Below are 57,671 nucleotides of genomic sequence, written 5' to 3'. Positions count from 1 at the left end.
CACGAAGCTCGCGCCGGCGCTCTCCTCGCCGCCGAATGCGACCGAGCCGTCGATCAGGCCGGGCACGAACCACTTGAAGCCCACCGGAACCTCGGTGAGGTCGCGGCCGAGAAACCCGGCGACCCGGTCGATCATTGTCGACGAGACGAGGGTCTTGCCGATCGCGGCGTCGGCGCGCCAGCCCTCACGGTGGCTGTACAGGTAGTCGATCGCGACGGCGAGAAAGTGGTTGGGGTTCATGAGGCCGCCGTCGGGCGTCACGATGCCGTGCCGGTCGGCGTCGGCGTCGTTGCCGGTGAGAATGTCGAACTCGTCCTTGTGCGCGACGACGGATGCCATCACCGACGCACTCGAGGGATCCATGCGGATCTTGTCGTCCCAGTCGATGGTCATGAAGCGCCACTGCGGGTCGACCGAGGGGTTCACGACGGTGAGGTCGAGCTCGTAGCGGTCCCGAATGGCGCCCCAGTAGCCCACGCTCGCACCGCCGAGCGGGTCGGCGCCGATGCGGATGCCGCTGGCCTTGATCGCTTTCATGTCGATGATGTTCTCGAGGTCGTTCACGTAGTGGCCGCGAAAGTCGTAGGTCTCGACGGCGCTCGGCTCGCTCATCTTCACGTCGACGAGACCGGCCGCGATGATCTCGTTGGCCCGGTTGGCGATCCACGAGGTGGCGTCGCTGTCGGCCGGTCCGCCGTGCGGCGGGTTGTACTTGAAGCCGCCGTCGTAGGGCGGGTTGTGGCTCGGGGTGACGACGATGCCGTCGGCGAGGTCGCCATTCTCGGCCCGGTTGTAGGCGAGAATCGCGTGCGACAGCGACGGGGTCGGCACGTAATCGCTGAACTCGTCGACGAGCACGCGCACGCCGTTGGCGACGAGCACCTCGAGCGCGGTCGTGTACGCGGGGCCGCTCAGCGCGTGTGGGTCGGTGCCGATGAAGAGCGGCCCGGTGATGCCCTGGCCGGTGCGGTACTCCACGATCGCCTGGGTGGTGGCGCTGATGTGGTCCTCGTTGAACGCGGTGTTCAGTGAACTCCCGCGGTGCCCTGAGGTGCCGAAGACGACCCTCTGGGCCGGCACCGCGACATCCGGTTTCAGGTCGTAATAGGCCTTCACCAGCCCTTCGATATCGGTCAGATCAGACTCGTGGGCCGGGGTTCCTGCGCGCTCGCTCATGACCACAGTCTGGCACCCGCAGTAGGCTGTGAGCCATGCCAGAGACCGCCAATGTCACCTACAGCTTTCTCGGACCGGTCGGCACGTTCACCGAAGCCGCCCTCGCCCAGGTTCCCGAGGCCCGCGGAATGCCGTGGCGCGCCGTGAATAACGTGGGCGAAGCCCTCGCCGACGTCGTGAGCGGGCGCAGCACCGCGGCCATGATCGCGATTGAAAATTCGGTCGACGGCGGAGTGTCGGCGACGCAGGACGCCCTCGCGAGCGTTCCCGGCCTGCGCATCATCGGCGAATACCTCGTGCCGGTCAACTTCGTGCTCGTCGCCCGCCGCGGAACGACGCTCGACGACGTGCAGGTCGTGAACGCGCATCCGGTCGCCTACGCCCAGTGCCGCGCCTGGCTCGAAGCGAAACGCCCGAACCATGGCCACATTCCGGCCTCGAGTAACGTCACCGCCGCGCTGTCACTGCTCGAAAGCGGGCAAGCGGATGCCGCGATCGCCCCGCCGGGAATCGAGAAGCACTACGACCTCGTCGTGCTCGCGACCAATATCGGTGACAACCCGAACGCCGTCACCCGGTTCGTGCTCGTCGGCCGAACAAGCGAAATCCCGGCGCCGACCGGTGCCGACAAGACCAGCCTGATCGCGGAACTGCCAGACGACCGCTCCGGCGCCCTGCTCGAAATGCTCGAACAGTTCGCGACCCGAGGCGTGAACCTGAGCCTGATCCAGAGCCGTCCGATCGGCGATTCCCTCGGCCGCTACCGCTTCGTGATCGACGCCGACGGCCACATCGACGACGAGCGCATGTCCGACGCGCTGCTCGGCCTGCGCCGCTTCAGCCCCAACGTCATCTTTCTCGGCTCGTACCCGCGCGCGGACAAAATTCCCAATGAATTCACCTCGCGTTACGACGACGCCATCTTCACCGAGGCCAGGGAATGGCTGAAGGGGCTGCGCGGCGGGCAGTAATCACGTTCTTACAGCAGGGGGCAGCATGACGAATACGGCAGGGTTTGATCCGCAGCACGACGCCCGATTCCAGCGCGGGTTCGACCCGAGCGCGGCGCGGGCCGAAGAGCCGGGGGCGGCGCTGGGCCTCGGCCCGAGCGCCGACCTGCCGGCGGATGCCCCCTATGGCTCGCGCGCCACGGCCCGTGCCGCCGCCGCTCCGCAGGAGAGACCGACCGCGGGCGACTTTGTGCGCGGAACCGACGGGCTCGACGAGGCACCGAATGATGAGCCGCTCGCGCCGCGCCGCAACCCCTTCGTGATCGCGCTGTGGGTGCTGGGCCCGCTGCTGCTGGTCGGCGGCTTCGCACTGATCGTGCAGGCCGCCCAGAACAACGGCTACAGCTATAACGGCAGCGAAATTCCCTGGGCGATCGTGCTGCAGCAGATCACCTGGTCGCTTGCCCCCACGATGATGGCGGCCGGCCTCTCGACGATCATGGGCCTGCTGTTCTGGCACGCCTTCGCCTGGCACCGCGCCCGCACCGGGTCAACCGGCTCGGCTACGGCGTCGTAGCCGTCTCGAGAGCTGTGTCCTGGCCCGTGCCCTCAGTGCCGAGCGGCATGCGCACGATGAGCGCACCCGGGTCGGCGCGCAGCACGACCGAGCGCACCCGCCCGAACTCGTCGCCGTCGAGCTCGAACTCCTGCGCGTGCTCAACCACGATGCGAATATCGGCGGCGCGCAGCGTGGTCATCACGCGTTCGTTCATCGAATCGGTCTGCTGGATCATACGGCGGCCGACCGCCGAGCGGCGCAGCACCCCGTTCTCCCAGGTGACGCGGCGCCAAATGGTGAGCCAGCCGAGTACTCCCTTGGGCTGCAGCACCGCAATGTCGAGAATGCCGTCGTCGACCTTCGCGTCGGGCAGAAACTGAATGTTGCCCGGCAGCAGCCCACAGTTGGCGACCAGGATAGCGCTGGCCTGCGCCGGTCGGTCGGTGTGGCCGCCGAGGCTGTAGCGGATGCGAAACGGTGTGGCCTTCGGAATCGACCGCGCCGCGCCGTCGACGTAGGCCAGCCAGCCGACCTGCTTTTTCAACTCGGGGCGGGTGTTGGCGATCATCTGAGCGTCGAGGCCGAGGCCCGCCATCACCAGAAAGACGTGCTCGACCGACGTGCCCCGCTCGGGGGTGAGCGTTGCGACGCCGAGGTCGATGGGCTTGTCGACTCCGCCGAAGGCGATAGCCGTGCTCTCATCGATGCTGCCGAGCGGCAGCTGCAGGTTGCGGGCGAGCAGATTGCCGGTGCCGGCCGGCACTATCCCGAGGCTCACGCCCGTGCCACGCAGCGCCTCGGCGACCGCCCGCACGGTGCCGTCGCCGCCTGCGGCCAGTACCGTGGTGACCGAGTGCTCGAGGGCCTCGCGGGTGGCCTGTTGGCCGGCATCCGCTTCGGTGGTCGAGAACCACAGCGTCTCGGCCCAGCCGGCCTCTGACTCGGCGGTGGTCACGCTCGCACGCAGCTTGTCTTCGTCGACCTTGGTCGGGTTGTAGACCACGGCGGCCTGCTGTCTGCGGGGAGTTGCGGTGTCTGTCACGAGGCCTAGGGTATCCGTTCGGGTCGCGAAAGCGCTTGTAGACTGGCACGCGTGATTGATCCGGTGTTGTTGCGCGAGAATCCTGACCTCATCAAGCGATCCCAGGAAGCGCGGGGTGACTCCGTTGAGGCAGTGGATGCGGCGTTGGCCGCGGATGCCGAACGTCGCGCCCTGATTACCTCCTTCGAGGCGCTGCGGGCCGCTCAAAACCTGTTCGGCAAGACCGTTGCCGCCGCGCCGCCCGCCGAGAAGAAGGCCCTCGTCGCCGAGGCCCAGTCGCTCGCCGCCGAGGTCAAGGCCGCCGGCGTCACCGCCGCCGAGGCCGAAACGCGCTTCACGAGCATCGTGAAGACCATCGCGAACCCCATCATCGACGGTGTGCCCTCGGGCGCCGAGGACAACTTCGCGACCCTGCGCACGCACGGCGAGCCGCCGGTGTTCGATTTCACACCGCGTGACCACCTCGAGCTCGGCGAACTGCTCGGCGCCATCGACATACCCCGCGGCGTCAAGGTCAGCGGTTCGCGCTTCTACTTTCTGAAGGGCATCGGCGCCCGGCTCGAGATCGCGCTCATGAATATGGCGCTCGACCGCGCCCTGGCGGCCGGATTCATTCCGCTCATCACCCCGACCCTGGTGCGGCCCGAGATCATGGACGGCACCGGCTTTCTCGGCGAGCACAACGACGAGGTCTACTACCTGCCCGCCGACGACCTCTACCTCACCGGAACGAGCGAGGTCGCGCTCGCCGGGTACCACAAAGACGAAATCCTCGACCTCTCCGCAGAACCTCTGCGCTACGCCGGCTGGAGCACCTGCTACCGCCGCGAGGCCGGCTCGGGCGGCAAGGACACCCGCGGCATCATCCGCGTGCACCAGTTCAACAAGCTCGAAATGTTCACCTACGTGCTGCCCGAGAACGCCGAGGCCGAGCACGACCGCCTGGTGGCCCTGCAGGAGGGCATGCTGCAGTCCCTCGGCCTGAGCTACCGCGTGATCGACGTCGCTGCCGGTGACCTCGGCTCGAGCGCCGCCCGCAAGTTCGACATCGAGGCCTGGGTCCCCACCCAGAACGCCTTCCGCGAGCTCACCAGTACGAGTAACTGCACGACCTACCAGGCGCGCCGCCTCGACATCCGCTACCGCACCGAAACGGGCAAGACCGCGCCGGTCGCGACCCTCAACGGCACCCTCGCCACCACCCGCTGGCTCGTCGCGATGCTCGAAACGCACCAGCAGGCGGATGGCTCGGTGCGCGTTCCCGAGGCCCTGCAGCCCTATCTGGGCGGCCTGACGGTGCTGGAGCCGCTCACGTGAGTGAGCCGTGGCTCGTCGCGCTTGACATCGACGGCACGACAATGCACGAAGACGGGTCGATCAGTGAGGCCGTCACCGTCGAGGTGCGGCGCCTCGCCGCGGCCGGCCACGAGGTCATGCTCGCGACCGGGCGTTCCGCGGCCGCCACACTGCCCGTGGTTGACCGTCTCGAGATCACCCCGCGCTTCGTGATCTGCTCCAACGGTGCGATCACCATGCACCGCGACGCGACCGCCCCCCTGGGGTATCGGCGCGAATGGGTCGAAACCTTCGATCCGAGCACGGTGCTGCGCTCGATTCGAGCCCACCTCGGCAACGCCCGCTTCGCCGTCGAAGACGAGCACGGTTTCTACCGCTACACCGAGCCGATCCCCGACGCCACAATCGGCATGGACAGCGAACGGGTCGATTTCGAGGAGCTCACCAGACACCCCGCCACCCGGGTCGTCGTGATCTCGCCCGACCATGACATGGAAGATTTTCTCGCCGTTGTCGAGCGGATGGGCCTCAACCGGGTGAGCTACGCGATCGGCTGGACCGCCTGGCTCGACATCGCCCCCGACGGCGTGAACAAGGCCACGGCGCTCGAGCGGGTGCGCGCCGAGCTTGGCATTCCGCGCGAGCGGGTCATGGCGGTCGGCGACGGACGCAACGACATCGACATGCTGGAGTGGGCATCCGTTTCGGGCCGCGGCGTGGCGATGGGAAATTCGCCCGACGAGGTGCTGGCGGCCGGCAGCGAAACCACGCTGTCGGTGACCGATGATGGCCTCGCGGTCGTGCTGCGTTCTCTGTAATTCCTTGTAGGTAATTCGTTGTAACACACGAATCCAGCACCTGCTCAGGTAGATCTGGCAATGTCAGAGAGTTGCCGTCGGCTAGAATCGGGCGTTGTTCGCCCGTTTCAGATTGCGTGTACGTTATGACGTGATCGAAACACACCCTGGAGGGCTGTCCGAGCGGCCGATGGAGCCAGTCTTGAAAACTGGTGGGCAGAAATGTCTCGTGGGTTCGAATCCCACGCCCTCCGCACGTAGTACGAAGCAAGAAGATGCAAGGCCAGTAGGACCTAGAAGCCGCATACCTGGAAGGACCTGAGTGAGCGACCAGCTACGCCCCCGCTCGAACGGATCGAAGAACCTCAGCACCATCGCGAGGCACGGTCGGTTGAAGCGGTCGAGTGCCTTCGCGACCATCGCGAAGCTGCTCGCGGCCGGGCTGGCCGTCGTCATGGTCAGCGGGGTGTCCGTGGCCGCTATCGCCACCTTCGACGTCGCCAACAGTGCGCAGGACGGCATCGTGCTCGACATCGAGGACGGTGCCGCCGAGGTGCCGCAGATCAATGCGATCGAGGGCGGCGTGAACGTGCTCGTCGTCGGCAGCGACAGCCGTGTCGGGCAAGACGCCGTCTTCGGCGACTCCGATTCGTTGGGCACGCTCAACGACGTCACCATGCTGCTGCACATCTCAGAAGACCACCAGAACGCCTCGGTGATCAGCTTTCCCCGGGACATGTTCGTGCCGATCCCCTCGTGCACGGGCCCCGACGGTGACACCTACAACGCCATGAGCCGCCAGAAGATCAACACCACCCTCACCTACGGTGGCCTGGCCTGCACGGTTCTCACGGTTGAAAAGCTCACCGGCCTCGACATTCCCTACGCGGCCGAGGTGCAGTTCAGCGGCGTGATGGCCATGTCCACCGCCGTCGGCGGCGTGCCCGTCTGTGTGGCCGAAGACATCGAAGACGTGCAGAGCGACACGTTCCTCCCTGCGGGCGAGCACACCCTCGAGGGTTACGCCGCCCTGCAGTTTCTGCGCACCCGTCACGGAGTGGGAGACGGCAGCGACCTGACCCGCATCAACAACCAGCAGCTGTTCATGTCCTCGCTCGTGCGCCAGATCAAGAGTTCAGAGACCCTCTCCGACTGGACCAAGGTCTACTCGCTCGCCAAGGCCGTCACCTCGAACATGAGCCTGTCGACGAGCCTGAACAACGTCGACACGATCGTCTCGATCGCCCTGGCGCTCAAGGACATCGATCTGGACAAGGTCGTGTTCGCCCAGACGCCGACCAACCTCACCGACGGCGGGGTGCTGCCCGCGCAGCCGGCCTTCAAGGACATGTTCACGGCTCTCTCCAACGACGAGGCCATCGAGCTCAGCGGGTCGACCGGTGGCGGCACGGTAGCCGACCCGAACGCTCCGGTCACCGCCGAGCCCGAGGCTACCGAGGCTCCGGCGACGGATGCTGCCCCGGTCGACCCCGAGGCCACCACGGACCCGTCCGTGGAACCGACGGAGGAACCCGACGACGGAGTGACCACACTGTCCGAGTCGGTCACCGGGCAGACCGCCGGGGACTACACCTGTACCGCGGGCCGCACGCTGCGCGACCAATAACAGGGGTGAAACGCGAGGCCCGTCTTTTCCGTTAGGATGAGAGTCGCGTGTTTGCTTCGGCAGGCACTCGGGAGACGTCGCATAGTTCGGCTTAGTGCACCACCCTGCTAAGGTGGAGTACCCTTTACGGGGTACCGTGGGTTCAAATCCCACCGTCTCCGCACAGAAATACCTGGTTAGATCCCGTTTTTTTCGGCCGCTTGGGGGCTTTCATCGCTCTCCTCCGCGTTCTCAGGAATCGCCTGAGGGTCCTGTGAGGGTCCCGGCGCCAGTTTGTTGAGGCGGCGCAGCCCCTCGATCGTCTGTCGCTCGCCCAGGACATGCGCGTAGACCTTGAGGACCGTGCGCGGGTCGTCGCCCAGCCACTCCGCCACCTGATTGATCGGAAGCCGTGGCCGCGCTCGCCCGGCAGCGCACCGCCGCCCGCGCCGCGACCGAAGCAACCACCGCACATCTCGCAACGACGAGCACGGTGTGCCGACGCTGGGGCAGCCTGCCGCAGTGTGAAGTTGGCATTCCGGCCTGGGCCGAGGCCGTCGCCAGACAGCGAGCCGACACCGATCCGCGCGTGACCGACGCGAGTCGGAATGCGGAGCAGACCCAGCACGAGCTGGGGCACATTGCCGAGCGCCACACCGACGAGCGTGCCGCCCTGCGCCGCCGCATCCTCGGAAACCTGACGCCGAGCACCGCCGAGGCTCGCGCCGTCCAATGGCGCGGGCACGCGGACCAGGCCCGGCACGACCTCGCCGAGATCGAGGCGCTACCCGTCACCGAGGCCGCCCAGCTCATCCGCGAGTGGGTCGCCCGCGCTCAGACGGAGGAGGCAGTCGCCGAACCTGCCCAGACCGTGCGCGACGCGCGAGCCGCCAAGCTCGGCCAGTTCCACGCGCAATCGATCGACCAAGGCAGGACGGGACCAGAGCGCGACGGAATCGGCATGTAGGCGGGGCAGGCCGAGGAGTTCCCTTCTTTGCCGCCATCGATCTGATTGGTCGCGAGGAGCCTTAGAATTACTTGATTAGTATCAACTTGAAGGATACGCTTCAAGTATGAAAGCCCGAGATGCTCTCCGCGAACTTGCCGAGATGGCCGCCTCGCAATGGGGGATGGTCACCTCGGCTCAGGCTGCCACGCGCGGAGTGACCCGGCTCGACCTGTCACGCCTCACCGAAGCCGGCGATCTCGTTCGACTCGCGCACGGCGTCTACAAGGATGCCGGTGCCCCTAGTGGCGCCCACCTCGATGTGCGCGCAGCGTGGCTCAGCAGCGATCCTGCGCGCCTGGCAGGTGACCGCCTCGGTGACGGCCACCGCGGTGTTGTGGTCTCCGGGCAGACTGCCGCGTGGCTGCATGACATTGGTGACCTCCTTTCGAACCGCACCGAGCTGACTGCCCCGGTCCGTCGGCAGACGCAGCGCGCCGATCTCCACTACCGCCGACGCGACCTGCCAGAGGAGGATGTCACGATCCGCGATGGGCTGCCCGTGACTACGCCGGAACGCACGATCGCTGACCTCGTCGAAGATCGAACGGACCTGTCGCTCGTCGCTGACGCACTGCGTGACGCGAGCCGGAAGTCCGATATGGATCTTGGACTGCTCGCGGATCGCCTCGCCCCGCTAGCGGAACGCAATGGGCATCACAAGGCTGACGGCGCAGCCCTGCTCGATCAGCTCCTTGTGATCGCCGGACTCGACCGCGAGGCGATCGCCAAGCAGATTGCGTCGCTGGATGGGATCGGTGTGCTTGTCGCGCGGAACTATCTGATGCACATGCCGAAGATCGACCTCGCTGCGCTGATCGACTCGGCCGCGCTCCAGAGCGCCCTGCGTGCGGCGCTCCCGCAAGAAATACAGCTTGAGTCGCTGCGTGCTGTACTGAGCACTATGAGCGCAGTCCCGTCCCAGCTGCCGACCGCCAAGATGATCGAGGGCCTTGCAGCAGGCACAGGGTCGGCGCACATGAAGGCTGCCCTGTCTGCACAGATGAAGGCGATCGACTGGACGCAGCTCGCGCGGTCCACCGCAGCGCTGGAGCGTACGAGGACCGCGTCGGAAGAGGCTGAAGCATGACCGAGCCGTACCGGAGCGCGACGGCAGTCGAGGCAGCGATCCGCGATGCTGCCCGAAACGCCTTCGCCTCTGACAGGTCTATGTCTACTCAGGACCGGATTCGCCAGGAGCACTTCCGGCGCTTCCTGAGTCGCATCTTCTCTGGGCGCGACGACTCGGGCTGGCTCCTCAAGGGCGGCACCGGACTCCTCGCTCGGGTCGCATCCGGCCGACGAACTACCGACGTCGACCTTTTCCGCGCGAACAACACGCTCGACGGTGCCTTGGCAGAACTGATCCGTCTCGCCAGCATCGACCTCGGCGACTTCTTCAGATTCGTCTATGCGAAGCGCCAATCAGCCGTCGGCGGAGATCAGCAGGCTTACACGGACGGCTACGGCGTCGACTTCGACGTCTATATCGGCGCCGACAAGAAGGAGCCGCTACACGTTGACCTTGTTGTCGGAGCCATCATCACCGACGACGTCACGGTCAGCGCGCCAGCCAACCAGCTTGACCTCCCTCGGCTCCCCAGCAACGACTACCGCCTTTATCCGATCGTCGACCAGATTGCGGACAAGGTCTGCGCGACGATGGCTGACTACAATGGGCGGCCGTCGAGTCGCGAGAAGGACCTCGTCGATCTCGTCGTCATCGCGAAAACGCAGACCTTGAGCGCCGACGCGCTGAGGCGCGCGATCGACGCCGAGGCCCGCGTGCGATCGCTTGTCACATTCGCCGAGCTGACTATCCCACCGACCTGGGGGCGTCTGTACGCGAAGCAGGCGAAGGACGTGCCGTTCTGCGCCGACTACCGGACAGTCGACCTAGCGGCCGAACTCATGCGCGTCTTCATCGACATGGTCTTGCACCACGAGGTCGCCGGCAAGACCTGGTCTCCGGATTCGCTCGCCTGGACTTGATGGCTGGCGCCCTGCCTGATCTTGGATCAGTCAGAGACTTTTTCTTGCCCCAGAAGGGGCGGTTGCCCACATTTTGCCCACAACTGAAGAAGCCGCGGCGTTTGCCTGAAACGTCCCTGGCTCCGGGGAAGCGCCTGGAGAGGGTTCATCTTCACGGCGTGCATGACACGAGCGTTCATCTTTGCCTGCCGGCGATGCGCGGCGCGGAACTCACCAAACTGGGGTGGTCCCAGCCTCATCAGTATGAGGACTACGGCATTGAGTTCATGATCTATGGGCCGCGCACCGAAGAGGAACTGGAATTGGTTCTCTCGATCATCATCGAGAGTCTGTCCTTCGCCCGCCACGCCAGCATCCCAAGGCACTAAACGACCGCAGGGGGTTCGGTTAACGGGTCGCCCGCGCGAGACAAATAGCTGGGCCCTGTGCTTGCGATACCGTTTCCGTGCGCAGAACCTTCGCCCTAGGCTGGCGACATGGGCGACACTCTGAATCCAATTCTTCCCGCCGGGTATGACATCGCGTGGACCACAGTCTCGGTTCTCTTCATCGCATTGCTCGTCGTTGCGCTTGTCTCGTTGGCACGATCTGCTCAACGCCTCACGTCAACGCAAGCCCTGATCTGGGCGCTCGTGACGATTTGCGTGCCGGTGGTCGGGCCGCTGGCATGGCTTCTGATTGGCCGTCGATCAGGTCTCGCCCATGTGCAGCCAGGCAAAGACTTATAGCGGTTCCTAAAAAACACGGCCTCCACGCGCACGTCCGCCGGGTGATTTGGTCCCAGATTTGTTGCGTTGGTCGTTCGCCCTGTGACGGATGAATCACCACCGGGCACGTCGACGGGTGGCGCGTTGGTGCCCTTGAGTCAAATTGCCAAATCAGATAATCTGATGCTATGCACACAGTGACCGCAACCGAGGCAAGTCGCTCGTTCGCTTCGCTCCTCGACGAGGCCGAACGCGGCGAAACCGTCGTAATCACGCGGGGCGGCCGCCGAATCGCGACTATCGGCCCCGTCAACGCCAGCAATGGCGCCGAGTTCCTCGCCCTGCTGTCGTCACACGGAGCCGATGAAGAATTCGCAGCCGATGTTCTCGCGGCACGCGATGCCGTCATTCTCGAGGGACCAGCATGGCCCGCCGACTAATCGTCGACACAGGCGTGCTCATCGCGTCCGAACGAGGCACCAGACCCCTCGCCGATGTTGTTTTCGCGGACGATGACCTGGTGATTGCCGCAGTCACGATCGCCGAGTTGCGTACCGGTATCGAGCTTGCCAGCGATCAGCATCGGGGCGCACGCGCCGAGTTTCTGGTAAATGTTCTCGAAACGCTGCCCGTCGAACCCTATGACCTGGCAACCGCCGAAGCCCATGGGCGCCTTCTTGCCCACGTCCACGCACGCGGGACGAAGCGCGGCGCTCATGACCTCATCATTGCTGCAACCGCAGTGGCGACCAAGCGCATCATCCTCACTACCGACCGCAATGCGCGCTTCGACGACCTCCCCGGGGTCGAATGTCTCGTGGTGAGTTGACCGCAGGACCAGGAACGCCGCAGTTCGTATCGGCGATCGTGGACCCATCTGGTACATCTTTTGCCGGGTGAGGATTCCCAACCAGAAACGGCAGGGTATCCCGCTGAGCGTTCGGCTTGCGGGCTTGCGGGCTTGCGGGCCTGCGGGCTTGCGGGCCTGCGTTAGCGCCCGTGGTGGTATCGACATCCAGCGATACGGACTTCGTCGTTCTCAACCTTGTAGATCAGGCGATGTTCGTCTGTAATCCGACGTGACCAATATCCGTGAAAGCCATGCTTGAGGGGTTCGGGTTTGCCGATTCCTTCATTGCCGTTGCGTATAACGTCCTTCAGGAGCGTATTGATGCGTTTGAGGATCTTGCGGTCTTGCGTCTGCCACCAGCAGTAGTCGTCCCAAGCGTCCTCGTCCCAGATCAACTTCATTCGTCAAGGTCGTGCTGCGTGCCGTGGCCAGCCTCGAGCCTCTCGATCGATCCGAGGAGGCGGCGCGCGTTCGCGGGGTTCTTCAGCAGATACGCGGTTTCCTTAAGCGACTCGTAGTCGTCGAGCGAGACGATGACCACGGGTTCGTGCCCTGCACGAGTGATAACAACTTCTTCTCGGTCATCCACCACCGCTGAGAGTGTCTCGGCGTACTTGGCCCGGGATTCTGAATATGTCATGGTGCGCATTGGGATCCTTTCACGTACAGGAAATTGTACGTCATCTTGGTTGCGACTACAAGATGCACTCACAGCTCCACCACCGTCGCAAGCCGTTCCTGTTGCGGGAGCACTTATCGAGATTCGTATATCTCGGGTCGATGTCCGAGTCGGAGGATGAGCACGATTAACAGGTCGTCGTGAACCTCATAAATGATGCGGTAGTCACCCGTTCGGACCCGCCATTCGCCAGAGCCTCCAACGAGTTGGATCGCCTTGGGTGGCCGCGGATCGTCTGCCAAGAGGTCGATCGCTGCGTGAACTCGACGTCTGACCTGCGGATCGAATTTGCGCAGTTGCCGTTCAGCGGCTGGTGCGATCTTCACCGAGTGACTCATACGAGGCCGAGGTCCGCCTTTACCTGTTCCCACGGGGTCGGTTCGCTTTTCGTGCGACGCATCTCTTCACGCGATTCCTCAGCGGCACGAATATCGGCCATGTCTTCGGCCAGTTCAATAAGGCGCTCCAAATCGTCGGCGTCGATAACAGCCGCGACTCGCCGCCCCCGGCGAGACAAGAAGACCGGCTCGTGCTCGGTGCGAGCGCGGTCGATGATCGATGCGAGCTGGTCGCGTGCATCAGAGACGCTGACAGGGACTGTGGTCGACATGCTTCAATCGTACATTTCACCTATCGGATGTACAAGAAACAATCAAATGTACAACTGGTCTCCCGTTCAGGGTTCCCCATGCGGACGTCTCGTCTGTCACGAACACTGCGTTCCACTGCAGACCGGAGAGGCCGTGGAACATGATTGGAATCTCGATTTCCTGCGATCAGCGCAGCAGCCCGCTTTGGTAAGCGTGAGCGACGATTTGTGCCCGAGAGGTGAATCCGAGTTTGGTGAGAATACTGCTGAGGTGAGATTTCACCGTTGACTCGCCGATGTGAGCGCTGTGGGCGATGTCGTTGTTGCTGAGCCCGCGGGCAGCGAGGAGGAAAATTTCCCGTTCGCGCGACGACAGGACGGCGATCGACTGCAAACCAGCGGAGTCTGGGTGCGGGCGATCGGGATCAGGGGCAGAGATCTCCGTGTCGACCGCGGCCGCAGCGGTGAGAAGTTCGCTGGATGATTCCTGTTCGAGACGCCTGGCTGGTATTCGAAGGCGCGATCCGACACGCCAAGCACCCAGCGTCAGCAGAATATCTACCACCATCCAGATGACGAATCCTTGAACGACTTCGATGCTGTCCGCTTCGGCACCATTGATGGTGCCCCACACGCCGGACATCGACAGGAACGGAACGTTCATTAATGCGCTCACGGTGATGCTGCAGACGATTGACAGGCCCAGCAATACACGGCGTGGGTTGACCCGGCTAAAGGCGCTGATGCCAACAACAAGGAGAACAAGGCCAAGGTAGGCAACCCAGCTGATCTGGCTGAAGCGCGCCGGCCAAAACAGGAGCTGCAAGACCAGCAGGCCGCCAGTCAATGACAGCGCGGTGCCGGGTCGAACCCGGCAGAGCGCGATGGCCAGTCCGAAGCCCGCCGCAATCAACACCGCGTACGGATTCGTCAGGAACGTGTCCGTTCGCGCCGGCACGTACCTCACAATGCCATTGGACGACTGCACAAACCACGCAGTGAAGAACAACGCCCCGAGCGCCGGCTCACGGAAACGGACCAGCTGTGCATGAATCTTCGTCATGCTTTGACAGTAGATGCCGCAGCAGCGCCTCCACGCGCAGAGGCGAGGCTTTCCTCACTCTGGGAGATGCTTTTCCTTCTCTTGGGGGATATCTCTCCGCCGAAGGAACGAGGGCCCAAGGCCTTCCCGTCCCGCGGAGGGTTCCCCCACGACCGGCGGTTTATGTGGGACTGTTCAGCATCGCGGCCTACATCGCGGCCTACATCGCGGCGGGTAAGGCCCAGCAGGTCGATGAGTCAGACCAAGCCGCGATAGACGACGCCTGGGGCCAGGTGGTCGGACGACGACTCGACGAACTTGTCAGCGGCCGAGCCCACGGTGCGCACACGATAGCCGTGGCCACATTTTGCCCATACTTGACCAAAACCATAGTGAGTGTGGAGCCTCGCAGGTGATCATGGATCGATGATTCTATGCGGGAGTTTGGCCACTGGCGGGCTCTGACTGGGGTCGTGCCTGGGTTCACGGCGTGACGGTGACAGCACCGTAGAAGACGTACGTCGCACCGCCAGCAGCCCTCTCCCACCGCCACCTGTAGTCGCCGGGTTCGAGCGTGTTTGCCTTGAAGATGACATATCTGTGGTTTCCGACCGAGCTGTGCTTCCCAGCCAGCGGATCATCCTCATCGAGGAAAGCATCCCCGTACGGCGTCGTCGCGACCTTAATTTCCTTTAACTCTGCGTCTGTCGCTGTGGCTGGCCCCCAGAAGACCCTGTCGGTCCAGGTCTTCATCAAGGCGACGGCCTCGGACTCGGTTAACCCTTCCGCCTCAAATTCGGACGCCGTGAACCAGTTGGCGATGCCGCCGAGGAAGTACCCGCCCTGCGAGAAGACATGGGGGATCTCTGGGCTATTCGGGTTGTCCTCGGGATCGTTGTTGTCGTAAAACCGGAACTGACAGTCTTCGAAGAGATGGGCTGCGTAGATCGCCTCTGGGGACCCGTCCTCCGTCCAATCGCTGCCGAAGTCGTAAAAGTGGTGCGCGATACGTTGCACATCGGATGCCGTGCACCGATCATCCGCTCGAGGGGAGGTCACCGCTTCAGGTGCGGCGGTGGCGCTCTGGCCAGTAATGCTGAGTAGCGCGGCCAAGGTCAGGCCGCTGAATAGCCATTTCACGAAGGGACCTCAATCGTCCTATAAGTGCCCACTATGCGGCATTTGTCGGCAGGCCCGGAGACCACGAAGAGGTCTTCATCGGTCGGCTTGTACCGGTATATCCGCACCTCAGAGCCCAGTCAAGGGGGCCACGCGCATGGTGAACGACACTCCGCGCATGACTCCCGTGTCCCCAAGTTCTGGTCGGGTGATATGCCCGACATCTTCGGCACGCGAAGCCGCATCCCGGATGACCATGGCGATTCGCCCCGCTACGCGGTAGCTGTGCCCGCTGCGCAGGCAGTTCGCGGGCCTTTCGGACATGCCAAGTTGCTTTACGCATAGTGGCGACGTGTAAAAAACGTCCTATTTTTTACACGTGCGGAGGGCTGCTAAAAGCCGGCGCGGTCGAACGCCTGCAGCAAGTTCGGTCGACGGCGGTGCTGTTCCCGCAAACCCGCGACGACGAGCGGGAACCGCGCCGAGGCATCCGTCGCCTTCAACGCCCGGCTCGGTTGCTTCAGGCACTTGACCGCGGACTTGTAGTTTTGAGGTTTGGCGATTTCCAGATCGGTGTCGATGAGCCGGATGAGTACCGGAACGACGACTGCCGGATCGGCCTTCTCGCGCGCGGCGACGAGTGCGGCCCACAGCCCGGCATCCGTGGTGAGGCGCTCGGCTGCCTCCCAGGCGCGTTCGGTGAGTCCCAGGCCAAGCAGGGTCGTGATCAATTCGCGTGAATGCTGCGTCTCGAGTCGGGGTCGCCGCTCGCGACCGCCGCGCGTTGCCGGTAGTGGCCGATCAGGTGCCGGGGTGAGTCCCAGGCCTCGGTCTGCGGGGGGAGTGCGGCTTCGAGCTCATTCAGGCGTTCGCCCAGCAGAAAAAGGCCGCGCGGGCCGAGGGCGTCCGTGTAGGCGGCGATACCGGGTTCCCAGAAGTCCTGTGAGCCGCCGAAGCGCACGTCGATGAGCCACTCGACGAGTGTGGTCGGGTTCGGTGGCTCGGCGTTGCACAGGTCAGCGTGCAGCGCGAGGAGTTCGTGTGCCAGGCCGCCGATCTCGCCGTTGGAGTCATCGGCGTGCAACGCCACTTTCGCGACACTGGCGAGCGCCTTTGGAACGATTCGTCGCGGCAGTCAGTCGCGTTCGGGGCACTCTTTCGAAGGAGTGCCGGCTACCTGAACGAGTGCCGCGGCGCCTGGTTCTCGTGTTGGCCCGACTCAGGACTGTCGAAACTGGGAGGATGCCTCGGTCATTGCACTCTGTGCGTCGTTGCACTTAGTGTAATCAAATGACTTCTCTCCACGTGGCCCCGGATCGACGCGCCGAGCTCAAGGCCCGGTACCGGCTGGCCATTCTGGATGCCGCCGATTCGCTTATTCGCGAGCGGGGCAAGCCGCAGTTCAGCGTCGATGAACTCGCTGAGCGGGCCGACGTCTCCCGGCGCACCGTGTTCAATCACTTCGCCTCGCTCGACGAGGTCATCATGACGACCTGCACGCGCGTGCTCAGCGCGGCCGTCGACGAGTTCCGGGCCGCGACGGCGTCGTATCCGGCCGGGGACGAAAGCCTCGTGGCCCTGTTCGAGCAGATCACGACGGCGATTCGAGCCATGGATCTGCCGCCCGTCGTCGCCTATCTCGCGGGCGTGCTCGGTGCCGAAAGTGAGGACGGTCGTTCCCCGCACAGCCTCGGCGACGTCTTCACGCGTGCCACCGAACAGCTTGCGGCCGAGATCGCCGACCGCGCGAGTGCGATCGATGAATTGGAGGTCGCGATCCTCGTCAGCTCCGTCATGAACGGTGTCTCAGTGGTCTCCGGCCACTGGCTGGCCCGCACCGGCGGAGGGCTCGACGCCCCCTCGCGACGAGTGTGGCACGAACTTCTCGACCGCCTCATCAGCACCATCCGCACCGGCTACGCACCCACCGACCAGCAAGAAAGAATCGAAGAATAATGGCATCCCTTCTCTACCGACTCGGTCGGTTCTCCGCTCATCGAGCGTGGCTGGTCATCGTCGCCTGGATCGTCATTCTCGGCCTCGCCGGCGGAGCCTTCGCGTTGTTCGGCGGCACCCTCACCTCAGCCGTCAGTATTCCGGGCACCGCCACCCAGAAGGTCGCTGACGAACTCTCGGAGAAGTTCCCGTCGGCCAGCGGCGGGCGCGGCACCGTGGTCTTCACGACGACGGATGACGCGGCCTTCACCGCCCAGCAGCAAACCGCGATCGCAAACCTGCTCACACGCACGGTCGACCTTGATGAGGTGACCTCGGCCACGAATCCCTTCGACACCCAGGCCCAGATCGATGGTCAAGCCGAGCAGGTTGCCGACGGCCGTCAGCAGATCACCGACGGAACCGCGCAGATCGATGCGGGTCAGGCGCAGCTCGACGCGGCCGCGGCCCAGGCGGATGCCGGACAGGCCCAGCTTGACGCCGCCCGCGCCCAGGCCGAGGCCGCCGGGCAGCTCGCCGCCGCCCAGTCGACCTTCGACGCGCAGCAGGCCCAGATCGACGCGGGCACGTCCGCGATTGCCGAGCAGCAGTCGACGCTCGATGCCAGTCGCACCGAGCTGACGGCTCAGAGCACCACACTCGAACAGGGCGCCGACCTGCTCGAACTGGCCAGCGGCATCCGTCAGATCTCAACCGACGGCACGACCGCGGTGGCGAGCCTGCAGTTCGCGACGTCGCTCAACCTGGTCTCTGCCGAGGTAAAAGAGGCGGTCGTCACCGAGATGACCGACGCCGATATCGATGGGGTCACCGCCGAGGTCTCCAACGACATCGCGTCCACCATCCCCGAGATCTTCGGGCCGGGCGAGATCGGCGGCGTGCTCATGGCCGCCGTCGTGCTCTTTGTGATGCTCGGCACGCTGATCGGTGCGGGCCTGCCGCTGCTGAACGCGCTCGTCGGGGTCGGGGTTGGCGTACTCGCCTCGCTCGCGCTGTCGGGAAGCGTCGAGATGCTCTCCGTCACTCCGGTTCTCGGCGTGATGCTCGGGCTCGCCGTGGGAATCGACTACTCCCTGTTCATCCTCAACCGCCATCGCACCCAGCTGCGCGCCGGCGTGGAGCTGAAGGAATCCATCGGGCTGGCCAATGGCACCTCCGGAAACGCCGTCGTCTTTGCCGGCGCCACCGTGCTCATCGCCCTGCTCGCCCTCAACCTCACCGGTGTGCCGTTCCTCGGCCTGATGGGAACTGTCGGAGCGGTCTGCGTGTTCGTGGCGATCCTCATCGCGATCACCCTGACGCCGGCGCTGCTGGGCCTGGCCGGACAGCGAATTCTCACCAGAAAGGCCCGCACGAAGATCGGGCACGCCGACAACCACGCGAGCATCCCCATCAAGCCGATGAAGACGGGGCGGGCCATCGTGACGGTCATTGCCGGTGTCATCGTGCTGCTGATCGTGGCTATTCCCGCCCTGTCGATGCGGCTGGGGCTGCCGGCGGGCTCCTCCGAACCGCTGAACTCGAGCGCCTACCAGGCCTACAAACTCGTCGAAGAGAAGTTCGGAGCCGGCGTCAACGGTCCGTTGCTCGTGGTGGCCGACCTCGAGACGGCTCTCGGCGACGACGACCTGATGGCCGAACAGGTTCGTATCGGCACCGCGCTGAGCGGGGTCGACGACGTGGTCGCGATCGCGCCGATCGGGGCCTCCGACGACGACCTGTTGCTCGCCTTCCAGGTGATCCCCGAGGAGGGACCGACGAGCGAATCCACCGAGCAACTGGTGCGGGATCTGCGTGGTCTCGAGGTTGACGGGGTCAGCTCGCTCGGCGTTGCCGGCAACGCCTCCGGCAACATCGATGTGAGCGAAAAGCTTGCCGATGCGCTGCCGCTCTACCTGCTCGTGGTTGTGGGGCTCTCGCTGGTCATCCTGATCTTCGTGTTCCGGTCCATCCTGGTGCCGGTCACCGCGACTCTGGGTTTCGTGCTCTCGCTGTTCGCGTCGTTCGGCGCGATAACCGCGGTCTTCCAGTGGGGCTGGCTCGAGCCGGTGTTCGGCATCCACGACCCCGGGCCGATCCTGAGCTTCCTGCCCATCCTCGTCGTCGGGGTGCTGTTCGGGCTCGCGATGGACTACCAGTTGTTCCTGGTCAGCGGCATGCGGGAATCCTACGTGCACGGCGCCTCCTCGCGCCTGGCCGTGCAGCGCGGTGTGCATGCCGGCCGCACGGTGGTCATCGCGGCCGCGCTCATCATGATGTCGGTCTTCTCCGGGTTCATCTTCTCGAACTCGGTCATGATTCAGTCGATCGGCTTCGGGCTCGCCATCGGTGTGCTGCTCGACGCCTTCGTGGTGCGCCTGCTCATCATCCCGGCCGTGATGCACCTGCTGGGGGATGCCGCGTGGTGGCTGCCGAAGTGGCTCGACCGCATCCTGCCCAACGTCGACGTGGAGGGCGCATCGCTCGAGCGCACCCACCCCATTCACCTGCCCGCGGCATCCGAGCCCGAGAAGGCTGCGACGCCGAGCCTCTAGTCACGAGTTGTCGATAAGAGTCAGCTGTGGGCGAGCAACCCCGCTATAGGAGGTCGCCTCGCCCACAGCTGACTCTTATCGACACCGCGCCGGAGTTCGACGCTCAAACCCGCGTCGTGGAGTCAGAGGCAGACGTCATACAGCGGATACGGGCTCGTACTGACCGTCACGGCCACCACTTGCCCCGTCTCATCGGGCGTGAAGATGATCGAGTTGCCGTCTTTCCCGCTGATGATCCAGACATCGCCGATCAGCGGGCCCGGCATGGGGGAGACATCGGGGTGGGCGGCTCGCACCTCGGCCCAGGTCGAGCCAACGCCCACCCCGGCCCAGGTGCGGGGAAGCCCGCCGGAATTCCCCTGCTGCTGGTAGACCTCCACCGCGGTGATGGTCTCGTTGGGGTCGTCCCACTCGCTCACCGCGATGATCCAGCCGTCGGCAGGGATGTCGGGCAGTTCAGCGCGCCACGTGCACGACGTTTCGTCGCCGTGCACGAGCGGTGCTACCGCAAAGGCCTGCTCGAACGTGTCGCCCAGTGAGATCGGACCGATGCCGTCGAAGTCGATCTGCCAGACCGCGACATCCGTCGTCGTATTCTGCCCCGGACCGCAGCCGCACAGCACGATCTGCACCACACGGCGGGACGCGTCGTAGTACACCTGATAGCCGTTCGCGCTGCCCGGGGTGGCCGGGAATACTTGGAAGGTGCCGAGGTCGCCGGTTTGTTCGGCAGACGGCTGGCCATAGAGTTCCACGGCCCGCGTCACGTCGTCGCCGATGGCGAGCCCTTCGGCGGTCGCAGCCGGCAGCAGGGGAGTGATGTCGTACAGAACGCCGTCGCGAAAGCGAATCGTAGCATAAGAACACTTCACATACTGGTACTCGACGGTCGTTCGGGTCAGCGTGAGGCCCGGCTCGGCGGCGCGCGCCTGTTCCACCGTCATGCCGATGCGCATACTGTGGAATCCCGATGGGGTCACCGTGTCACCGAGCGAGTCGGGGTCGCTGGCGATGCGCAACCGTGCTGCCAGCTGCGCAGCGTTGCCGGCCTCCACGAACTCCCCGCCGGCGGCCGCCGCGATGCAGGCCAGCTGGGCCTGCGCCTCCTCGTCGGCATCGACGAGAAAGCCAATCGTGTGGATCGTCAGGTCGGGGTGCGCCAGCTTGAGCGATGCCGCGATCTCGCAGGACGGCGGCGGCGTGCAGGTGTCGACGCCATCGGACACCAACACGATCGTGGCCTCCTGGGCGGCCGGCAACTGATCGGCGGCGCGCTGCAGCGCGAGGCCGATCGGCGTGTAGCCGCTCTCGACGATGGAGGATACGGCAGCGCTGAGCTCTGTCTTGTCGACCGGGCCCACCGGCAAAATCGTGGTGACATCTTGGCATCCGGCCGCCTGGTCCTCGACCGCGTTGCCGGTCTGGGTGCCGAAAACGGTCAGCCCAATGCGTGAACCATCGCTCAGCCCGTTCACGAATGTCGTCGTCGCCGAACGCGCGGCCTCCATGCGCGTACCCCCGGTGGGCACGTCGCGCACCATCGATCCTGAGGCGTCGAGCACCAGCACGGTCGGTACGTTGCGGGGCTGGGCCACGATCGGTTCAGCGGATGCCGCGGTCGGCCAGCCGTTGTAGTCCGCCGTAGTCTCGTCCACGGTCTCGCCCGCGATTGCGGCGTCGTACCCCGTGTCGTAGGTGTCGCTGGTGTCGGCCGCACCCCAGAGACCGTAAATATCGCCGGAATTCACGGCGTTGATCGTGCCGATGACTCCGGCGCCTCCGAGGAGCAGACACACCACGAGAACGGCTAGGGACGGAAGCAGGCCGGGCGGTTTCTCGTGCGGCGCCGGATCCGGTGATCTCTCGCCCGCGGCGACGATCCAGTGCCGCAGCTCCGCGTACGTTGCCGGGTTCTCAGCAATCGCAGAGCGCAGGGCAGGGAAACGATACGCCAGATCGGCGAGCGTTGCGGCCGGGGTTGCCGGGTCGTGGGCGAGAGCCTCCGGGTCGGTCACATCGACGTGGGCAGGATCGACCGGAGCCGTGGGCGGCGTACGGGCGGCGAACCAGAGGCGGATGGCGACCGCGATCGGGATCAGCGGCCCGACCATCACCAACTGCGGATACGTGAAGCTGCTGAGACTGCCGGTGATCAGCGCTGCGACGACCAGCAGCGCTCCCACAGCCACCGAGCCGGCTCGGGTCTTGCTCGTGATTCCCGGCACGAACGCGATCGCGGATGTCAAGACGCCGGTCACCATCATCAGCGTGTCGAAGATGCTCCAGTACATACCCACCCAATTCTGTCGCCGTAAAAATGTCTAGTCGATTTCCGAGACGACGGTCCCGTTTTGGTATCGCGCCATGCTCAAGCGAATTGCGCGGTCTTCTTCGTTCTGGCTCTGATCAAACTGTTCTGCGATTTGTTCGTGTGCCACTTGAGAATCGTGTGCCCGCCAGATTCCGTCGTCTTCGGAGGCATCGGAGGTGCCCAAAAAATGCTTCTGGATCCCCTTTTCGCCTTCCCCTGTGACGCGCGCGACAATATCCCGAATACCCCCAGTAGCAGGGTTCTGGACGTCGGTGTTCACAGCTCCTACTTCACCCAAGGACTCCCTGTTGACGTCGGCGAGCCGAAGAACGTTCGCCCCGTGAAGGTTGTTGTGCTGGGTGATAGCGGGAGAATTGATCGTGATGACATCCGTCACATTGAACCTTCCGGATTGCGCCAGAATCTCAGCGTGCATGCCTCCTTGGCTGTGCCCGATCACCATGATTTCAGCGTCTGGTGGATCAATAACGCGGGATAAGAGCGCGTCCAGGTAGACATCCGTTGTACCCGGAAGGCCGTTTATGGCGGTCGCGTTTTCAAGTTTGCTGAGGAGCAGCGGGTTGTCGGAGCCGTCCGTCCCTTTGATATACACGACGTACCGTGTGACACCGTCAGAGCCCACTACTTTCTGTATCAAAATTCCATCGTTTGAGCTCATGCGCTCGAGAGCTGCAATCATCGCCCTTGTGTCCTTCGGAGCAGACTGGCCCTCGTCGTGTGACCGCGATCCGGAACGAGCAATGTTCTCGGAGCCGTCGACGGTGCTGGCTTTCTCCTGCTCTTCGGCGTTTGTGCGCAGCCTGGCCGCGTTTTCTTCGAGCAGCCGCACTACGGTTGCGATGCGCCTGCTGTGTTCGGACTCCCACTGCGCCTTGAACGTGGCCGCGAAGGGCCCCACCCAGGCGCTGATTTTGATCTGGTTGCCAACGGTGAGCCGGGTGCGGTCGAGCTGTTCGCTCGCAGTGCTCATGTGCTGTGCCAGATTGCGAAGGTGCTCGACATCGGCACCATACGTTCCCGCCATGGCAGGTCCCCTCTACTGCATTCCCTCTGCGATGCGGTTAGTCTGGGCCGCCGGTGATCCGGCGGCCCCCGCGAGATGCCCACTTGTTAGAGGCCGTTGGACGCCGACTCCTGGGCCTGCGCGTTTTGGTTCGCCTTCTGCGAAGCGTCGCGCAGAGCCGCGATGACCTGCTTCAGCGCGGTCGTGTGCTGGCCGCTCCAGTCACTGCGGAAGCCGGTGGCGTCGGGGCCGGTCCAGTCGGTGCTGTTCAAGGTGCTCGAGAGCGTGCTCAGTACGCCTTCGATATCGCCGGCTTTCTGGGAAAGCTGGCTGCTGAGCTGGCGAACCTGTTCTACGTCGAGACCCCATACGGCCATGATTTAGTCCTTTGTTTAGGTACTGCGTGAGGTGGTGCTGGCCCGAGAACGACGTTTCGTCCCCGGGCGTCTTGCCCCGTTGTGGTGCAACAGGGCAAATCTATGGGTGTGCCGAATAGCTGTCGATGGAGTCAATTCCCCATCGCCACCTGAAGGCGAACCGCGCGACCGTTGGCAATGAGAAAACCCCGGCCGGGAGGAAAATCGCTGCGCTTCAGGCGTCCCAGCGGCGTGCCGAGGAGCATGTCGCCGTCCATGTCGCCCGGCACGAGCACGAGCCCGCGGCGGCCCGACTTGAACGGCCCGGCCAGCGTGTACGCCTGCGACCAGGTGGAGCTCTCCGCCTCGCCCACCACGAACAGGTCGGCGCGCACCGCGGCCTTCACGAGCTGGGCGACCGGATGCTCCGCGTCCGACCCCGTGAAATCGGTCACCCCCTCGAACACCAGCGCCAGGCTCCCCGCGGCGAACTCTCCGGCCTCGATGCGCTCGGTGAGCCGGGCGGCCGCCGTGACGACCGCGTCGACGCTGTCGGCCACGATCTGCACGCCGGCGAATCGGGCCGCGCTACGCCCGCCGGACCCGCCAGCGGCAGCCCCGCTCAGCGCGGTACGCCGCGAGGTGAACAGGGCGATCTGCGGATGCTGCGAAGCGCGCCCCAGGGCAACGACGAGTGCGGTGAGGGCCGTCGTACGCCCGCTGCCGGGAGGGCCGGCGAGCAAAAAGGTGCCGCGCGGCTCGACCCCGATCGCGGCCAGGTTATCGTCGGCGAGGCCGATGACCGCCCGACCCTGGGCATCCGTCGCCGGCAGCGTGGCGAGATCGACGCTTTCGGGCAGTCGGCGGATGCGCGGTGCCTCCAGCGCGGGCTGCCGCCGCATGCTCGCCGCGAGCCGCTGCACCTCGCGGGACTGCACCGCAAGGTTCGAGCTGGCCCCGAGTACCGCGAGTTGAACCTCATTGCCGTCGATGATGCCTCGACCGGGCGGGCTCGTGGGGCTGAGCACGTCCTTCGGCGCGCCGAGCAGCATGTAGTCCTCCTCGGTGGCTTGGCGCAGCACGAGTCGTTTCTGCACGGTGGAGCTGATCGACGACGGAATGGAGTTGGGCCGGTCGCCGGTCATCACGACGTGCACGCCGAGCTGCCGGCCGTCGGCGGCGATCTGGGCGAACACCGTGAACCACTGGGAGGTCGCGGCGAACTCGTAGGCCTCGCGAAACGCGCCGATGCCGTCGACGAGCAGCAGGATGCGCGGCTCGGCCGGACGCTGGGCGAGGGTGCGGTACTCGCCGATGGTGCCCGCCCGGACCTCCGCGTAACGCACGGCACGGTCGTCGACCAGGTCGCGCAGGGTGCGCAGCAAGCGCACGACGCGTTCGCCGTCGTCACCGGAGATGATCGCGCCGACGTGCGGCAGGTCTTCGAGCATGCGCAACCCGCCGGCGCCGAAGTCGAGGCCGTAGACCTGGATCGGGCCGCCGTTGGAGGTCACCGCGGCTGCGATCGCGAGCAGGCGCAGGGCTGCGCTCTTGCCTGAGCCGCCGGCACCGAAAATGGCCATGTTGCCGTCGCGGTCGGGCTCGTAGAACATCGCCGGCTGGGACTGCGTCGCCGGGTCGTCGATCACGCCGAGCAGCAGGCGCTCATCGGTGCGGGGATGCGGCTGTTCCATGAAGTCGTAGACGGCGGCCAGCTCGTCAAGCCACGGTTTGCGGGGCGGCGGTACGGACGCCTGGCTGGCGGCGGCCGTGATCGTCGTCACCATGCGGGCAATGTCGGTCGGGCCCGGGTCACGCACCTCGGCGACGTCGGCCTCCGGTACCTCCCAGGCCACACTCGACCCGAAGTTCAGCTGCTGCAGGTCGATGCGCGGCCGGGCCGGGGTCCTGGTGGTCCAGCCTCCGGCATATCCGGTCTGGAAGGCCGCGATGCGTCCGGGCCCGGTCTTGGCCGCGCCACGCCCGGGGATGGACGGGTCGAAGTGCGCGGCCTGCGGAGTGCCGAGAATGTCGTTGGAGTCTTCGGCGTCGGCCATGCGCAGGGCGATGCGCAGGTTCGTGTTGGCGCGCAGATTGTCCTTGATCACTCCGGCCGGGCGCTGGGTGGCCAAAATCAGGTGCAGGCCGAGCGACCGGCCACGCTGGGCCACGTCGACGACGCCGTCCACGAACTCCGGCACCTCGGTCGCCAGCGCCGCAAACTCGTCGACGATGATGAGCAGGCTCGGCGGTGTCTCGGGGTCGCCGGTCTTCTCGAGCGACACGAGGTCCTTGGCGCTCTTGCGGTTGAGCAGGTGCTCCCGGTAGCGCAGTTCGGCACGCAGCGAAGTGAGGGCCCGCCGCACGAGGTGCGGCGACAGGTCGGTGACCAGTCCGACCGTGTGCGGCAGGCCGACGCAGTCGGCGAAGGCCGCGCCGCCCTTGTAATCCACGAACAGAAACGCGACCCGGTCGGGGCTATGGGCCGCCGCCATGCCGAGCACCCAGGACTGCAGAAACTCGCTCTTGCCCGCGCCGGTTGTGCCTCCGACGAGGGCGTGCGGCCCCTGCGTGCGCAGGTCGAGGTGAAAGGGTTCGGTGCCGGTGTGGCCAACGAGGGCGCGCAGCGTGCCCTCTTTCCGGCGGCGCACCGGAGGGGAGCCGTCGCGCACGGTGAGGGAGTTGTTCTCGCGCCAGCGGTCGATGATGGAGGTCGGCTCGCCGACCAGGTCGAGGCCGCTCAGGGTGGCATACGAGACGGCCCGGGGCAGGTCGGAATCGTCGCTGATCGGCGTGCCGACATCGACGACCGGGGCGAGGGAGCGTGCCAGCCGGCGCGCGGTCACGAGGTCGAGTGACTCGGTCTGCACCGGGGAGCTCTGCTCACCCCACCGCACACGCCCGCTCGCGGCGCCCGCCGCACCATCGTTCTCCACGACCAGAAAGGTGCGGCACGCCGCCGGGAGTCGATCGATGGAACCGGCGCACCAGACCACGTGCACGTTCGCATCGGCACCGCGCTCGGCCAGGCGTGTCGCCCGACCGCGATCGATTGGAGCGTCGTTTTCGATGACGACCACAACCGCGGGCACCAGGGCGGGCTGGCGGGCAGTGTCGTCCTTTTTCAGCAGCGCGCCCCGCAGCGAAGCGGATGCCTCCACTCGGGCATCCACGAGCGCCTCCAGCCGGGCGAGCAACGCCTGCCCGCTGCCGGGGTTGTCGGCGAGGTGTTCGCCGGCCAGGGGACTGTGGGCGGAATTGGTGTGCGGCAGCCATTCGAGCCAGTCCCAGGCCGGGCGTGACGCCGGGCTGGTGAAGGCGGCGACGACCAGTTCGGCGGGGGAATGCAGCCCGACGGCCTGCAGCACCAGGCCGCGGGCGACGCCGTCCCTGACCTGCTGCGGCCCGGCGAGGCCCAGGGTGCCGGCCTCGCGCCAGTCCACGATGACCGGCACGTCGTCGATCAGGCGAAAGTCCTCGGCTGCGGACTCCAGGCGCTGCCAGTATTCGGGCAGGGAGTCGTTGCTGCTGGGCAGGGTCAGGGTCGATCGTGAGGGAACCCGGCCGAGGCCGAGCCGTGCCGTGAGAAACGCCTCGTGTTCGGGGCGGTGCGTCCAGAGCAGGGTGCCGTGCCGACGCACCGACTGCACGACCTCCTCGAGTGACGGGGTCTCGGCGGCGCGAACCAGCCGTTCCTCGGCGTGTGCAGCGTCGCGTGCCGTCTTCGATGCGAGCATGGCGGCGTCGAACTGCGTGATCTGGGCTTTGAGCACCCGTTTGTCAGTGGTCTTGCCGTCAACGAAGGCGCCGATCACCAGCAGCGGGCTCATCGCGATGAATGCGAGGCTCAGAATGTTCCTGGTCACGAGGTAGAGCACGAGGCCCATGATTACCGGGGCCACAATCGACAGGTACGGAAACCGCATCGGCTGCGGTGTTTTCGGCGGGGTCGGTGCGAGCAGTTCGAGGCCGGGGAAGCGCAGCACGACCCGCGGCGGCCGCACGAACTCCACGACCGGGGTGCTGGCGGGGGTCGCCGTGAGCTGCTGCAACGGGGCCACGCTCAGCTCGGTGTCGCCCAGCGACACGACATCGTTGGGCGTCAGCGCGGTGCGGGAGATCAGGAGGCCGCCCATCAGCAGGCCGTTTGCCGACCCGAGGTCGATGATCTCCACGGTGTCGGCCACGTTGAGGCGCGCATGCCGTTTCGAGACCTGCGGGTCGCCGAGGCGTACCTCGGCGTCATAGTCGCGGCCGATGGTGCTCGCCCCGAAGGGCACGTCGAACTCGCGGCCGGCGTCGGGCCCGGTCAGGATCGTGACGCGCGCCGCGGCCGGCCCTCGATTCTCCCCGGGGCGTTCGAACCGGTCACTCGCCTGCACGAGTTCGACCACCGCGCCCGAGCGCAGCCCCGACTCAGTGAGATCGACCGCAGGGTTCAGCACCCGTACGGGCAGCGGCGCGCCATCGACCGATTCACCGCTGACCTGCAGCGTGAGCCCCTCGGGCAGCGTCGCTCCGGCCCGTGCGGGGTCGGCCGCGTAGAGGGCGGAGGCGATATCGCCCAGCAGGGCCGTGGCATCCGCTGTGATGGCGATGTTGACCGCGTCGAGTCCGGCGCGCTGCAGGGTGAGTTTAAGACGCATGTCGGGCCTCCGGGGCGGCGTTGGCTGCGTCGGCGTTGGCTGCGTCGGCGTTGGCTGCACTGGGCGGATGCTCGGGGTGCGGCCCGTCGAGCAACAGCAGATCAACGCGGGTCACGATGCGAGACGCGATGGCATACTCGACCAGGCGTGCGCGCCGGTTCGTGGCGTAGGTGCTGATGCCGCCGCGCAGGCCTTGAACGCCAACGCGGTCGAGTTTGTCGCAGACATTGTCGAGTTTGCGATTGAACCGGGTGGTGGCCCAGCCCAGACGTTTAGCAGCCGCGCCCGATGTGGGAATGTCGCTGCGCCCACTGCCCTCACGGGCCAGCATCGGCTCGGCGAGCGCCAGGATCAGCAGCTTCTGGGTCGCAGTGAAGGTGATGGTGCCCACGGTGGTGACCCCGTTGGCGCTGGCGACCGGATCGTTGTCGAGAAAAGTGGGCTGGCTGGAGTGCAGTATGACCTCGTAAGTGGTCGGTCCGGCGGTAAAAATCACCGTGAGCAGACCGAACACGATCGGCAGTCGGGCGCCGGGCGCGAGCCACGCCTGCACCCGACCGCCGCCGTCGGTGACCGTCGCCGCAAGCCGCGACCCCACATTGGCGAGCCACCACAGGCCGTCGACCCGGCCGATCTCGAGAAAGCGGCGGTGCAGAAACGGGTTGTCGTCGACGCTGAGCTCGGCCTCGCGGCCGACACCGAACACCATCAGCGGGTCGACGCGAAACCACTCACCGCAGTACTCCACGGTAAGACCGTCGATCTCGGCCTGCGCGATCGCGGCGGCGGAGTGCACCGCGTCTGTGTCAGTCATGGGAGCCTCGGCGACTTGACGGTTTCAGCAGCAACAGCGTGAGCGAGGCGAACACGACCGAGAATACCGTGAGTACGGCCAGCGACAGCAGCCAGATGAGCGGCTCGTGTTTCCAGAGCGGGTCGACCTCGAGTGACGGGATCAACCCGTTCAGGTCGATACCCGAGGCAGCCGCCGCGAAACCCCACCGAGCCGGCACCAGCCACGACAGCGCGTCGAGCACTGCGCGGCCGGTGACCGGGATGAGCCCGCCGTGCAGAACGAGCTGGGTCATCAAGATCACGATGAGAACCGGCATGGCCTGCTCGCTTGATCGCACCAGGGCTGAGATCAGCAGCCCCAGAATCATGGACGTCGACGCGGTCACGCCCATCGCGATGAACAGTTCGAGTTTCGCGTCGTGCAGAAGCACCGGCGCGTTCGGCGGCGCTTTGCCCAGAAATACGATGGTCACCAGCACGGCCGCCGACAGCCACGAGAACAGCCCGAAGACCACGATCTTCGACAGGAGATACGCCGACACCCTGAGCCCTACGGCGCGCTCTCGCCGAAAGATGACCCGTTCCCCGACGAGGTCCCGAATCGACATCGATGCTCCCATGAAACACGCACCGACCGTGAGAAGCGCCAGCAGCTGAGATGGTTCACCGAGGGTCTCGGTGTCGGTGAGGTCGGGCGCGGTGAAGCCGCTGTCCCCGGGCACGACGAGGGCCAGCAGCCCCAGCGCGACCGGAAGCACGGCGAGAAAAGTGAGGTAGCCGGCATCCGCCAGGATCAGGCTGAACTGCCGTGCCGCGAGGGTGATCAGCTGTGTCAGCCAGGTGGCACCCGAGGGCTTGGCCGCCCGCACTGAAGCGGATGCCTCCGGCCGGGTCACCGGGGCCAGCCGCGCCGCCGGAACGCTCGACCTAAACGCCGCGTGTGCCCGAGCCGGATCCTCGGCAACCCGGCCAAAGATCACCGCCCAGTCGTCGGTTGCGAAGTGCGCCTTGAGGCCATCGAGCGAGCCGAGATAGGCCGGCATGCCGCCGGGGGCAAGCACCAGAATCTGGTCGCACAGTTCGAGGTAGGCCACGGAGTGGGTAATGACCACCACGGCCCGGTCGCCGTCGGCAAGTTCCCGCAGGGTGTGCATGACTTGGCGGTCCAGTGCCGGGTCGAGCCCGCTCGTCGGTTCGTCGAGAACGAGCAGGCTCGGCTCGGTCAACAATTCCAGGGCGACGGATGCCCGCTTGCGCTGGCCGCCCGACAGCCGGTCAATGCGCGTGCTCTCATGGCCCGGCAACCCCAGCTGCGTGACCACACGGGCGATCTGCGCCGCCCTAGATCGACGTGTGCTCTCGGCGGAGAGACGCAGCCGGGCCGCGTAGCCGAGAGCCCGTTTGACCGTGAGCTGGCGGTGCAGCACGTCTTCCTGCGGCACCAGGCCGATGCGGGCCTTCACGAGGTCGTAGTTGTCGTGCACATCAAAATCGTCGAAGCGCACCGCGCCGCCTGAGGGGCGCGCGATGCCGGTGAGCACCTTGGCGAGCGTTGATTTTCCGGCCCCGCTCGGGCCGATGACGGCGGTGAGGGTGCCCCGGCGGGCCGACAGGTCAATGTCGAAGAGCAACTTCTTGCCGCTCGCGATCGCGAAGGTCAGCCCCCACACGTCGAGGCCGCCGCTGTCGGGCAGGGCCTCCCGGGCCGGGATGAGCTGGCCGCGGGTGCGCAGAAAGTCGTGGTGGCCGACGGTGAGACGATCCCCGTCGCGCATGTAGGCCGTCGAGATGAGCTGACCGTTGAGGTACGTGCCGTTGAGGCTGTTGGTGTCTTCAACGATGAATCCATCGCCGGACTCCGTCACGCGGGCATGATGCCTGCTCACGAGCACGTCGTCGAGGCGCAAAGTGTTGTCGGCGGCCACACCGACCGTGATGACGGATGCTCCGGCGGGTGCCACCGCAAGCTGCTTCACCTCCGAACGAAACGGTTGAGCGGATCGCCCGGAGAGAACCGTGTGTTCCGCCACGGCGTCGTGCTGTTCCCACGCCGCCGGCCCGTCGGGTCGGGTCGCCGGCGCCAGGAGCGGGCCGGTCTCCGCATCTCCCAGACGCACGTCGATGCCGTCGCCCACCCAGGTGCTGCCGAAGCGCTCCCCGTTCAGAAAGAGCCCGTTGCGGCTGTCGCGGTCTGCGACGACCCATCCGTCTGAGTAGAAGACCACGGCGTGCTCGCGGGAGACGAGTTCGTGCTCGACCGAGATGCCGCAGTCGCTGCCGCGACCCACGGACACCACGTCGCCCGGTGTAAGCGTCAGCCGTGACTCGCCAAGCCGAGCGAGCAGCTGCGGCCCGCCGGTTGCAGCAGCGGCTTCAGCACGAGTTGCAGCACCGGGCACGTCCGCCGGCAGTAGCGCGCCTCCGGCGGTCACGGGGTGCACCCAAGCACCGAGTCGGCGGAGGACCGGCCGTCGTCGCGGCGCAGCGACACCTCGATGCAGGTAGTGCCGGATGCGCTCGCCGGCACGGTTACGCTAGGCTCCGCGACGCTCGCGACGGTGTTGTCCTGACCTGTCTCGACGACCCGCCACAGGTACAGGTCGCCGGTCTCGGGCGTCGGGTTCGCCCAGGTGAAAGCAACGTCGGTACCGGAAACGGTGGCCACGAGCTCGGAGACATTGGGCACGGCGACCTCCGCTACGGCGTCGACGGGCGCCGCGACCTCGGTCGCGGTGTCGGGTGAGTCGGGGGCGGTGCCGCCGAGCAGGACCGCCGCAGTGACCCCGCCACCCACGACGAGCAGCAATCCGCCCAGAATTACCGGGGTGAGCCAGCGGCGGCGACGCGGGCCCTCCGTTTCGGAGGTGTCAGGGACCGGTGGTGAAATTGGACGTCGGTAGGTGTCGTCGAGCGCGGCTCGCTGTGCGGCCGGGCCGCGGGTGAAATTGAGGCCGCCGGGAGGCACCGTCTCATCGAGGTCCCGCTCTGCTCCTGGCACGGCGGTGGCCGCGGTCGGCCACGGGGTCGTCGCGAGGGGCCTCGATGTGGTGGCCGCCTGCGGCGCTGTGCGGGGTGCCTCAGGGTCGATGCTGACGATGTTGCGCACCCGCGTGAGGCCGTCGTCGTCGTTACGGTCGTCGGGGGCCTCGACCGCGTCGTCGAGTACGTCGATCATGGTCACCGACATCGCGAGTTCAATCTGTACCTTCTGCAAGGCCCGCGCGAAGTCGAGTGCGGAGGCGTAGCGGTCGGTCGGCGTTTTGCTCATGGCCCGAGCGAAGACCGCGTCGAGCGAGGCCGGTACATCGGCGCGGCCGAGGCCGGGCAGCGGATACGAGCCGATGCGGCTCATGACGTCTGCGCTCGTGTTTGATGCCCCGGGAAGCTGGAACGGTGACCGCCCGGCCAGCAGCGTGTAGATCGTTGCGCCGAGCGCGTACACATCGCTGGTCGCACCGCTTCGGGGCGGACTCATGAACGATTCCGGGGGGGACCAGGGAATCGACATGCCCATCGGGGCGGCCTCGCCGTCAGACGTAGTGGCCGAGATGCCGAAATCGGTCAGCGCCGGGCGGTTGTACTCCGTGACGAGAATGTTCGCGGGCTTGATATCACGGTGCAAAATTCCCGCTCGATGGGAGGTTTCCACCGCTCCGGCCACCTGGATGGCAATGCGCAGCGCCTCGCCCACGTCGAAGCGTTCGCGGCGGTAGCGCACCTGCAGGTTGGGTTTTGGGCAATACTCCATGGCTAGGTACGGTCTGCCGTCACCGCTGACCCCCGCCTCGTAGATCGTGACGATCGACGGATGCGTCGACAGCATGGCCATCACGTTGGCTTCGGCCGTGAACTCATCGGCCGAACCGGTGCGTAGCTGTTCCGCGAGCAGCACCTTCACGGCGACGCGGCGACGCGGCATCTGTTGTTGGTAGAGGAACACGTCGGCGAAGCCGCCCGAGCCGAGTAGCTCGAGAAACTCAAAACCGGGCAGGATCGGCGGAGCGCTCGGGGCCCGGGAGGCGCTCATTCGGGTTCCCGGTAGGTGACGGTAATGGCATCACCGAGGTCGAGCACGTCACCGTGCACGAGCATTGTGGGCTCCTGGGGGTGCAGGCGCACCGGATCGGTTCCGGGTCGCAACAACCGGGTGCCGTTCGTCGTTCCGAGGTCCACCGCGAGCACGCTCTCGCCCTCACAGCGCACCTCGAGATGGCTGCGGGAGATGTCCTGCTGCGGACTCGGCACGGTGATGAGGTGCGGCATACGGTCGGCGGTGAACCGGGCAGCGCTCGGCTTGCGCCCAATCACGGCGCCGCGATCGAGCAGCACCTCGACGCCGTTCGACACCAGGAGCCGGCCGTGGCGCACCGGCGCCACGGCCCAACTCGGCCTGCCAGACACCATGGACGGCGCTGCTGGGGCGAGTCCGAGCGCCCGCAGTTGTTCGAGCGACAGGGTTTCGCCATCGTGATCGGTGTCGATCGGCGGGGCAGGCTCGGCTCCGGCTCCACTGGTCCTGTCGCTCGAACCCCACAACCCGTCGTAGTCGAGTCCCTGCGTGAATTCAGGCACGGCGAGTGTCTCTGCCTGGGTCCCGGCCTCGGCTCCACCGGGCGAGACGGCCTCTACCGGCCACGAAACCGGTACCGGCGATTCGACAAAGACGACTTCGGGTGCAGCCTCCGGGCGTGCCGCTACCTCGGCTGCAGCCCCTGCGAGCGCGGCCACGGGCGCGGGGTACTCGATATCTTCTGCCTCAGCGAGGTTCTCCCCGGGGCTGGTATCGGCACTCGGCCGCATCAGAGCGAGTAATGAGTTCAGCAGCACCACTCCGGTCGCGATCGGCAGGGTGAGTGGCGTGGCCGTAGGGGCATCCGTTTCGATTGAAATGGTCGCGGGGCTGACCGAGACGCTTTCGCTCCAGGTGGTGACTCTGGCGCCCGAGACACGCAGGTGGCCCTGTTCTGCGTCGCCCTCGGCGGTGACGGTGAGTGCCCCGCGCACGGCAATTCGGGCCTCGTCGCCGACAAACGTGACGATGGCGAAGGGTGGCAGGCTCGAGAGGCCGGTGCCAAATTCGGTCGTGAGCGCGTCGAGCAGTGCGCCGAGGCCGTTGCCGGCCTCGAGCTGCCGGTAGATGCGCTCCAGCAGGGAGGGGGCAATGTATCCGGGAAGTATGGCGATTCCGGCGTCGGTGACCACGCCGAACCACGTGCCGGGGCTGTAGCGGCGCATCAGGCGGCCTCTGTCGGCAGAGCCAGCCTGGGCACGAGCCCGCGCGGGATCGTATCGTCGAAGTCGGCAGTGAGGCTGTTGGCGGGGGAGCCTCCCGGCAGAGTCTCGTCGCCGGCCAAGCCGATGGTCGACAGGGCGTCGACGACAACGGTCGTGACGTTGTCGCGGCCGCCCTGCAGCAGCGCTTCGTGAACCAGGCGGGTCGCGGCGGCCTGCGGCTCTGATTCGGCGGCGAGAACCTCGCCGATGCGCTCGTCATCGAGCTCCCCGGTGAGTCCGTCGGAACAGACCAGGATGCGGTCGCCGGGCGCGGCGGGCAGCATCCAGTAGTCGGGCTCGCCGACGCTTCCGGCACCAATTGCGCGCGTGATGACGTTGCGCTGCTTGTGAACGGCTGCCTGTGCCGGGGTGAGTTCGCCGCTGGAGACGAGTTCCTGCACCACGGAATGGTCGACACTAATCTGCTCCAGTATGCCGCCGGCCATGCGATAGGTGCGTGAGTCGCCGAGGTTCAGCAGCAGCCAGTAGGCATTCCCGTCGAGTTCTGCGAGTGCGACACCGCTGAGCGTGGTGCCGGCCCCTGCCCCGGCGCCCTCCGGCAGGGACTGCACCCGGGTGGTTGCACTGGCGACGCAGGCGCGCAGCTCGTCGAGGGTCGCGCTGGGCTTCGCGGCGAGCGCGGTGAAGGCGTCGATCACCGTGGCGCTCGCGATCTCGCCGGCGGCGTGCCCGCCCATGCCGTCGGCCACGAGATAGAGCGATCCGCTGGCTAGAAACGCGTCTTCGTTGCTGGGGCGCCGCCGACCCGCATCGGTTGCCGCGCCCACGCTCACCTGAATCGGCGCGACCTGCCCGGGCATCAGCGGGTCTCCACGGCGATGCGCCGGTCACCGAGGGCCAGCAGATCTCCGGCTTGCATAAAGGTGGGGCGGTCGGCATCCACGGCAACGTCGGGTTGCCCAGAGCGGATGAGCAGGGTTCCGTTCGTCGATCGTCGATCCATCACCCAGAGGCGGGCGCCGTCGATGCCGAAACTCAGGTGCGTCTTAGAGATGGACTTGGTGTCGTCGGGGTAGGGCACCAGCTGCGCCAATCGCGCGTCGGGCGCGGCCGGGTTTCGTCCGAGAAATCCGTTTCCGACCACGTCGATCGCTTCCCCGGTATCGAGGCGCAGCGCCCACCGGGCCAGGGCGACAGCGGGCACGACGGCGCGGGTTTCGTCGAGGTCTTCGTCCAGGGCCCTCTCGCTGGCCAGGTCTGGGCCACTCGGTGGGGCTGGGAATGGGGTTGCGAAAGGGGCTGCGAATGGGGCTGCGGGCGGCGGACCGACCGGCGCCGGAGGGACGGGCACCCGTACGGCGAAGCCCGGGACAGCCGAGATGACCCCGGCAACCGGCGGAGTAGCCAGTGGACCAGCCGGCGGAGTGAGCGGTGGCACGAGACCGAGCGTCGCGGGCGGTGACTGCACCGGGCGATTGATGCCCGCTCGTGGCGGGGCGATGACGGTCTCCATCGAGGCCTCCGTGGCGGCCAACACCGGCACCCCCGGGGCGGGCAGCGCAACGTAGCCGACCCCCACCGCACCAAAAGACGGCGCGGCCGTTGCCGGTGTCGCTAACGCTGCCGGCGGCGGCGGCGGCGGTGGCAGCAGCGGCTGAGCGCTGAGGGTGGGGAGTGCACCCGGTGCTGTGTGGGGGGCAGCTCCGGTGGCCGCTCCGCCGAAGACGCGCAGTGCGGCATCCGTTCGGGCGTTGATCATCCAGGTGCCGGAGGCCTTATCGTGCCAGCCGCGGTTGGCGCCGGTGCCGTCAAAGAGTGGCGACAACGGGCCGACAATGATGTAGGAACCGAGCGTGTAGACAATGCTGCGGCCGACGACAACGGCGACGCCGGGTCCGCCCGCGTCGATGTCGGTTCCCGGCTGTACACGCACCAGGCGCACTCCGCTCACCTTCATTCCCGGCGTCTGGCCATGACTCAGCGTCGCCCAGTACACGATCGCCAGCAGGATTGAGCCGAGCAGATAGATGACGATGCCGATGGCGTCGGGTCCGAGCCCATAGAAGATGAGGGTCAGCAGAACGCTCAGACTGCCAAAAATGAGACCGTCAACGAAGTAGGCGCCGACGCGCGCGCCGATGCTGGCGTTCTGCTGGCCGGTGTAGGCGAACGGGCCTCCATAGGCCGCGAGTTGCTGGGTCATGTTGTGCGTCTCCACTTCTTGGCGAGCGTGGTCAGTCGGGGTAGTCGTGGGCCGCGCAACCGATTCGCGGGCTGTGCCAGCGGGTGTGCCAGCGGCTGTGCCAGCGTTGCCGCGCGGGCACTCCAGCCGGCCAAGAACGAGCGCACCGAGTGGCGGGCACGCAGCCGGGCCCAGCCTCGAGCCGACCGGTTGAGGGCGGCAACGATGCCGTCGACCTCGGTCCAGAACGCGTCCAGTTGCTGCTCGGTCGGGTCTATTGGGCCGAAGACGCCCGAATCGACGCGGTCGGCGAGCAGGGTGAGTCCGGCCTCGGGGTAGCGTTCGGCGAGTGTGCGGCAACCTTCCCGCCGGGTGGCGCCGGGCGCAACGGTCACGCCCAGGTCGGTGGCCGTGTCGACCACCTCGCTCCACCCGCCGCTCAGCCGGTCGGCGGGCCGGGGCGCGTGCGCGCGCAGTCGGCGGCGACGCTTGCGCAGGGCAGCCACGAGCAGGCCGGGGCCCAGCAGCACCAGAAGCAGCGCGATCAGCCCGCCCGTGATGCCGGTGACCAGCCAGATCATCGACCACACATCGTTGTTTTCATCGCTTGGCGCGTCGTCGGCGAGCACATCCGGGGGCAATTCCACCGGGGCCAGCGGCGGCAGCGGCGGTTGCAGCACCTGGGCCTGCGGCTCGCTCTTGGGCTTGGGCTGCTCGGCCTGCGGAATCTGGTCGGTTGGCGGCGTCGGGTCAAAACTCACCCAGCCGACCCCGTCGAATGCGACCTCCACCCAGGCGTGCAGGTCGGCACCGGTGACGGCGAGGTCTGCGGTCGCCGAACCGGCGGTAGCGGCGAGCGTGTCGGCATCCGCTTCTGCGGGATAGAAGCCCATGACCACGCGGGCCGGTATACCGAGCTGGGACACCTGCAGCGCCATGGCGACGGCGTACTGCTCGTCATCCCCGATCATCTGGTCACCGCCCAGCAACACGCTGGTTCGTTCGGCACCGTGCCCGGCCCGTGAGACGGTCTCGCCCTCCAGGCCGTGGCTGAAAAAGCCGCCGCTGTGCAGGGTCGTTTCGATGGCGCGTACCTGTTCGATGGGTGTCGTCGCGGCGGTGATCGCGGCATCCGCGGAGGTCGCCACGATCTCGGGAACCAGCACCGATGTGGGCATCGAGAGGGTGGCCACCTGGCGGGTGGCGAGTTGCTCGTCGGTGTAGCTGGGCGGCACGATGACGTCGGCGGTGTAGCTGTCGCCGGGCTTCAGGCCGAGCGTGGATACCGCCACGCCGGTGGTTCGGTTGTAATGCAGGCTCGCGGCGAGTGCCGTGGAGCGGGTGCCTTCGGCGCTGCCGAAACCCGGTCCAACCGTGAGCGCCGTGAGATAGCCTGCGTCGGGCACCCACACGCCGGCCAGTTCGTCAATCGTGATCTGAAGCCGTGCCGGCGTGCCGGCGCGGCCGTCCGTGATGCGGGTGCCGACCCGGGCGAAGGTACCGGATCCCGTGCTGCCGTCACCGGAGACGTTGTAGACCACCCCGTCGAAACGGTCCAGGGTCGCCAGGCGCAACCGGGCACCGGCGGGCAGCCCGCTGACGGTGAAGAGAGTCACATCCTTGTAATCGCGCACGTATGTACGAAAACCGACGAGCGGGCTCGCATAGGCGCGCAGGTCGAGCGGCGGAACCACGGTGTCGCGCAGCACCTGCCGGGCCGTCGCGGGCGCGGTCACGCTGCCGATGCCGGCCCCCAGCACCAGCGCACTCACGAGCAGGGCAGAGCCGGTGACCAGACGACGAGTGCGCAGCCGACGCGCGCTCGCCGGGTCGACGGTGTCGGCAGCGGATGCCGCCGTGCCCGCTGCCCCGCTCGCTGTGCCCGCTGCCGTGGCCTCGGTGCGCCCGGTGCGCCCGGTGCGCGTGTCCGCGAGGCGCCACGCCGTCCAAGCGATGGCGACGACGGCGAGCAGAATGCCGCGAACAACCGGCAGCACGGTCTCGTGCGTGCCGAAACCGATCGACACGGTAAAGAGGGCGGCCGTCGGCAGCAGGGCCACGGCTGGTCGGCGTAGGCGCAGAGCGAAACTGCCGGCCAGCACGGCGGTGAGCAGCGTCGAGAGAAAAGGAACGATTAACAGCGCATCGAACCCGGTGACCGGTGCCTCGACCGTCAACAGCTGCTTCCACGAGAAGACGACGCCGAGGGCAAGTTCGCGCAGCGTGTCGAGCGTTGGCACGACCCCGGCGATCGTGGTCGGGCGCAGCGCGAGCACACCGCCGAAGACGAAGTAGGTGAGCGCGGTCGCGGTCGCAACGACGATCGTGCCCCAGCGCAGGCGCGTGCCGAGCAAGGCCAGGCCGAGACCGAGCAGCAGCCCGCCGAACCCGGCGATCACGTAGTCGGTGCCGCCGAAGACGGGACCAAAGCCGAGAACGCCGAGGCCGAGCAGCACCAGCAGAGTGACGACGTCTCCCAACTGCGCGGCCAGAGCACGCCCGGTGTCGCCGGTGTTGCTGGTGCTGCGGACGCCGGTCATTCGCTCACCCGGCGCATCCCGAAGGGCAGATCGTCGAGCGCGCCGACGGTCAGCACGGGCGTCTCGGCGATGGACCGACGTGACAGAGGCGCGCCGATTTCGCAGCGCACCGCGATCACCCGCACGCCGCTCGGAAGATGGCTGGCCGCCGAGCGGATACGGGCCGGAGGTACCGTGCTGCCGAACAGCAATACGACGACGGATGCATTAGGCACCCGCACGCCGGTCTGCCGTGCGAGCTGCACGATGTCGGCCCTCGACCCACCGGTCTCGACCGCCGACAGCCCGTCGAGCAGCCGTTTGCCGGTCTGGGTCGGCACAATCTGCTCCTGGGCCAGCACGGTCAGTTGTTTTTCCTCGGTCAGGGCCTGTAGCCCGAGTGACCCGCAGATCGACACGGCAAGCTCGAACTCCTCGATGCTTTTGCCGGCAGCACCGATGCCGACACCGCCCGTACCGTCGCCGCCAGGACTGACACCGGCCGCGGCATCCGTCGCCGTTGCATAATCGAGCGGGTTGCGGCTGAGCGCGATGGCGAGGTGTGAGCGGCGGGTCTCTTCGAACTGGCGCACCATGATCGTTCCCGTGCGGGCCGATGATCGCCAGTGCACGTTGCGCAGGTCGTCGCCCGGCACGTACTCGCGCAGGGCGTGAAACGAGACGTCGTCGTTGCTGAGATCGCTCGTCGGCAGGCCCTCAAGGTCACGCAGAAATCCGGAGCTCGACCCGTCGAGGTGCACCGTGCGAGGGTGAACAAAGAGGTCGGTGGCATCGGTCCAGCCGATAACCCGGCGAAACAGGCCCAGCGCGTCGCCGCGCACCGAGCGCACCGGTCCGACCGACAGCACCGTGCGGCGCTGGGTGGGAATGGTGAAGAGGTCTTCGTGCTCGGCGCCGGGGGCGAGGCGCGGCAACTGAAACGCGGCGAGTCCGGCACCGACGGGCAGCTCGATGCGGGCGGGCAACATCGGGCGCGCCGATGGGTTAGTGACGGTCACGCTGCCGACCGCTCGCTGCCCGACGACCACGTGAGTGCTGGCGAGGCCGAGGGCGATCGCGTAGGCGCTGCGTCCGAGAACGAAAGGCACCGCGAGCAGCAGCAGGACAAATGCCACGAGTGCGAACGCCGTAAATTCCTGCCAGCCCCAGCGAGCGCCCACAAACCACGCCAGAACGGATGCCCCGAGCACCGTCCAACCGAATCCGGTCATGACCAAGAGCACGCGCCTGATGCGCTGTCCGAGAGGTTGAAGAACCGGCCAGACGACGCTGAGCCAGAGGGTGCCGAGCGGCGACAACCGGGCCAGCGCCTGCTGGGCACGCGCGGCCGACGCCCGGGTCGCGCTGCGCGTCAGCTGACTGACTCGTGAGGGGGCCGCCCGTAATCTGCCCACTCCGACCATGCCCCCCATCGCGCTCATGCGGCCGGCTGCCTCGACTGCGGGGCAGCCACGTCGGCGAGCACCCGGCTGATGATCTTCTCGGCCGTCATGCCCGAGAATTCCGCCTCGGGATCGAGCACCAGGCGGTGAGTCCAGACGGCGGCAGCGAGGTCTTTCACATCGTCGGGCAGCACGAAGGTGCGCCCCTGAGCCGCAGCCCAGACCTTTGCCGCTCGAATCATGGCGAGCGCCCCGCGCACCGACACGCCCACCCGGGTCTCGCTGGCCAGCCTGGTCTCCTGGGTGAGTTCGGCCACGTACCGCAGAATGGCGCTGTCGGTGTGCACGGTCGACGCCAGATCGGCCATATCGGCCACGGCGCTCGTGGTGATCATCGCGGTGAGGTCGGCGGCCGGGTTGCGGTTCGCGGAGCCGGCCAGAATCAGCTCGGTCGAGGCGAGGTCGGGGTAGCCGATCGAGGTCTTGATGAGAAAGCGGTCGAGCTGCGCCTCGGGCAACCGGTAGGTGCCGGCCTGCTCGATCGGGTTCTGGGTGGCGATCACCATGAACGGGCGGCCGACCTCGTGGCCGACACCGTCGACCGTGATGCGGCTCTCCTCCATCACCTCGAGCAGCGCCGACTGGGTCTTCGGGCTCGCCCGGTTGATCTCGTCGGCGAGCACGATCGACGCGAAGATCGGGCCCCGGTGAAACTCGAACTTGTGGCTCTGCTGGTCGTAGATCGTGACGCCGGTCACGTCGCTCGGCAGCAGGTCGGGCGTGAACTGGATGCGGTTGTTCGTGCCCTGCACGGTCGCCGCGAGTGCCTTGGCGAGCGAGGTCTTTCCGGTGCCCGGTGCATCTTCGAGCAGCACGTGGCCCTCGGCGAGCATCGCCGTGATCACGAGCCGCACCACCTGGCTCTTGCCGAGCACGGCGAGCCCCACATTGTCGACGATCCGGCCGAACGTGCCGGCGAACCAGGTTGCTTGTTCCGGTGACATAGTCATTGGTTTTCTCCTACTTCAGCGAAATCGTGTTGGACCAAACTTCATTTCCGAGCTTGAGGTTGCCGTAACCTCCGCCGGTCATCTTGCATGTCGTCGGCCAGGACCAATTTCCGGCACCTGAGCCGTCTGTGACTACGCTGAAGCTGCCGATTGAACGCCCGTTTTGGCCGTCTGCTTGTGGCACGACCCAGCAGGCGATCGTCAGTGGGCGATTGGCTGCAAAATTTCGTACCGAGAGGTTGATTCCGGTGTCATCGTTTTGCGTAATCGTCATTGTCGGCGGGGGCGGCGGGTCGTTGGCTTGGCCGGACCAGGTGGCTGTGGAAGTTCCCGCCTCGTTGCCGTAGGTCACCGTGATCGACGTTGTCTGGCTGTAGGCCAGCCCGCCGTTGGTGGCCGATCCGTCGCCGGAGCCGTTGACGGCGTGGCTCGACGAGGTCAGTGCTCGCCCGTTGCCGTTCACGTTCCAGACGAACTGCACGGCGCCGTCCTGCCGGTTGGTGGCCCGGTGCGAGATGATCGGCTTGCCGAACGGCACCACGGTGTTCGAGGTGCTCGAGGCACCAGGCGAGACACCGGCCACCGTCGACGTCGCCCAGACATCAACGGAATAGCCCGTGCCGTTACTGAGGCTGCCAACCGCGCCGCCGCCCGCGGCGAAGGTGCCGGTGGCTCCGGTCTGGTTGACCTTGTAGTGGTAGGTCAGCTCGTTCGAACGGGTTCCGTTGGCAGCGCCGGCCGTGAAGCTCACCGTGGCACCGCCATCCGTGGGGGTGGCCACCACGTTCGTCGGCGCTCCGGGCGGCACGGCCCCGCGCCGCGCGCTCGAGGCCGGGCTCGCGACCGAGTCGCCTGCCTTGTTTCGAGCGCTGACCGTGAAGGTGTAGTCGGTCTCGGAGGCCGCGACCGCCACGTTGGCGCTCGTGGCCGACACCGGCAGGCTGCTCACCACGGCACCGTTTTGCAGCGTGTTGAGGGTATAGCCGGCGACCACATCGCCGTTGTTCGCCGGCATGACCCAGCTCACTGCAATCTGCGCCTGGCTACCGACCGCCGTCGCCGGTGTGGTCGTGGGGGCGGCTGGCGCGGCGGGAACGCCGGCGGGCACCATCGCGGACGAGAACGAGCTCCAATCGCTCGGTTCAGGGGCGCGGTTCACCGCCTGCACCCGCACCGCGTAGGCGACGCCGTTCTCGAGGCTATCCCAGCTCAACGAATTTCCGCTGGCGGTGCGCTGCAGCGATCCGAACTGCGGCAGCGGTGAGATCTCGAGCAGGTAGCTCTCGACCGCGCTGCCCGTGCTCGTGGGCGTCGCCCACGACACGTTGATGGCGCCGTCGCCGAAGACCAGGGTTGGCGGCTGTGGAACGTCGGGGCGGGCGTCCGGTCGGGCCACGGGCGATGCTCCGGAGGGGTCCGACTCGCCGACCTCGTTGGTTGCGGTCACCGTGAAGCTGTACTCGGTGTCGTTGGTGAGGTTCGCGAGCGTGCAGGTCGTAGACGCGCACTGCTGCGTGAAGCCCGACGCGGCCACGGTGTACCCGGTGATTTCGGAGCCGTTGTTGCTGGGCGGGGTCCACGACAGCACGACCGTGCGGTCCTGGATCGACGTGACGCTCGGCGTGCCGGGCGCATCGGGCCGGCCCTGCACGGTCAGCCGAATACGGCCGTCGACCTCGCGCTCGGTGTCGTTCGTCGCGTCGGCGACCCGATAGCGCACCACCATCGTGCCGATGAAATCGTTTGCCGGGGTGACAGTCACGTCGCTTCCGGCGACGGATGCCGTGCCTTGGCCGGTCTCCACGGCCACCGACACGAGGCGCAACGGTTCGTCGGCGAAAGGGCTCGTGTCGTTGTCGAGCACGGACACCGTGACGGCCCGGCCCTGCTTCGCTTCGGGCACCGCGTCATCCGTCGTCGTGGCCAGCGGCCGGGTCGAGGCGATCGCGGTCAGTTGGAGCGTCGCGGCGACCGGTTCGGTAGTCCCGTCGTCGACGGTCAGCTGCAGGGTGCCGGCCAGACCCTTCGCGGTGGTCTGTCCGGCGCTCGCCGAGAGCGTCTGGCCGCTGATCGACGCCTCGAAGCCGGCCGGCACCGGCCCGTCCAGGCGAAAGCTCAGCTTCTCGAGATCGCCGGAATCGATGTCGGCCGCCATCGCGCGCAGGTCAACCTCGACCGGGTCTTCGCCCGGGGCGACCTCGACGAGACCGCCGACAAACGTGGGTGGCTGGTTGTCGGGCGCGAGGACGGTGATCGGAATGGACAAGGTTGCGGTGCGCCCGGTCGGGTCGTCGGGGCCGGTACCGTCCGTGACCTCGAAACTCACGGCTTCGGGCCCGAAATAATCAGCCGCCGAGGTGTAGACGAGGGTCGTTTCATTCTGGATCAGGGAGTCGCCGTTGCCGTGCGTCGCCGACACCCGGTCGGCCACGGTGATGCGGGCGGTCGTGCCGTCGGCCACAGTCACGTAGTCGGCGAGGGCCAGGGTGACAGTCTCACCGCTCTTCACCTCGACGGGGTCCACACCTGGTGTGAGCGTCGGGCGCTGATCATCGAGTCCGGGCACGAGCACGAAGGCGCTGGCCTGCAGGTCATCGGCATCGGTCACCGTGTAGCGGATGATCTGGGCGTTGGCGGTGAGCGCAACCCGCACCGAACCCTGCTGGTCGACCGTGGCTGCGGGGTCATCAGTCGTCACGGTGAGATCGGCGGCGGAACCGTCGGGGTCTTCATCGTTGTCCAGCACGGGCACGTCGACGCTGGTCTGGTCGGTCACGTCGGCCGCGGCCACGCGGTCATCGCGGGCGATGGGGGCCAGCAGCGGGGCATCCGCTGTAATGCTCAGCTGCAGGGTGCCGACGGCGGTCGCGCCCCAGGGGTCGGCGACGGTGTACTGGATGCTGAATTCGCCCGGCTGGGTCGGGGTCTGCAGCACGATGCGTTCGCCGGTCACTGTGGCGTCGAGACCTTCCGGCAGGGTGAGGCCGTCGGCGACCAGGCTGAGGGTGTCACCGTCGGGGTCGGTGTCGTTCACGAGCACGGGAACGGCCAGTGTGCGGTCGGGGCGGGCGCTCACGGCGTCTTTGACGGCGTAGGGCTTCTGGTTGCTGGCGCCGGGGCGGGCGATGCCCACGAGGATGGTGGCCTGGGCCTCGGCTCCCAGCCGGTCGCGCACGACGTAGGTGAATGAATCGGTGCCGGTCGACGCGGTGAAGGCTTCGTACGCCAGCCACGACGTGCCGACCTCGACGATGCGTCCCTTGGCGGGCGCAGTGCCCTGGCCGACGAGTTCAATGGAGTCCCCGTCGGGGTCGATCTGGCCCAGCGGAATCGGGATGCGCACGGTGTTGCCCGAGAGCACCCGCGCGGTGATGTCCTGCGGGCGCGGTGGAGAGTTCGTCTCGGCGTTCAGGGCGAGAATCTGGATGGTGACGTAGCCGGCATCCTTCTGGCCGAGGCTGTCGACGACCTCATAGGTGGCGTAGACCGTCTTCGCGGTCGTGCCGGCCTGGAACCGCAGCGTGTTCTCGGCCACGAACAGCTCGCCATCGGCCGGGTCGACGAGCGGCGCCACCAGGGCTGGTGCGAGGGAGATCGTGTCCCCATTCGGGTGTGAATCGTTGTCCAGAACCGGGATCGTGACGATATCGCCGGCCCGCACGCTCACGGTGTCATCGACCGCGACGGGTGGCAGCAGCTTGGCCGGTGCCGGCACCGGGATGACGAGCACCTCACCCTCCGCCGTCAGGGTGCCGTTCGAGACGGTGTAGCCGATCGTGACGGGTGCGTTCAGGCCGCTCTGGTCGGTCACGTGCAGCACGCGGTGCTCGAGCACCGCGACGGTGATGCCGAGGTTCTCGGGAATGCTCAGCGACTGCACCACGAGTATTCCGCCGGCCGGGTCGGTGTCGTTGGTGAGAACGTCAACGAGTACATCGCGGCCGACCGGTAACAGCGCCACGTCGCGCACGGCCACGGGCGGAAGGTCGCTCGCTGCGGCATCCGTCACGTCGATGCGCACGAGGCCGAGCACGGTGTTCGGGCCATCGGTGGCCAGGTACTGCAGGTAGTAGGTGCGCGCTTCGGTCGCCGTGAAGGTGAAGGTTGCGGTGGCGAAGTCGGGCACGATGCTGGCACCGGCCACCTCGTCGATCTTGGCGAGCCGCAGCGGAACCCCGCCGGGACTGACATCGTTGAGCAGCGGTGACACGGTCACGGTTTGGCCGGTGGTGGTCGAGACGTGGTCGGGGTTGGTGACCGGCTTCGTGCTGCCGGATGCCCGCACATCGACCCGCACGACGCCCTCGGTGGGGTCCACCCCATCGGAAACGATGAGGGCGACATCTTTGCGGCCGGTGTTCTGTCCGATGGCACCGTAGCTGAGCACGCCGTCGGCGGTGAACTGCACGGTGTCGTCGTCGGTGGGAGCGGCGGCCTGCAGAAACAGGTCGTCGCCATCGGGGTCGATCCAGTCGGGCAGCACGTTGTGGGTGATCGACGCGCCCTGCTCCACCACGAAGCTGCTCGTGCGTTTTTGCACCGGCGGGCCGTTCGTGCCCGGTTCACTGACCGTGAGAGCGACGGAGGCCTCGGCCGTTCCGCCCCGCCCGTCACTGACCGCATAGCGAAAACTCGCGGTTGCGGAGGCATCGTCAGCCACCGTGATCTGCAGGGCTGCGCCACCGAAGATGGGTTGCACGGTGCCGATCGCCGGACCGTCGCCCACGACGGTCGCCGTGAGAATATCGCCGTCGGCATCCGTGTCATTGTCAAGCACCGGCAGAATCACGCTGCGGCCCGCGCGCACCCCGAACGTGTCGTCCACGGCGACCGGTACCGTGTTCTCGTCGGTACGGTCGGGCAGCACGTTCTCCACCGACTCGGTGACGGCGTCTTCCTGGTCTTCCTCGTCGCTCTCGTCGGGCGGGGGCGTGATGTCGTCCCAGTTGTCGATGACAACCATGTCCTGGTCGACGAGCCAGACCAGTCCGGTCGTGAGGTCGTTGAGTACGACCACATTGCGGTTGACGCGAAAGGTGAGCGGCGAGGCGGTCGCGGTGGACGACCCGGTCGTTGCGGCCGTTGCGGCCGTTGCGGTCGCGCGGTCAATGTCGCGGGCCACGTCGTCGGTGCTTCCGGGGCAGTCGCGCACATAGCGGGCGCTCGTCGACCAGGCCGCGTAGGCGCATCCATTGAGATAGACCGGAGCGGCGGGCTCCCCCTGTGCGCCGGCCTCGATGCGCGTGGCGTCGCCTCCGCCGAGGGGCTGTACGAGCAGAGAATCAGGGGTGGCCACCAGCACGGTCGAGGTCGTGCTGCCGGTAGTGCTCTGCTGCAAGGCGCTGCCCGGGGCCGTGGTTACCGTGTCGCCGCCGGGCAGAATCAGGGCTCCCGAGGTGCGTTCCAGTACGACGGATGCCTCGCCCACGGCCGTGATCGCGAGTTGCGGCTCAGCGGCAAGGTCATCCAGAGCGGCTAACCCGACGACGACCGGGGCGTTGAATCCCGGGGCGCCGACCGTGCCCGTGGCGTCTGATGGGGCGGTGCGGGCGAGGGTTACGAGCTCGCCGTCGCGGGCGGACACGGCATGAACTGTTCCATCTGACCCGACCGTCACGGCGGAGTTGGCGCCCAGTGCCAGCGTCGGGTCGGTGCCCGCGAGGCTGAAGGACTCCAGCTCGGTCAGGGTCAGGGCGAAGAGGTCGCCGTTGGAGTGGTCGAGAATCGCGACGGTGTCGCTGCCCAGGGCGATCTCGGCATCGGCGGGCAGCGCGACATCCGCACCGAAAATCAGGTGAGCGGGGTCGACCACGTTGAGCGTTGCGTTGGCGCGGTCATGGGTGAGTACGGTGTTGCCCGCCTGCATGATCTCAAAGTCGTTGGCCTTGGCCCGCAAGCCGCCATCGAGAACCTGGGCCTGATAGTTGAGGTGTCCCACCAGCAGCCCGGTCGGTTTGGTGACCCACACACCGCCGTCGTTGAGTCGTACATCGGCGGTACTGATGCCCTGGTAGAGAAAAGCAACCAGGCTCAGGGACAGCGTCGCTGTCGTGACGATGCCAACGCCCATCAGTGAGCGATGTTTGCGTGCAATACGTCGAAACATGAGCCCCCCAGCCGTTACATGAAAAATCCTAGTGGTGCCCATAGTGCGTTCAACGACGCACAATCACGATGGGGAGAATCACACACCCAGCGTGTCCAGTCCGCGCCAGCCCAGTGATTCAGTGGTGTCGAGCGGGTGAGGCGGTCGCCCGCAGACGCGATGAGTGCACCCGTGCGTGCCATTCGGGCGCTATTTTCGGGGTGCCCCCAATGGCGGGGGTGTGAGTCGACGCTTTTCGACTCCGCGCCGGAGTTCGACGCTCATTGCGACCGTTTTGACTCCGACCCTGTGTGCCCCCTAGCCTGAGACTGAGTTCCATGCGTTTGATCCCTACTGATAGAGGGTCGGGCACCGAATCTCGGCGTTGCCCCTGATCACAGCAGATTTGGGTAGGTATTCCAACGGAGGAAAATCACATGCGCAGTAGAAGAGTGTCGGTCATCGCCGGCGCCGCGATCCTTGGTCTCGCCCTCGCGGGCTGTTCCACGGCCAGCGGCAGTCCCAGCGCGGACGACCCCAATCAGGTTGAAGTGTTCACGTGGTGGGCGGCCGGTTCCGAGAAGGTCGGTCTCGACGCCCTCGTCGACGTCTTCGCCGAGCAGTACCCCGACGTCGCGTTCAGCAACGCGGCCGTAGCCGGCGGCGCCGGATCGAATGCCAAGGCCGCTCTGGCCTCGCGGCTCGAGGCTGACAACCCGCCTGACACGTTCCAGGCGCATGCCGGTGCCGAACTCAACGACTACATCGAAGCCGGTCAGCTTCAGGACCTCACGAGCTTCTACGAGGACAACGGTCTCTACGAGAGCTTCCCCGATACCCTCATCGAACAGCTGACCGCCGACGGCGCCATCTACTCGGTGCCCAGCAACATCCACCGCGCCAACGTGACCTGGGTCAACGTTGAGGTGCTCGAGAGCGCCGGTATCGACCCGACGGTCGCCCCGGACAGCATCGACGCCTGGATCGACGACCTCACGACCCTGCAGGAGTCCGGCGTGAGCGCGCCCCTCGCGCTCGGTACCGAGTGGACGCAGATGCAGCTGTTCGAAAACGTGCTCATCGCCGACCTCGGCGCCGAGGGCTACAGCGGACTGTGGGACGGCACGACCGAGTGGGACAGCGCGGGCGTGCAGACCGCTATCGGCCACTATGGTGAGCTGCTCGAATTCACCAACTCCGACTACGCAGGCCTGGACTGGGACGCCGCGACGCAGATTCTGCTCGACGGAAACGCCGCGTACAACGTGATGGGCGACTGGGCCGAGGCCGCATTCGTGCAGGCCGGACAGACCTACGGCACCGAGTACACGACCTGGGCCACCCCCGGCACCGAGGGGATCTTTGACTTCCTCGCCGATTCCTTCACCCTCGCGGTCGGCGCCCCGCATGAAGCCGCTGCGATCAGCTGGCTCACCACCATCAGCTCGGCGGAGGGCCAGAAGGCTTTCAACATCGCCAAGGGTTCCATTCCGGCCCGAACGGATGCGGTAGCCACCGATTACCCGGAATACCAGCAGACGGCCATGGCGTCCTTCCAGGAGGACACCATCGTGAGCTCCCTCGCTCACGGTTCCGCGGCATCCGTGTCGTGGTCTGCCGACCTGTCCTCGGCCATCGGCAAGTTCGGTGCTGACCGTAACGCCGACGAACTGCTGACCGCACTCGTCGCGGCCGCCGCCGCGCAGGGCTAACCCGACACATCTCGCAGAGGGCGGAGCGTTGCTCCGCCCTCTGCTGCGCGAACTAACTACTGCGCGAATCAACGACTGCGCGAACTAACTACTGCGCGAACTAACTACTGCGCGAACTAACTACTGCGCGAACTAACTACTGCGCGAACTATCTACTGTGCGGATTCATCGAAGGGGCGCGCTGTGCGCAAAGGAGTACGTAACTGGGGACCGCCGCTCTTGCTGCTGGCCCCCACCATCATCATTCTGGGCATCTTCGTCTACGGCCTGATCGCCGCAAACGTGCGCGTGTCCTTGACCAACCGTACGAGCCTCGTTCCGGCCACCGAGTTCGTGGGCCTGGACAACTACACGGCGCTGCTGGCTGAGGATCGGTTTCTGCACTCGCTGGCCAACCTCGCCGTATTCACGGTGGTGTTCATCGCCGGCACGATGCTCTTCGGCTTTCTGTGGGCTTGGATGCTTGACAAGGGTGTCAGCGCGGAGGGCATCTTTCGCTCGGTCTATTTGTTCCCGATGGCGGTCTCGTTCGTCGCCTCCGGTGTCGTGTGGCGCTGGCTGCTCAACAGTGCCGAGGGGGACCGGGCATCCGGGCTCAACCGCATCCTGGAGACGTTCGGCCTCGGCTTTCTGCAGAACTCCTGGTGGAACGAGCCGACCTGGGGCATGGCAGCCATCGCGCTGCCGGCCATCTGGCAGCTGTCGGGCTATGTCATGGCGCTCTTTCTCGCCGGATTCCGTGGCATCCCTGAGGAACTGCGCGAGGCCGCCCGCATGGACGGCGCGAGCGAATTGAAGCTCTACCGCTACGTGATTTTTCCGCAGCTGAGCCCGATCGCGCTCAGCGCGCTGATCATCGTGAGTCACATGTCGCTCAAGGTGTTTGACCTGATCATGAGCGTGACCGGTTCGATTTATCAGACCGAGGTCCCGGCGACCTACATGTGGATCACGCTCACGAGCAATGACTACGCGAAGTCGGCAACGATCGCCACGATCCTGCTGTTGCTCGCCAGTGTGTTCATCATTCCCTACCTCATTCAGACCGCCCGATCCGAGAAGGCGAACCGATGACCCTCACCGAGAAGCCCCGCACCGCGCCCGCACCGCTTCCCCTCGCACCCGCGCTGCGCCCGCGGCGCGGATTCTCCATCGGGCGCACCCTGAAATACACGATGCTCGTCGTGTTCGTGTTCATCGTGATGATTCCGGTCTACGTGCTCATCGTCACGAGCCTCAAACCTCCCGCCGACGTCAACCCTGCTACCTCGTGGGGGCTGCCCGTGCGGTGGCCGTGGCAGTCGGAGACTCCGGGCGGGGCGACCGGATTCGACAACTGGTCGGCCGCGTACACGGCGCTGGCTCCGTCGCTTGGGCGCACGTTTCTGCTCGCGATCCCCGCCGCGCTGATATCGGCGCTGCTCGGATCTATGAACGGGTTTGTGCTCTCGCGCTGGCGTTTTCCGCACGCAAACCTCGTGTTCACGTTCATTCTCTTCGGCATGTTCATTCCCTACCAGGCGGTGATGACGCCGCTCGTTCAGATGAAATCGACACTGGGTCTGCCGAGCGATATCTCCACCCTGCTGCTCGTGCACATCATCTACGGGCTTCCGATCTGCACGCTGATCTTTCGCAACTACTACGTGAGCATCCCGATGGAGCTCATGGAGGCATCGCGGGTGGATGGCGCCGGCATGATGCGCACCTACTGGTCGATCGTGCTGCCGCTGTCGCTTCCGGGCTTCGTCGTGACCATCATCTGGCAGTTCACGAACGCGTGGAACGACTTTCTGTTTGCCATGTTTCTGTCTGACACCGCCGGTGGCCCGGTCTCCCTCGCGCTGAACAACCTCGCTCAGGGCGCTCAGCTGGCCAATTACGGCACGGCAATGGCCGGTGCTCTCATCGCGTCGTTGCCGACGCTGCTGGTCTACATCATTCTGGGCAAGTACTTCATCGGCGGTCTCATGAGCGGTTCGGTCAAGAGCTAGCGGCTACATTGGGCAGACGCCGACAGCGGAGTCGGCTGTGTCGGTTCTCGAGAGGAATCATCATGCGCGTTGGGCTCGTCGGCTACGGAACGGGTGGAAAGCACTTTCACGCCCCCTTCATTCAGGCGGCCGATGGCCTCGAGCTCGTCGGCGTGGTGGCGCGGTCCGAGGAGAAACGCCTGGAGGTTCGGGCCGATCTGCCGGGCGTCCCGATCTACCCGAGTCTCAGCGCGCTGTTGGCCGTGGGGGTAGATGCCGTCACGATCACGACGCCGCCGACCACCCGCCGAGGACTCGTGCTCGAGGCCATCGCGGCCGGGGTGCACGTCGTGGCCGATAAACCTTTCGCACCGGATGCCGCGGGTGGGCGTGAACTCGCAGCCGCGGCTGAGCGGGCCGGCGTTGTGCTCAACGTGTACCACAACCGGCGCCGCGACGCGGATCTGGTGACCCTCGCATCCGTCGTCTCGGGCGGCCGCCTCGGTGAGCTGTGGCGGGTGCACTCGCTCATGGACCTCGACGACCCCCGAACGATGGAGACGGGCCCGACCGGTGGGTTGCTGCGTGATGTCGGCAGCCACCTGCTCGACCAGATGCTGTGGCTGCTGGGGCCGGTCGCGAGCGTCTATGCGACCCTCGACTACACCGACCGGTTCGGCGACAGGATCGACTGCGGCTTCGTCGTGACGCTCACCCATGAGTCGGGAGTGGTCTCGACGGTGTCTTCGAGCAAGCTCAACCACACCGCCACCCGCGAGTTTCGGGCCTATGGCAGCGACGGCAGCTACGTGGCCTCGGGCACCGACGTGCAGGCGCAGGCCCTGTTCGCCGGCCGCCGTCCGCTCGACGACCCCGCCGCGTGGGGGTTCGACGAGCCCGAGTTCTGGGGCACGCTGTCGACGGATGCGGGCAGCGAGGTGATCCCGTCGCGGCAGGGCAACTACGCGGACTTCTACACCGAGTTCGCCCGCGCGGTGCGTGGCGAAGGCCCGCAGCCGGTGCCGGCGAGCGAGGGGGTGCGTACGCTCGAGGTACTCGACGCCGCCTTCGAGAGCGCCCGCACCAACGCGGTCGTGACGCTCTGACCAGGTTCCGGCTGCTGTGCCGGCGGTGAGTCACGATTTTCGTGCCTTCGAGAGGTACAACGAAGGCACGACGACCGTACTTCAGCACGCACCGGGCCGGGCCTGCTGGGTCTCTCGCCTCGAGTCACAGTGCCGGGCGAAACGCCTGCCAGGCCCGGCGGCGCTCGCCGCGGGGATCGGATTCGACTCGATCGACGTCATCGATGATAAGCGTCAGCCGGTCGCGCTCGTCGTAGGCGGGCCAGGAATCGTCGAGGACTCCGGTGCAGACAAAGCGCAGCCAGTGGCGGCGCATCCGTTCACCGGCATCGGTGAAAGGTTCGCGGCCGCCAAGCGAGGTCATCGTGCGGGCGAAGCGTGTGTTTTCGAGGCTGAACAGGGCATACATTTCTATGCCGTGGGTTGCATCGATGCCGAGCAGATGAACGAGTCGCGGTGCGTTGTCGAAGCGGTAGACGTGCACGCGGGCGTGGCGGGCGTGACGATCGGCGACCGTCACAGTGGGGTACCAGAACGCGTAATCGCCCCCGAAATCCGCCGCCGCTCGTGTCATCGGCAGCCCCGGATAGGCCGCGCGCATCGGATCGCGACTCGCCGTCGGAGCCTGCTGAAACAACGCTCGAATGCGCCCCGGCGACCGGGGCAGCACATCGGCCCGGCCGCGAAAGATCGATCCTTCGCGGTCGTTGGTGCCGATGATGAGCGGTACGCGATGTGCGCGCCCGGCCCGAAATGCGTCGAGTGGTCGTTCGGGCAGAAAATCACCGTCGACGACCGGGGCCAGACAAAACGTGCCGGGCGTTGAATCGGGCGTGCGCACCTGCAAGGCGAGCGCGGCCAGAGTCAGGTTCGTGGCCGACGCCGTGCTCAGCAGTTCGGCCGGGCTCAGCCGTGGTTCAGGGTCAGCGAACAGAGTGACCACCGGCCCGGCAACTCCGATCGCAGCCGGTGTCGCGGCCGATCGAGGCAGCGCATTTTTGAGCAGGCTCAGTACGCCGAGTCGGACACCGCCGGTTGAGGTCGGCACCGGAACGGGTTCGGCGGTGCCGGGCGAGAAGATCCTCGCTCGCAATTCCTCCACGAATTCAGCGGCCCAGGCGGCGGTCTGTTCGGGGGAATAGGCGGCATCCGCCGGCGGACTCTGCGCGATCGCCCTGGCGAACAGCCCATGCGCGGCGGGTGTGGTCATAAGGGTCAGAATGGCGTTGGCTCCGGCCGACTCGCCGACGACCGTGACGTTGTGCGGATTGCCGCCGAAGGCCCGAATGTTATCCCGCACCCATTCGAGCGCGGCGACCTGATCGCGTAGCCCGAGATTGCTGTCGAAGGGGCGCTCGGCGGTGGAATAGCGACTGAAGTCGAGGTAGCCCAGGGCGCCGAGCCGATAGTTGAAGCTGACGTAGATGACCCGACCGCTGAGCACGAAACCGGTGCCCTGACCGGAGTAGTCGTGTGACCCGCCGGTGCTGTAGCCGCCCCCGTGGATGAAGACCATCACCGGCATGGCGAGCCGCTTGCGGCGCGGAACAACGGGACACTGAACGTTGATGCTCAGGCAGTCCTCGCCCGAGGGGGTGCGGGGGTCGGCGCCGCGAAACTGGCCCTTGTAGACCTGCGGAGCCACGTTTCCGAAGCTCGAGGCGTCACGCATCCCGGGCCACGAAGGCACCGGTTGGGGCGCCCGAAAGCGCAGTGCACCCACTGGGGGAGCCGCGTAGGGCATGCCACGCCAAGCAAGTACATCACCTTCCTGCACGCCGCGCACGATGCCGCCGGTGACGTGCACGTCGAAGCGGCCGCGCACCTCGGCGACGGATGCGAGCGGTTCGGCGGGTTCTGGAATGACCTGGATGCCCATGCGCGCTCCTTCGATGCCGTTGTACCGCGTACTCCCTGCTCGTACCTGTCGTGCCCTTCCCGGTTGTGCTGTCGTGTCGTGAATCGGATGTCAGCGGTATTCGGGATTGGCTGTGAAGCCGAAGCGTTCACCCGAATCCCAGTTCTGACGCAGATTGCCGTATGCGGGTATGCCGCCGGCGGCCTTCAGCATCGCCGCGAGGTGCATGAGGTTCCAGCTCATGAATGTGGTGTTGCGGTTGGTGAATTCGTTTTCAGGGCCGCCTGAGTCGGGGTCGAGGTAGCTCGGCCCCGGGCCGATCTCCCCGATCCAGCCGCTGTCGGCGCCCGGCGGAATCGTGTAGCCGATGTGCTGCAGGCTGTAGAGCAGGTTCGAGGTGCAGTGCTTGACTCCATCCTCGTTGCCGGTGATGATCGCACCGCCGACCTTGCCGTAGTAGATGTACTGGCCCTTGTCGTTGAACTCGCCCGAGTGCGCATACAGGCGTTCCACGATCTGACGCGTAACCGAGCCGTTGTCGCCGAGCCAGATCGGGCCGGCCAGTACGAGAATGTCGGCGGCCTGCACCTTCGGAAACAGGCCGGGCCAGGCATCCGTCGCCCAGCCGTGTTCGGTCATGTCGGGGTACACACCGGTGGCGATGTCGTGGTCGATGGCCCGGATGGTCTCCACCGAGACTCCCTGAGCCCGCATCAGGCGAGCGCTCAGATCGATGATGCCCTGCGTATTGCTGACTTCGGGGCTGCGTTTGAGGGTGCAGTTGATGAACAGCGCTGTGAGTCCGGAATAGTGCGGGGCGGGGGTCTCATCAGGGCGCATTGACTCGGTCATGGGGCACAGTGTTGCACCGCGAGAAGGGGCTGGCTACCGCAGATTATCAACCGATCGCGGCCCGAACGAAATTTAGAAGGGGATGGTTTCGTCGGTGGGGATGGTGAGTGCCCAGAGTTCGTCGTGGGTGAGTGGTCGGGGTTCGAGGGCTTCGAGTTCGGCTGTGATCTGTTTCTTGGTCTTCGTGATTGCTGTGAGGTCGGGTGGGCTCATTCGGGGTTCGGGGAAGGTGGGGTAGTGGCGTCCGGCGGGGCTGATCCAGTGCAGGGTGCCCTTTTTGTCTTGGCTGACTTGCCACCCGGTCTCGTGCTTGAGTCGGTGGCTGTATCGGCAGAGCAGGGCGAGGTTCTGTAGGTTGGTTTCGCCGCCGAGGGCCCAGTCGTGGGTGTGGTCGACGTCGTCGTGTCCGGCGGGGCGGGTGCAGCCCGGGGCGCGGCAGCCGAGGTCACGAATCTCGACCGCTTTGCGCAGTCCGGCCGGTACGTGGTAGCGGTCGCGGCCGACGGAGAGTACGACGCCGGTTTCGGGGTGCACGAGCAGTCGGGTGAACCCGGTCGCCGTGCCGGCCAGGCGCCGGGCGGTTTCGGGGTCGATGGGTTGCACACCGTCGAGGAGGCCGGGTTCGTCGCTGTGACCCATGAGCGTCATCGCCGGCACGGTGAGGTGTACGGTGGCGCGCACGCCGTGGCCGAGGCCACTCGCGGTGACGCCTTCCAGTAGCAGGTCGGTGGCGATGTCGGCACGGAACTGGGCCTGGGTGCGGGTGTCGTCGGTGCCGGCGGCCGCGCGGCGCAGGGCGCGGGCCTCGGTCGTGATGCGGTTCGTGATCGCGTGGGCGTCATCACTGCTGACATACATCTCGAGGTAACTCATGCCGTCGTCGGTGTCGGTCAGACGCACCCACCGCTCGCTGAGGGCCTTCTTGTGCCGCCGGGTGATCGATTCCGGGTTGAGGCGTTCCCGTACCCGCACCGCGCGGCGCCGCAACTGCTCGGCCGAGAGCCATTCGGCATCTGTCAGAACTTTCTTCTCAAACTCCGCGAACAGAGCCTCCGGCAGTTGGGATGACTGCGCGACCATGATCTGCGCATGCCAGTAACTGATGTCCCCGGCCCGCAACAGCGCGAGGGTCGCGGGCAGGTGCTGCACGAGCTGCTCACTCTCCCACAGCAGTTGTTTCGTGCTGTCGTGGGACTGCCGCAGCAGGGCGCTGACCTCGGACACGAGGGTCTCGGTCGCGATCGTCTCGGGCGACCACCGCGGAATCACCCGCCCCGACGCATCCCGAGCCGGCCCGCGCCCCTCAGAGTCCGCGACCGGTTTTCCCGGCAGCAACAGGCTGCGCATGTGTGTCTGCGCGGCATCCAACGCCACCGCCTGGTCGGCCGCCGCCCGGGACATCAGTCGGCGGGCATCATCGACCCGGTCGAGCAGTCGGTTGCACGCCTCCATGCCCAATCCCCACGCTTGCCCCCAGGTGCCGTCAGCGACCGGATCACACTCGTCACCGAGCGCATCAGAGGCAGCCGGGACAGGGGCTGCGGCATCCGCCTCAGGACTGACAGGATTTGCAACGGAGTTCGTTTCTGTATTCGGTACATCACTCGGTGGGACAGGGAGAGAAGCCTCACTATCAGACTTCTCATCAGGAATTTCCTCTGAATTCGTCATACCCAATTTTCTCACACACGACCCTCAAACGCGAGTAATATTCAGAAAAACCAGGAGCAATATCAAATCTGCGTTCGAGATCCCGACAGAGAAAATGAGTCGGTTGAGGACGTGATTCGTGCACGTATTCAAGCGGGGGATTGTCCAGTGCGTGGCCGCGGCGGGCGCGCCAAACCGGGCGCTCCGGTCTCGTGGGCCGAAACGCCCGGTGGATGGGGCGCTACATTTGTGCGGTAAGGCGAGCCTTACAGGCGCGCGGTGCGGTAACGGTTACTCATCAACAGGCCCATTCCCAGCAGGGGAAGAAGCAGGGCGATGGCCAACATCGGGGACTCATCGAATCCGGCCGTGGCGAGGGACGTGACCGTCAGACCGGCAGTGGAGCTGCCGACGAGGTTGGCGTTGTCGGTTCCCACTCCGGTGAGGCTGCCCGTGTTGGTGTTCGAGCCGGTGGCGACGGATGCCGTCACTCCCGCGGTCACGGTTGCGCCGGTTGTCGTGGTGCCGGTTGTTGTTGCGCCGGCGGTTGTTCCGGTTGTTCCGGTCGTTCCGGTCGTTCCCGTGGTGCCCGTGGTTCCGGTGACCGGGGCCGTGGTGGTTCCGGTGGAGGTGCTGTCGCCGAGGATGCTGATGGCGTTGCCCTGAACGGTGACCGGTGCGGTCACGTCGGGGGTGACCTGGGTTCCGCCGAGGGTGCTGTCTTCACCGTTGGTGGTGCCCGTGGTTCCGGTGGTGGGGGCCGTGCTGGTACCGGTGGAGGTGCTGTCGCCGAGGATGCTGATGGCGTTGCCCTGAGCGGTGACCGGGGTGGTCAGGTCGGGGGTGACCTGGGTTCCGCCGAGGGTGCTGTCTTCACCGTTGGTGGTGCCCGTGGTTCCGGTGGTTCCGGTGGTGGGGGCCGTGGTGGTTCCGGTGGAGGTGGAGTCGCCGAGGATGCTGATGGCGTTGCCCTGAGCGGTGACCGGTGCGGTCACGTCGGGGGTGACCTGGGTTCCGCCGAGGGTGCTGTCTTCACCGTTGGTGGTGCCCGTGGTTCCGGTGGTGCCGGTGGTGG

47 protein-coding genes and 2 tRNA genes (1 of these 49 running past the window's edge) are annotated in these 57,671 nt (G+C 66.4%); 20 read left to right on the top strand and 29 right to left on the bottom strand.

What is annotated here, in order from left to right; all coding sequences use genetic code 11:
- Positions 1 to 1,176, bottom strand: partial view of a phosphoglucomutase (alpha-D-glucose-1,6-bisphosphate-dependent) gene (gene pgm / locus E3T55_RS17340; RefSeq protein ID WP_134520796.1) — the 5' portion only. 441 nt of this gene lie to the left of the window's left edge; 1,176 of the gene's 1,617 nt are visible here — the first part of the coding sequence; it begins with the start codon at positions 1,174 to 1,176; its stop codon lies off the left edge, out of view.
- Between the two features lie 35 nt (positions 1,177 to 1,211).
- Between pgm and pheA the strand changes: the two genes are divergently transcribed.
- Positions 1,212 to 2,147 carry a prephenate dehydratase gene (gene pheA / locus E3T55_RS17335; RefSeq protein WP_134520795.1) on the top strand — a complete coding sequence of 312 codons (936 nt, stop codon included), beginning with the start codon at positions 1,212 to 1,214 and terminating at the stop codon, positions 2,145 to 2,147.
- A 25-nt stretch (positions 2,148 to 2,172) separates the two neighbouring features.
- Positions 2,173 to 2,703 (top strand): hypothetical protein, encoded by a 531-nt coding sequence (locus E3T55_RS17330; protein ID WP_134520794.1) that lies wholly within the window; start codon positions 2,173 to 2,175, stop codon positions 2,701 to 2,703.
- Here E3T55_RS17330 and E3T55_RS17325 read toward each other — a convergent pair.
- Positions 2,690 to 3,727 carry a diacylglycerol/lipid kinase family protein gene (locus E3T55_RS17325; protein WP_134520793.1) on the bottom strand — a complete coding sequence of 346 codons (1,038 nt, stop codon included), beginning with the start codon at positions 3,725 to 3,727 and terminating at the stop codon, positions 2,690 to 2,692. The genes E3T55_RS17330 and E3T55_RS17325 overlap by 14 nt on opposite strands.
- 51 nt (positions 3,728 to 3,778) lie before the next feature.
- Here E3T55_RS17325 and serS point away from each other — a divergent pair, with 51 nt between their 5' ends.
- The 5 genes from serS to E3T55_RS17300 all read left to right on the top strand — a co-directional run bounded on the left by serS (position 3,779) and on the right by E3T55_RS17300 (position 7,608).
- Positions 3,779 to 5,044: a serine--tRNA ligase gene (gene serS, locus E3T55_RS17320; RefSeq protein ID WP_134520792.1), complete on the top strand. Its 1,266-nt coding sequence runs from the start codon at positions 3,779 to 3,781 to the stop codon at positions 5,042 to 5,044.
- Positions 5,041 to 5,841, top strand: a complete 801-nt coding sequence (locus tag E3T55_RS17315; RefSeq protein ID WP_255455407.1) for an HAD family hydrolase — start codon at positions 5,041 to 5,043, stop codon at positions 5,839 to 5,841. The genes serS and E3T55_RS17315 overlap by 4 nt, the downstream gene beginning before the upstream one ends.
- Positions 5,842 to 5,989: 148 nt before the next feature.
- Positions 5,990 to 6,074 (top strand) — tRNA-Ser (locus E3T55_RS17310).
- A gap of 68 nt (positions 6,075 to 6,142) precedes the next feature.
- The gene (locus E3T55_RS17305; RefSeq protein WP_241993125.1) at positions 6,143 to 7,447 is read left to right on the top strand and encodes an LCP family protein; all 1,305 of its coding nucleotides are present in this window, start codon (positions 6,143 to 6,145) and stop codon (positions 7,445 to 7,447) included.
- 70 nt (positions 7,448 to 7,517) lie between these two features.
- A tRNA-Ser gene (locus E3T55_RS17300) sits at positions 7,518 to 7,608 on the top strand.
- Between the two features lie 15 nt (positions 7,609 to 7,623).
- On the opposite strand, the gene E3T55_RS17295 is transcribed toward E3T55_RS17300, so the two are convergent.
- The gene (locus E3T55_RS17295; RefSeq protein WP_134520791.1) at positions 7,624 to 7,821 is read right to left on the bottom strand and encodes a hypothetical protein; all 198 of its coding nucleotides are present in this window, start codon (positions 7,819 to 7,821) and stop codon (positions 7,624 to 7,626) included.
- 17 nt (positions 7,822 to 7,838) lie between these two features.
- On the opposite strand from E3T55_RS17295, the gene E3T55_RS17290 reads away from it, so the two are divergent.
- The 7 genes from E3T55_RS17290 to E3T55_RS17260 all read left to right on the top strand — a co-directional run bounded on the left by E3T55_RS17290 (position 7,839) and on the right by E3T55_RS17260 (position 11,960).
- A complete protein-coding gene (locus E3T55_RS17290) occupies positions 7,839 to 8,393 on the top strand; it encodes a hypothetical protein (protein ID WP_134520790.1) in 555 nt (184 codons plus the stop codon).
- 106 nt (positions 8,394 to 8,499) lie between these two features.
- Positions 8,500 to 9,522 (top strand): type IV toxin-antitoxin system AbiEi family antitoxin domain-containing protein, encoded by a 1,023-nt coding sequence (locus E3T55_RS17285; protein WP_134520789.1) that lies wholly within the window; start codon positions 8,500 to 8,502, stop codon positions 9,520 to 9,522.
- On the top strand, positions 9,519 to 10,424 hold the full coding sequence (locus tag E3T55_RS17280; RefSeq protein ID WP_134520788.1) for a nucleotidyl transferase AbiEii/AbiGii toxin family protein: 906 nt from the start codon (positions 9,519 to 9,521) through the stop codon (positions 10,422 to 10,424). The genes E3T55_RS17285 and E3T55_RS17280 overlap by 4 nt, the downstream gene beginning before the upstream one ends.
- Positions 10,424 to 10,792 (top strand): luciferase domain-containing protein, encoded by a 369-nt coding sequence (locus E3T55_RS21265; RefSeq protein WP_255455406.1) that lies wholly within the window; start codon positions 10,424 to 10,426, stop codon positions 10,790 to 10,792. Before E3T55_RS17280 ends, E3T55_RS21265 begins: the two co-directional genes overlap by 1 nt.
- A 108-nt stretch (positions 10,793 to 10,900) precedes the next feature.
- The gene (locus E3T55_RS17270; RefSeq protein WP_134520787.1) at positions 10,901 to 11,152 is read left to right on the top strand and encodes a PLDc N-terminal domain-containing protein; all 252 of its coding nucleotides are present in this window, start codon (positions 10,901 to 10,903) and stop codon (positions 11,150 to 11,152) included.
- Positions 11,153 to 11,319: 167 nt separating this feature from the next.
- Positions 11,320 to 11,571, top strand: coding sequence for a type II toxin-antitoxin system Phd/YefM family antitoxin (locus tag E3T55_RS17265; RefSeq protein ID WP_035880177.1), 252 nt, complete (start codon positions 11,320 to 11,322; stop codon positions 11,569 to 11,571).
- Positions 11,556 to 11,960 carry a PIN domain-containing protein gene (locus E3T55_RS17260; protein ID WP_104191243.1) on the top strand — a complete coding sequence of 135 codons (405 nt, stop codon included), beginning with the start codon at positions 11,556 to 11,558 and terminating at the stop codon, positions 11,958 to 11,960. Before E3T55_RS17265 ends, E3T55_RS17260 begins: the two co-directional genes overlap by 16 nt.
- Before the next feature lie 161 nt (positions 11,961 to 12,121).
- Here the strand turns inward: E3T55_RS17260 and E3T55_RS17255 are convergent, their stop codons facing one another.
- The 8 genes from E3T55_RS17255 to E3T55_RS17220 all read right to left on the bottom strand — a co-directional run bounded on the left by E3T55_RS17255 (position 12,122) and on the right by E3T55_RS17220 (position 16,500).
- Positions 12,122 to 12,382 carry a Txe/YoeB family addiction module toxin gene (locus E3T55_RS17255; protein WP_134520786.1) on the bottom strand — a complete coding sequence of 87 codons (261 nt, stop codon included), beginning with the start codon at positions 12,380 to 12,382 and terminating at the stop codon, positions 12,122 to 12,124.
- Positions 12,379 to 12,621, bottom strand: a complete 243-nt coding sequence (locus E3T55_RS17250) for a type II toxin-antitoxin system Phd/YefM family antitoxin (protein WP_478213439.1) — start codon at positions 12,619 to 12,621, stop codon at positions 12,379 to 12,381. Before E3T55_RS17250 ends, E3T55_RS17255 begins: the two co-directional genes overlap by 4 nt.
- Positions 12,622 to 12,734: 113 nt before the next feature.
- The gene (locus tag E3T55_RS17245; protein WP_134520785.1) at positions 12,735 to 12,998 is read right to left on the bottom strand and encodes a type II toxin-antitoxin system RelE family toxin; all 264 of its coding nucleotides are present in this window, start codon (positions 12,996 to 12,998) and stop codon (positions 12,735 to 12,737) included.
- Complete coding sequence (locus E3T55_RS17240; RefSeq protein WP_134520784.1) at positions 12,995 to 13,270, bottom strand: type II toxin-antitoxin system Phd/YefM family antitoxin; 276 nt, start codon at positions 13,268 to 13,270, stop codon at positions 12,995 to 12,997. The genes E3T55_RS17245 and E3T55_RS17240 overlap by 4 nt, the downstream gene beginning before the upstream one ends.
- 166 nt (positions 13,271 to 13,436) lie before the next feature.
- Complete coding sequence (locus E3T55_RS20885) at positions 13,437 to 14,312, bottom strand: response regulator transcription factor (RefSeq protein ID WP_241993124.1); 876 nt, start codon at positions 14,310 to 14,312, stop codon at positions 13,437 to 13,439.
- Between the two features lie 462 nt (positions 14,313 to 14,774).
- Entirely contained in the window at positions 14,775 to 15,431 is a 657-nt protein-coding gene (locus E3T55_RS17230; RefSeq protein WP_134520783.1) for a hypothetical protein, read from the bottom strand.
- A gap of 371 nt (positions 15,432 to 15,802) precedes the next feature.
- The gene (locus E3T55_RS17225; protein WP_134520782.1) at positions 15,803 to 16,141 is read right to left on the bottom strand and encodes a hypothetical protein; all 339 of its coding nucleotides are present in this window, start codon (positions 16,139 to 16,141) and stop codon (positions 15,803 to 15,805) included.
- Positions 16,138 to 16,500 carry a hypothetical protein gene (locus tag E3T55_RS17220; protein WP_134520781.1) on the bottom strand — a complete coding sequence of 121 codons (363 nt, stop codon included), beginning with the start codon at positions 16,498 to 16,500 and terminating at the stop codon, positions 16,138 to 16,140. Before E3T55_RS17220 ends, E3T55_RS17225 begins: the two co-directional genes overlap by 4 nt.
- A gap of 200 nt (positions 16,501 to 16,700) precedes the next feature.
- On the opposite strand from E3T55_RS17220, the gene E3T55_RS17215 reads away from it, so the two are divergent.
- Positions 16,701 to 17,366, top strand: a complete 666-nt coding sequence (locus E3T55_RS17215) for a TetR/AcrR family transcriptional regulator (protein WP_134520780.1) — start codon at positions 16,701 to 16,703, stop codon at positions 17,364 to 17,366.
- Entirely contained in the window at positions 17,366 to 19,900 is a 2,535-nt protein-coding gene (locus tag E3T55_RS17210) for an MMPL family transporter (protein WP_134520779.1), read from the top strand. Before E3T55_RS17215 ends, E3T55_RS17210 begins: the two co-directional genes overlap by 1 nt.
- Positions 19,901 to 20,022: 122 nt before the next feature.
- On the opposite strand, the gene E3T55_RS17205 is transcribed toward E3T55_RS17210, so the two are convergent.
- The 14 genes from E3T55_RS17205 to E3T55_RS17140 all read right to left on the bottom strand — a co-directional run bounded on the left by E3T55_RS17205 (position 20,023) and on the right by E3T55_RS17140 (position 47,451).
- Positions 20,023 to 22,191 carry a vWA domain-containing protein gene (locus tag E3T55_RS17205; RefSeq protein ID WP_134520778.1) on the bottom strand — a complete coding sequence of 723 codons (2,169 nt, stop codon included), beginning with the start codon at positions 22,189 to 22,191 and terminating at the stop codon, positions 20,023 to 20,025.
- 30 nt (positions 22,192 to 22,221) lie between these two features.
- A complete protein-coding gene (locus E3T55_RS17200; protein ID WP_134520777.1) occupies positions 22,222 to 23,256 on the bottom strand; it encodes a hypothetical protein in 1,035 nt (344 codons plus the stop codon).
- Positions 23,257 to 23,342: 86 nt separating this feature from the next.
- Entirely contained in the window at positions 23,343 to 23,612 is a 270-nt protein-coding gene (locus E3T55_RS17195; protein WP_134520776.1) for a WXG100 family type VII secretion target, read from the bottom strand.
- Between the two features lie 131 nt (positions 23,613 to 23,743).
- Positions 23,744 to 28,237 (bottom strand): FtsK/SpoIIIE domain-containing protein, encoded by a 4,494-nt coding sequence (locus E3T55_RS17190; RefSeq protein ID WP_134520775.1) that lies wholly within the window; start codon positions 28,235 to 28,237, stop codon positions 23,744 to 23,746.
- Positions 28,227 to 29,051, bottom strand: a complete 825-nt coding sequence (locus E3T55_RS17185; protein ID WP_241993123.1) for an FHA domain-containing protein — start codon at positions 29,049 to 29,051, stop codon at positions 28,227 to 28,229. Before E3T55_RS17185 ends, E3T55_RS17190 begins: the two co-directional genes overlap by 11 nt.
- Complete coding sequence (locus tag E3T55_RS17180) at positions 29,044 to 31,464, bottom strand: ATP-binding cassette domain-containing protein (RefSeq protein ID WP_134520774.1); 2,421 nt, start codon at positions 31,462 to 31,464, stop codon at positions 29,044 to 29,046. The genes E3T55_RS17185 and E3T55_RS17180 overlap by 8 nt, the downstream gene beginning before the upstream one ends.
- Entirely contained in the window at positions 31,461 to 33,059 is a 1,599-nt protein-coding gene (locus E3T55_RS17175; RefSeq protein ID WP_134520773.1) for a serine/threonine-protein kinase, read from the bottom strand. The genes E3T55_RS17180 and E3T55_RS17175 overlap by 4 nt, the downstream gene beginning before the upstream one ends.
- Positions 33,056 to 34,267: an FHA domain-containing protein gene (locus E3T55_RS17170; protein WP_134520772.1), complete on the bottom strand. Its 1,212-nt coding sequence runs from the start codon at positions 34,265 to 34,267 to the stop codon at positions 33,056 to 33,058. Before E3T55_RS17170 ends, E3T55_RS17175 begins: the two co-directional genes overlap by 4 nt.
- On the bottom strand, positions 34,267 to 35,127 hold the full coding sequence (locus E3T55_RS17165) for a PP2C family protein-serine/threonine phosphatase (RefSeq protein ID WP_134520771.1): 861 nt from the start codon (positions 35,125 to 35,127) through the stop codon (positions 34,267 to 34,269). The genes E3T55_RS17170 and E3T55_RS17165 overlap by 1 nt, the downstream gene beginning before the upstream one ends.
- A complete protein-coding gene (locus E3T55_RS17160) occupies positions 35,127 to 36,470 on the bottom strand; it encodes an RDD family protein (protein ID WP_134520770.1) in 1,344 nt (447 codons plus the stop codon). Before E3T55_RS17160 ends, E3T55_RS17165 begins: the two co-directional genes overlap by 1 nt.
- Positions 36,467 to 38,989: a transglutaminase TgpA family protein gene (locus tag E3T55_RS17155; protein WP_134520769.1), complete on the bottom strand. Its 2,523-nt coding sequence runs from the start codon at positions 38,987 to 38,989 to the stop codon at positions 36,467 to 36,469. Before E3T55_RS17155 ends, E3T55_RS17160 begins: the two co-directional genes overlap by 4 nt.
- A complete protein-coding gene (locus E3T55_RS17150) occupies positions 38,986 to 40,410 on the bottom strand; it encodes a DUF58 domain-containing protein (RefSeq protein ID WP_134520768.1) in 1,425 nt (474 codons plus the stop codon). Before E3T55_RS17150 ends, E3T55_RS17155 begins: the two co-directional genes overlap by 4 nt.
- Positions 40,407 to 41,381 (bottom strand): AAA family ATPase, encoded by a 975-nt coding sequence (locus E3T55_RS17145; RefSeq protein ID WP_134520767.1) that lies wholly within the window; start codon positions 41,379 to 41,381, stop codon positions 40,407 to 40,409. The genes E3T55_RS17150 and E3T55_RS17145 overlap by 4 nt, the downstream gene beginning before the upstream one ends.
- Positions 41,382 to 41,391: 10 nt before the next feature.
- A complete protein-coding gene (locus E3T55_RS17140) occupies positions 41,392 to 47,451 on the bottom strand; it encodes an Ig-like domain-containing protein (RefSeq protein ID WP_166791824.1) in 6,060 nt (2,019 codons plus the stop codon).
- A 452-nt stretch (positions 47,452 to 47,903) separates the two neighbouring features.
- On the opposite strand from E3T55_RS17140, the gene E3T55_RS17135 reads away from it, so the two are divergent.
- The 4 genes from E3T55_RS17135 (at position 47,904) to E3T55_RS17120 (ending at position 52,257) form a co-directional block, all read left to right on the top strand.
- Positions 47,904 to 49,178 carry an ABC transporter substrate-binding protein gene (locus tag E3T55_RS17135; RefSeq protein WP_134520765.1) on the top strand — a complete coding sequence of 425 codons (1,275 nt, stop codon included), beginning with the start codon at positions 47,904 to 47,906 and terminating at the stop codon, positions 49,176 to 49,178.
- Positions 49,179 to 49,361: 183 nt separating this feature from the next.
- The gene (locus tag E3T55_RS17130) at positions 49,362 to 50,252 is read left to right on the top strand and encodes a carbohydrate ABC transporter permease (RefSeq protein ID WP_134520764.1); all 891 of its coding nucleotides are present in this window, start codon (positions 49,362 to 49,364) and stop codon (positions 50,250 to 50,252) included.
- Complete coding sequence (locus E3T55_RS17125) at positions 50,249 to 51,172, top strand: carbohydrate ABC transporter permease (protein ID WP_134520763.1); 924 nt, start codon at positions 50,249 to 50,251, stop codon at positions 51,170 to 51,172. The genes E3T55_RS17130 and E3T55_RS17125 overlap by 4 nt, the downstream gene beginning before the upstream one ends.
- A gap of 62 nt (positions 51,173 to 51,234) precedes the next feature.
- Entirely contained in the window at positions 51,235 to 52,257 is a 1,023-nt protein-coding gene (locus tag E3T55_RS17120; protein ID WP_134520762.1) for a Gfo/Idh/MocA family oxidoreductase, read from the top strand.
- 124 nt (positions 52,258 to 52,381) lie between these two features.
- Here E3T55_RS17120 and E3T55_RS20880 read toward each other — a convergent pair whose 3' ends face one another.
- The 4 genes from E3T55_RS20880 to E3T55_RS20355 all read right to left on the bottom strand — a co-directional run.
- Positions 52,382 to 54,115 carry a carboxylesterase/lipase family protein gene (locus E3T55_RS20880; protein ID WP_241993122.1) on the bottom strand — a complete coding sequence of 578 codons (1,734 nt, stop codon included), beginning with the start codon at positions 54,113 to 54,115 and terminating at the stop codon, positions 52,382 to 52,384.
- Positions 54,116 to 54,205: 90 nt separating this feature from the next.
- Positions 54,206 to 54,946, bottom strand: coding sequence for a flavodoxin family protein (locus tag E3T55_RS17110; RefSeq protein ID WP_198418597.1), 741 nt, complete (start codon positions 54,944 to 54,946; stop codon positions 54,206 to 54,208).
- 72 nt (positions 54,947 to 55,018) lie between these two features.
- Positions 55,019 to 56,398, bottom strand: coding sequence for an HNH endonuclease signature motif containing protein (locus E3T55_RS17105; RefSeq protein ID WP_134520761.1), 1,380 nt, complete (start codon positions 56,396 to 56,398; stop codon positions 55,019 to 55,021).
- A 464-nt stretch (positions 56,399 to 56,862) separates the two neighbouring features.
- On the bottom strand, positions 56,863 to 57,671 hold an 809-nt coding region (locus E3T55_RS20355; protein WP_166791823.1), incomplete at its 5' end, for a hypothetical protein.

It is taken from the genome of Cryobacterium frigoriphilum (assembly GCF_004403305.1).
GTDB classification, from domain to species: domain Bacteria; phylum Actinomycetota; class Actinomycetes; order Actinomycetales; family Microbacteriaceae; genus Cryobacterium; species Cryobacterium frigoriphilum.
Note: the sequence above shows the minus strand (reverse complement) of the source record. Positions and strands in the feature narration are given on the sequence as shown.

Coding starts and splice junctions, on each gene's coding strand:
- pheA (WP_134520795.1), top strand. CDS start 1,212: ATGCCAGAGACCGCCAATGTCACCTACAGCTTTCTCGGACCGGTCGGC.
- E3T55_RS17330 (WP_134520794.1), top strand. CDS start 2,173: ATGACGAATACGGCAGGGTTTGATCCGCAGCACGACGCCCGATTCCAG.
- E3T55_RS17285 (WP_134520789.1), top strand. CDS start 8,500: ATGAAAGCCCGAGATGCTCTCCGCGAACTTGCCGAGATGGCCGCCTCG.
- E3T55_RS17280 (WP_134520788.1), top strand. CDS start 9,519: ATGACCGAGCCGTACCGGAGCGCGACGGCAGTCGAGGCAGCGATCCGC.
- E3T55_RS21265 (WP_255455406.1), top strand. CDS start 10,424: ATGGCTGGCGCCCTGCCTGATCTTGGATCAGTCAGAGACTTTTTCTTG.
- E3T55_RS17270 (WP_134520787.1), top strand. CDS start 10,901: ATGGGCGACACTCTGAATCCAATTCTTCCCGCCGGGTATGACATCGCG.
- E3T55_RS17265 (WP_035880177.1), top strand. CDS start 11,320: ATGCACACAGTGACCGCAACCGAGGCAAGTCGCTCGTTCGCTTCGCTC.
- E3T55_RS17260 (WP_104191243.1), top strand. CDS start 11,556: ATGGCCCGCCGACTAATCGTCGACACAGGCGTGCTCATCGCGTCCGAA.
- E3T55_RS17255 (WP_134520786.1), bottom strand. CDS start 12,382: ATGAAGTTGATCTGGGACGAGGACGCTTGGGACGACTACTGCTGGTGG.
- E3T55_RS17250 (WP_478213439.1), bottom strand. CDS start 12,621: ATGACATATTCAGAATCCCGGGCCAAGTACGCCGAGACACTCTCAGCG.
- E3T55_RS17245 (WP_134520785.1), bottom strand. CDS start 12,998: ATGAGTCACTCGGTGAAGATCGCACCAGCCGCTGAACGGCAACTGCGC.
- E3T55_RS17240 (WP_134520784.1), bottom strand. CDS start 13,270: ATGTCGACCACAGTCCCTGTCAGCGTCTCTGATGCACGCGACCAGCTC.
- E3T55_RS20885 (WP_241993124.1), bottom strand. CDS start 14,312: ATGACGAAGATTCATGCACAGCTGGTCCGTTTCCGTGAGCCGGCGCTC.
- E3T55_RS17215 (WP_134520780.1), top strand. CDS start 16,701: ATGACTTCTCTCCACGTGGCCCCGGATCGACGCGCCGAGCTCAAGGCC.
- E3T55_RS17210 (WP_134520779.1), top strand. CDS start 17,366: ATGGCATCCCTTCTCTACCGACTCGGTCGGTTCTCCGCTCATCGAGCG.
- E3T55_RS17205 (WP_134520778.1), bottom strand. CDS start 22,191: ATGTACTGGAGCATCTTCGACACGCTGATGATGGTGACCGGCGTCTTG.
- E3T55_RS17200 (WP_134520777.1), bottom strand. CDS start 23,256: ATGGCGGGAACGTATGGTGCCGATGTCGAGCACCTTCGCAATCTGGCA.
- E3T55_RS17195 (WP_134520776.1), bottom strand. CDS start 23,612: ATGGCCGTATGGGGTCTCGACGTAGAACAGGTTCGCCAGCTCAGCAGC.
- E3T55_RS17190 (WP_134520775.1), bottom strand. CDS start 28,237: ATGCGTCTTAAACTCACCCTGCAGCGCGCCGGACTCGACGCGGTCAAC.
- E3T55_RS17185 (WP_241993123.1), bottom strand. CDS start 29,051: ATGACTGACACAGACGCGGTGCACTCCGCCGCCGCGATCGCGCAGGCC.
- E3T55_RS17175 (WP_134520773.1), bottom strand. CDS start 33,059: ATGAGCGCCTCCCGGGCCCCGAGCGCTCCGCCGATCCTGCCCGGTTTT.
- E3T55_RS17170 (WP_134520772.1), bottom strand. CDS start 34,267: ATGCGCCGCTACAGCCCCGGCACGTGGTTCGGCGTGGTCACCGACGCC.
- E3T55_RS17165 (WP_134520771.1), bottom strand. CDS start 35,127: ATGCCCGGGCAGGTCGCGCCGATTCAGGTGAGCGTGGGCGCGGCAACC.
- E3T55_RS17160 (WP_134520770.1), bottom strand. CDS start 36,470: ATGACCCAGCAACTCGCGGCCTATGGAGGCCCGTTCGCCTACACCGGC.
- E3T55_RS17155 (WP_134520769.1), bottom strand. CDS start 38,989: ATGACCGGCGTCCGCAGCACCAGCAACACCGGCGACACCGGGCGTGCT.
- E3T55_RS17150 (WP_134520768.1), bottom strand. CDS start 40,410: ATGAGCGCGATGGGGGGCATGGTCGGAGTGGGCAGATTACGGGCGGCC.
- E3T55_RS17145 (WP_134520767.1), bottom strand. CDS start 41,381: ATGACTATGTCACCGGAACAAGCAACCTGGTTCGCCGGCACGTTCGGC.
- E3T55_RS17140 (WP_166791824.1), bottom strand. CDS start 47,451: ATGGGCGTTGGCATCGTCACGACAGCGACGCTGTCCCTGAGCCTGGTT.
- E3T55_RS17135 (WP_134520765.1), top strand. CDS start 47,904: ATGCGCAGTAGAAGAGTGTCGGTCATCGCCGGCGCCGCGATCCTTGGT.
- E3T55_RS17125 (WP_134520763.1), top strand. CDS start 50,249: ATGACCCTCACCGAGAAGCCCCGCACCGCGCCCGCACCGCTTCCCCTC.
- E3T55_RS17120 (WP_134520762.1), top strand. CDS start 51,235: ATGCGCGTTGGGCTCGTCGGCTACGGAACGGGTGGAAAGCACTTTCAC.
- E3T55_RS20880 (WP_241993122.1), bottom strand. CDS start 54,115: ATGGGCATCCAGGTCATTCCAGAACCCGCCGAACCGCTCGCATCCGTC.
- E3T55_RS17110 (WP_198418597.1), bottom strand. CDS start 54,946: ATGACCGAGTCAATGCGCCCTGATGAGACCCCCGCCCCGCACTATTCC.
- E3T55_RS17105 (WP_134520761.1), bottom strand. CDS start 56,398: ATGGAGGCGTGCAACCGACTGCTCGACCGGGTCGATGATGCCCGCCGA.